Source organism: Acinetobacter sp. LF10 (assembly GCF_048585715.1).
Lineage (GTDB): Bacteria > Pseudomonadota > Gammaproteobacteria > Pseudomonadales > Moraxellaceae > Acinetobacter.
Genome location: NZ_CP184160.1, coordinates 1382111 through 1439781 on the forward strand (window position 1 = coordinate 1382111; position 57671 = coordinate 1439781).

General features: G+C 37.8%; 50 protein-coding genes, 1 pseudogene and 1 CRISPR repeat array (2 of these 52 running past the window's edge). Of the genes and pseudogenes, 27 read left to right on the forward strand and 24 right to left on the reverse strand.

The features are described from left to right. Nucleotides 1-877, forward strand: partial view of an acetyl/propionyl/methylcrotonyl-CoA carboxylase subunit alpha gene (locus ACN19N_RS06615; RefSeq protein WP_420002245.1) — the 3' portion only. It extends 839 nt beyond the left edge of the window; 877 of the gene's 1716 nt are visible here — the last part of the coding sequence; its start codon lies beyond the left edge, outside the window; its stop codon occupies nt 875-877. A gap of 73 nt (nt 878-950) precedes the next feature. On the opposite strand, the gene ACN19N_RS06620 is transcribed toward ACN19N_RS06615, so the two are convergent. Continuing rightward, nucleotides 951-1727 carry a M48 family metallopeptidase gene (locus ACN19N_RS06620; RefSeq protein WP_269230141.1) on the reverse strand — a complete coding sequence of 259 codons (777 nt, stop codon included), beginning with the start codon at nt 1725-1727 and terminating at the stop codon, nt 951-953. A gap of 213 nt (nt 1728-1940) precedes the next feature. Then, on the reverse strand, nt 1941-2648 hold the full coding sequence (crp, locus tag ACN19N_RS06625; RefSeq protein ID WP_269230142.1) for a cAMP-activated global transcriptional regulator CRP: 708 nt from the start codon (nt 2646-2648) through the stop codon (nt 1941-1943). A 148-nt stretch (nt 2649-2796) separates the two neighbouring features. On the opposite strand from crp, the gene ACN19N_RS06630 reads away from it, so the two are divergent. Continuing rightward, the gene (locus ACN19N_RS06630) at nt 2797-3219 is read left to right on the forward strand and encodes an OsmC family protein (protein ID WP_269230143.1); all 423 of its coding nucleotides are present in this window, start codon (nt 2797-2799) and stop codon (nt 3217-3219) included. A gap of 70 nt (nt 3220-3289) precedes the next feature. On the opposite strand, the gene ACN19N_RS06635 is transcribed toward ACN19N_RS06630, so the two are convergent. Next, complete coding sequence (locus tag ACN19N_RS06635; protein ID WP_420002362.1) at nt 3290-4090, reverse strand: peptidoglycan DD-metalloendopeptidase family protein; 801 nt, start codon at nt 4088-4090, stop codon at nt 3290-3292. Between the two features lie 262 nt (nt 4091-4352). Here ACN19N_RS06635 and clpB point away from each other — a divergent pair, with 262 nt between their 5' ends. Together clpB and ACN19N_RS06645 are read left to right on the forward strand one after the other, a co-directional pair. After that, nucleotides 4353-6932: an ATP-dependent chaperone ClpB gene (gene clpB, locus ACN19N_RS06640; RefSeq protein WP_420002246.1), complete on the forward strand. Its 2580-nt coding sequence runs from the start codon at nt 4353-4355 to the stop codon at nt 6930-6932. 167 nt (nt 6933-7099) lie between these two features. Continuing rightward, nucleotides 7100-7519 (forward strand): hypothetical protein, encoded by a 420-nt coding sequence (locus tag ACN19N_RS06645; protein ID WP_269239478.1) that lies wholly within the window; start codon nt 7100-7102, stop codon nt 7517-7519. Between the two features lie 16 nt (nt 7520-7535). On the opposite strand, the gene rlmKL is transcribed toward ACN19N_RS06645, so the two are convergent. Then, nucleotides 7536-9740 (reverse strand): bifunctional 23S rRNA (guanine(2069)-N(7))-methyltransferase RlmK/23S rRNA (guanine(2445)-N(2))-methyltransferase RlmL, encoded by a 2205-nt coding sequence (gene rlmKL / locus ACN19N_RS06650; RefSeq protein ID WP_420002247.1) that lies wholly within the window; start codon nt 9738-9740, stop codon nt 7536-7538. A gap of 439 nt (nt 9741-10179) precedes the next feature. Between rlmKL and ACN19N_RS06655 the strand changes: the two genes are divergently transcribed. The 4 genes from ACN19N_RS06655 (at nt 10180) to ACN19N_RS06670 (ending at nt 13846) form a co-directional block, all read left to right on the forward strand. Beyond that, a complete protein-coding gene (locus ACN19N_RS06655) occupies nt 10180-10551 on the forward strand; it encodes a hypothetical protein (RefSeq protein ID WP_269230175.1) in 372 nt (123 codons plus the stop codon). Between the two features lie 119 nt (nt 10552-10670). After that, the gene (locus ACN19N_RS06660; RefSeq protein ID WP_004662590.1) at nt 10671-11687 is read left to right on the forward strand and encodes an aspartate carbamoyltransferase catalytic subunit; all 1017 of its coding nucleotides are present in this window, start codon (nt 10671-10673) and stop codon (nt 11685-11687) included. Between the two features lie 12 nt (nt 11688-11699). Continuing rightward, a complete protein-coding gene (locus ACN19N_RS06665; protein WP_420002248.1) occupies nt 11700-12932 on the forward strand; it encodes a dihydroorotase in 1233 nt (410 codons plus the stop codon). 131 nt (nt 12933-13063) lie between these two features. Further along, on the forward strand, nt 13064-13846 hold the full coding sequence (locus ACN19N_RS06670) for a Rossmann-like and DUF2520 domain-containing protein (protein WP_420002249.1): 783 nt from the start codon (nt 13064-13066) through the stop codon (nt 13844-13846). A 184-nt stretch (nt 13847-14030) separates the two neighbouring features. Here the strand turns inward: ACN19N_RS06670 and ACN19N_RS06675 are convergent, their stop codons facing one another. Continuing rightward, a complete protein-coding gene (locus ACN19N_RS06675; RefSeq protein ID WP_046738100.1) occupies nt 14031-14390 on the reverse strand; it encodes a hypothetical protein in 360 nt (119 codons plus the stop codon). A 365-nt stretch (nt 14391-14755) separates the two neighbouring features. Further along, entirely contained in the window at nt 14756-15472 is a 717-nt protein-coding gene (gene trmB, locus ACN19N_RS06680; protein WP_269230178.1) for a tRNA (guanosine(46)-N7)-methyltransferase TrmB, read from the reverse strand. A 184-nt stretch (nt 15473-15656) separates the two neighbouring features. On the opposite strand from trmB, the gene ACN19N_RS06685 reads away from it, so the two are divergent. Next, on the forward strand, nt 15657-18122 hold the full coding sequence (locus tag ACN19N_RS06685) for an ExeM/NucH family extracellular endonuclease (protein WP_269230179.1): 2466 nt from the start codon (nt 15657-15659) through the stop codon (nt 18120-18122). A 239-nt stretch (nt 18123-18361) separates the two neighbouring features. After that, on the forward strand, nt 18362-18973 hold the full coding sequence (locus ACN19N_RS06690) for a glutathione binding-like protein (RefSeq protein WP_004662579.1): 612 nt from the start codon (nt 18362-18364) through the stop codon (nt 18971-18973). A 55-nt stretch (nt 18974-19028) separates the two neighbouring features. Here ACN19N_RS06690 and ACN19N_RS06695 read toward each other — a convergent pair whose 3' ends face one another. Both ACN19N_RS06695 and ahpF read right to left on the reverse strand, forming a co-directional pair. Beyond that, nucleotides 19029-19373: a hypothetical protein gene (locus ACN19N_RS06695; protein ID WP_269230180.1), complete on the reverse strand. Its 345-nt coding sequence runs from the start codon at nt 19371-19373 to the stop codon at nt 19029-19031. Nucleotides 19374-19532: 159 nt separating this feature from the next. Then, nucleotides 19533-21098 (reverse strand): alkyl hydroperoxide reductase subunit F, encoded by a 1566-nt coding sequence (gene ahpF / locus ACN19N_RS06700; protein WP_420002250.1) that lies wholly within the window; start codon nt 21096-21098, stop codon nt 19533-19535. Nucleotides 21099-21329: 231 nt separating this feature from the next. Here ahpF and ACN19N_RS06705 point away from each other — a divergent pair, with 231 nt between their 5' ends. Further along, on the forward strand, nt 21330-21548 hold the full coding sequence (locus tag ACN19N_RS06705) for a DUF1653 domain-containing protein (protein WP_004662574.1): 219 nt from the start codon (nt 21330-21332) through the stop codon (nt 21546-21548). A gap of 38 nt (nt 21549-21586) precedes the next feature. Beyond that, complete coding sequence (locus ACN19N_RS06710; protein ID WP_269239484.1) at nt 21587-22174, forward strand: O-methyltransferase; 588 nt, start codon at nt 21587-21589, stop codon at nt 22172-22174. On the opposite strand, the gene ACN19N_RS06715 is transcribed toward ACN19N_RS06710, so the two are convergent. Then, complete coding sequence (locus ACN19N_RS06715; protein ID WP_269239485.1) at nt 22151-23200, reverse strand: helix-turn-helix domain-containing protein; 1050 nt, start codon at nt 23198-23200, stop codon at nt 22151-22153. The genes ACN19N_RS06710 and ACN19N_RS06715 overlap by 24 nt on opposite strands. 122 nt (nt 23201-23322) lie before the next feature. Between ACN19N_RS06715 and ACN19N_RS06720 the strand changes: the two genes are divergently transcribed. Then, nucleotides 23323-24522, forward strand: a complete 1200-nt coding sequence (locus ACN19N_RS06720) for an alkane 1-monooxygenase (RefSeq protein WP_420002251.1) — start codon at nt 23323-23325, stop codon at nt 24520-24522. A 46-nt stretch (nt 24523-24568) separates the two neighbouring features. Here the strand turns inward: ACN19N_RS06720 and ACN19N_RS06725 are convergent, their stop codons facing one another. Together ACN19N_RS06725 and ahpC are read right to left on the reverse strand one after the other, a co-directional pair. Continuing rightward, entirely contained in the window at nt 24569-24781 is a 213-nt protein-coding gene (locus tag ACN19N_RS06725; protein WP_420002252.1) for a KTSC domain-containing protein, read from the reverse strand. A gap of 253 nt (nt 24782-25034) precedes the next feature. Then, the gene (gene ahpC, locus ACN19N_RS06730; RefSeq protein ID WP_004662563.1) at nt 25035-25598 is read right to left on the reverse strand and encodes an alkyl hydroperoxide reductase subunit C; all 564 of its coding nucleotides are present in this window, start codon (nt 25596-25598) and stop codon (nt 25035-25037) included. A 499-nt stretch (nt 25599-26097) separates the two neighbouring features. Here ahpC and ACN19N_RS06735 point away from each other — a divergent pair, with 499 nt between their 5' ends. The 3 genes from ACN19N_RS06735 to ACN19N_RS06745 all read left to right on the forward strand — a co-directional run bounded on the left by ACN19N_RS06735 (nt 26098) and on the right by ACN19N_RS06745 (nt 32379). Then, a complete protein-coding gene (locus ACN19N_RS06735; RefSeq protein ID WP_269230185.1) occupies nt 26098-27258 on the forward strand; it encodes a sterol desaturase family protein in 1161 nt (386 codons plus the stop codon). Nucleotides 27259-27371: 113 nt separating this feature from the next. Further along, nucleotides 27372-31226: an ATP-dependent RNA helicase HrpA gene (gene hrpA, locus ACN19N_RS06740; RefSeq protein WP_420002253.1), complete on the forward strand. Its 3855-nt coding sequence runs from the start codon at nt 27372-27374 to the stop codon at nt 31224-31226. Nucleotides 31227-31272: 46 nt separating this feature from the next. Beyond that, the gene (locus ACN19N_RS06745) at nt 31273-32379 is read left to right on the forward strand and encodes a beta-ketoacyl-ACP synthase III (protein ID WP_420002254.1); all 1107 of its coding nucleotides are present in this window, start codon (nt 31273-31275) and stop codon (nt 32377-32379) included. A gap of 67 nt (nt 32380-32446) precedes the next feature. Here ACN19N_RS06745 and ACN19N_RS06750 read toward each other — a convergent pair whose 3' ends face one another. After that, nucleotides 32447-34150, reverse strand: coding sequence for a DUF4394 domain-containing protein (locus ACN19N_RS06750; RefSeq protein WP_420002255.1), 1704 nt, complete (start codon nt 34148-34150; stop codon nt 32447-32449). 384 nt (nt 34151-34534) lie between these two features. Further along, nucleotides 34535-35548, reverse strand: coding sequence for a lipoyl synthase (gene lipA / locus ACN19N_RS06755; RefSeq protein WP_269230189.1), 1014 nt, complete (start codon nt 35546-35548; stop codon nt 34535-34537). Between the two features lie 191 nt (nt 35549-35739). Between lipA and sthA the strand changes: the two genes are divergently transcribed. Further along, the gene (sthA, locus tag ACN19N_RS06760; RefSeq protein WP_005159656.1) at nt 35740-37155 is read left to right on the forward strand and encodes a Si-specific NAD(P)(+) transhydrogenase; all 1416 of its coding nucleotides are present in this window, start codon (nt 35740-35742) and stop codon (nt 37153-37155) included. A gap of 87 nt (nt 37156-37242) precedes the next feature. Continuing rightward, nucleotides 37243-37725 (forward strand): DUF3465 domain-containing protein, encoded by a 483-nt coding sequence (locus ACN19N_RS06765; RefSeq protein ID WP_420002256.1) that lies wholly within the window; start codon nt 37243-37245, stop codon nt 37723-37725. 40 nt (nt 37726-37765) lie between these two features. Here ACN19N_RS06765 and ACN19N_RS06770 read toward each other — a convergent pair whose 3' ends face one another. The 9 genes and pseudogenes from ACN19N_RS06770 to ACN19N_RS06810 form a co-directional block, all read right to left on the reverse strand. Then, nucleotides 37766-38218, reverse strand: coding sequence for a DUF962 domain-containing protein (locus ACN19N_RS06770; RefSeq protein WP_050040117.1), 453 nt, complete (start codon nt 38216-38218; stop codon nt 37766-37768). 180 nt (nt 38219-38398) lie between these two features. Beyond that, nucleotides 38399-39010 carry a septal ring lytic transglycosylase RlpA family protein gene (locus tag ACN19N_RS06775; protein WP_269230192.1) on the reverse strand — a complete coding sequence of 204 codons (612 nt, stop codon included), beginning with the start codon at nt 39008-39010 and terminating at the stop codon, nt 38399-38401. A 287-nt stretch (nt 39011-39297) separates the two neighbouring features. Further along, a complete protein-coding gene (gene mltB, locus ACN19N_RS06780; protein WP_420002257.1) occupies nt 39298-40299 on the reverse strand; it encodes a lytic murein transglycosylase B in 1002 nt (333 codons plus the stop codon). Between the two features lie 19 nt (nt 40300-40318). Further along, complete coding sequence (gene rodA / locus ACN19N_RS06785) at nt 40319-41461, reverse strand: rod shape-determining protein RodA (protein ID WP_269230194.1); 1143 nt, start codon at nt 41459-41461, stop codon at nt 40319-40321. 196 nt (nt 41462-41657) lie between these two features. After that, the gene (locus ACN19N_RS06790) at nt 41658-42317 is read right to left on the reverse strand and encodes a hypothetical protein (protein WP_269230195.1); all 660 of its coding nucleotides are present in this window, start codon (nt 42315-42317) and stop codon (nt 41658-41660) included. A 33-nt stretch (nt 42318-42350) separates the two neighbouring features. Beyond that, a complete protein-coding gene (queF, locus tag ACN19N_RS06795) occupies nt 42351-43169 on the reverse strand; it encodes an NADPH-dependent 7-cyano-7-deazaguanine reductase QueF (RefSeq protein WP_420002258.1) in 819 nt (272 codons plus the stop codon). Next, nucleotides 43166-43939 (reverse strand): ABC transporter permease, encoded by a 774-nt coding sequence (locus ACN19N_RS06800; RefSeq protein WP_420002259.1) that lies wholly within the window; start codon nt 43937-43939, stop codon nt 43166-43168. The genes queF and ACN19N_RS06800 overlap by 4 nt, the downstream gene beginning before the upstream one ends. Then, entirely contained in the window at nt 43936-44871 is a 936-nt protein-coding gene (locus tag ACN19N_RS06805) for an ABC transporter ATP-binding protein (protein WP_420002260.1), read from the reverse strand. Before ACN19N_RS06805 ends, ACN19N_RS06800 begins: the two co-directional genes overlap by 4 nt. 233 nt (nt 44872-45104) lie before the next feature. Further along, nucleotides 45105-45251: pseudogene (locus ACN19N_RS06810) on the reverse strand (IS3 family transposase); the annotation flags it as partial. Between the two features lie 96 nt (nt 45252-45347). On the opposite strand from ACN19N_RS06810, the gene ACN19N_RS06815 reads away from it, so the two are divergent. The 7 genes from ACN19N_RS06815 (at nt 45348) to ACN19N_RS06845 (ending at nt 51795) form a co-directional block, all read left to right on the forward strand. Beyond that, nucleotides 45348-46043 carry an IS1 family transposase gene (locus tag ACN19N_RS06815; protein ID WP_269228301.1) on the forward strand — a complete coding sequence of 232 codons (696 nt, stop codon included), beginning with the start codon at nt 45348-45350 and terminating at the stop codon, nt 46041-46043. 91 nt (nt 46044-46134) lie between these two features. Continuing rightward, nucleotides 46135-46936 (forward strand): IS5 family transposase gene (locus ACN19N_RS06820; RefSeq protein ID WP_269228195.1). Its coding sequence is split into 2 segments (ribosomal slippage): nt 46135-46398 and nt 46400-46936, totalling 801 coding nucleotides; the frame shifts between segments, so codons are not numbered across the junction. Next, nucleotides 46937-48045: a CRISPR direct-repeat array (repeat unit 28 nt; unit sequence TTTCTAAGCTGCCTATACGGCAGTGAAC). It begins immediately after the preceding gene. Nucleotides 48046-48335: 290 nt separating this feature from the next. Continuing rightward, nucleotides 48336-49064, forward strand: coding sequence for a HesA/MoeB/ThiF family protein (locus ACN19N_RS06825; RefSeq protein WP_420002261.1), 729 nt, complete (start codon nt 48336-48338; stop codon nt 49062-49064). A 56-nt stretch (nt 49065-49120) separates the two neighbouring features. Next, complete coding sequence (locus tag ACN19N_RS06830; RefSeq protein WP_269238064.1) at nt 49121-50419, forward strand: ABC1 kinase family protein; 1299 nt, start codon at nt 49121-49123, stop codon at nt 50417-50419. Nucleotides 50420-50445: 26 nt separating this feature from the next. Continuing rightward, on the forward strand, nt 50446-50826 hold the full coding sequence (gene folB, locus ACN19N_RS06835) for a dihydroneopterin aldolase (RefSeq protein WP_420002262.1): 381 nt from the start codon (nt 50446-50448) through the stop codon (nt 50824-50826). Then, nucleotides 50783-51217 (forward strand): 2-amino-4-hydroxy-6-hydroxymethyldihydropteridine diphosphokinase, encoded by a 435-nt coding sequence (locus ACN19N_RS06840; RefSeq protein WP_420002263.1) that lies wholly within the window; start codon nt 50783-50785, stop codon nt 51215-51217. The genes folB and ACN19N_RS06840 overlap by 44 nt, the downstream gene beginning before the upstream one ends. 26 nt (nt 51218-51243) lie before the next feature. Continuing rightward, complete coding sequence (locus tag ACN19N_RS06845; protein WP_372616683.1) at nt 51244-51795, forward strand: DUF2799 domain-containing protein; 552 nt, start codon at nt 51244-51246, stop codon at nt 51793-51795. 78 nt (nt 51796-51873) lie between these two features. Here ACN19N_RS06845 and coq7 read toward each other — a convergent pair whose 3' ends face one another. Continuing rightward, nucleotides 51874-52509 (reverse strand): 2-polyprenyl-3-methyl-6-methoxy-1,4-benzoquinone monooxygenase, encoded by a 636-nt coding sequence (gene coq7 / locus ACN19N_RS06850; protein ID WP_420002264.1) that lies wholly within the window; start codon nt 52507-52509, stop codon nt 51874-51876. A gap of 3 nt (nt 52510-52512) precedes the next feature. Next, complete coding sequence (locus ACN19N_RS06855) at nt 52513-53832, reverse strand: MFS transporter (RefSeq protein ID WP_420002265.1); 1320 nt, start codon at nt 53830-53832, stop codon at nt 52513-52515. A gap of 163 nt (nt 53833-53995) precedes the next feature. Between ACN19N_RS06855 and ACN19N_RS06860 the strand changes: the two genes are divergently transcribed. Beyond that, a complete protein-coding gene (locus ACN19N_RS06860; protein ID WP_420002266.1) occupies nt 53996-56722 on the forward strand; it encodes an autotransporter assembly complex protein TamA in 2727 nt (908 codons plus the stop codon). Nucleotides 56723-56770: 48 nt separating this feature from the next. Beyond that, nucleotides 56771-57671, forward strand: the start of a protein-coding gene (locus tag ACN19N_RS06865; protein WP_420002267.1) for a translocation/assembly module TamB domain-containing protein. Its footprint extends 3605 nt past the window's final position; only the first 901 of its 4506 coding nucleotides appear in the window; its start codon is at nt 56771-56773; its stop codon lies off the right edge, out of view.

Below are 57671 nucleotides of genomic sequence, written 5' to 3' on the forward strand. Positions count from 1 at the left end.
TAGTCAAAATGGTCAACTTTCATTCTTAGAGGTTAATACACGTCTACAAGTCGAGCACACAGTGACTGAGCAAACTACGGGCCTAGACTTAGTTGTAGAACAAATTCGAATTGTTTTAGGTCAACCACTTTCGATTCAAGAAATGCCAAAACCAATAGGACATGCAATTGAATTCCGAATTAATGCGGAAGATCCAGCACGTGGTTTCATCCCAGCATTTGGACAGCTTACTCGTTTTCACCCACCATCAGGAATTGGTATTCGCCTTGATACAGGGGTCATGACTGGAAGTCTTGTTTCAAGTCATTTTGATTCTTTAATTGCGAAATTAATTGTGACTGGTGCAACTCGCGAGATTGCAATTCAAAGGGCTAAAAGGGCGCTTGCCCATTTTGAAATAGAGGGCATTGCTTCAGTATTACCATTCCATCGTGCAATCCTGTCAGATGCTGACTTTATTGATGAGTTTAAAGTACATACACGTTGGATTGAACAAGATAGTCGACATGATTATCCTCACTATTCACGCAGTAAACTGAGTAATCAAGCTGAATTACAACGTTATCCAATTGAAATAGATGGAAAGTTGCATCAGATTGGCTTACCAAATGGATTTTTTAGTTTAGTCGGGACACAACCACCAAATGATTCTGATCATAACCCAAGTAGTAATAGTGTCTTAGCACCGATGAGTGGTGTAATCACTGTATGGAAAGTTCAAGAAAATGATCATGTAAACCAAGGTGAGGCAATTGCAATTATGGAAGCAATGAAAATGGAAGTTCCAGTTATTGCTCCGCAAACGGGGAAAATTCAAAAGCTGATAGGGATTAATCAGACTGTTGAAACGGATTCAAAAATTGCTGAGATAAATTAGAGTTTTTGCATATAAGACAGCTAAAGGATATGCCATTAAATCTCTAAAATGAGATCTAATGGCTTTGACTAAATTAACGACGTTTATTATAAACTGCCAGAGCAGCAGGTAAATTTTTACGCATATCACCAATACGTTGACTATTTGATGGGTGAGTTGATAAGAATGATGCACCACCAGCACCATCTAGACGATCCATTTTTTCCCAAAGACTAATTGCTGCATTTGGATTATATCCTGCTTTTGCCATCAGCATTAACCCACCAAAATCAGCACGACTTTCTAAACTACGAGAATAGGGTAAACCAATACCAATTTGACTACCTAAAGCAATTGCTGCATTACCAGCTTCACCAATATTCGCACCCGCATAAGACGTACCAATACCAATCGCTAAGTTTGTAAGTGCTTGCGCACCAATTTTACTTTTGGCATGTTCTTCTAAGGCATGGGTCATTTCGTGTCCCATAATTGCTGCTATTTCATCATTGGTCAAATTTAGCTTGTTCACAATACCCGTATAGAAAACGACTTTCCCACCTGGCGCTACATAGGCATTTACAGTATCTGATTTTAGTACTGCTAACTGCCAATCAAAACGCTGACCAGTTTGGTTCATTTGGTCAGCATACGGTTTTAAGCGCAAAAATACTGAGTTAATACGTTGATAAGTACTAGAACTCATATCCAATTGATTTTTGGCACGAGCTTCCTGTGTCATCTTTGCAAAGCTTTGAGCTGACTGAGCATTTAATGTGGCACTGTCAGCACCTGCCATATCTGCAAATGATGCACAACCTGAAATCGTTATTACAGTCATTGCACAAAGGCTTAAAGCCAATTTTTTCATACTTATTTGCTCCAAATCAGTATCTTATAAATATACCCATGATTAACAAGAATTATAAAAAAAGTTCGCAAGGCTTTAAATTCTGATTATCTCTATAATCATAGTAATTATGTAAGCAGAATTAATGAAAAGCTAAATAGTTTAGCTTTATCTGAATAAAATTAAAGCCAGTGGTTTGCACTGGCTTTGAAATTAGCTTAAAGCTAGAGGGGATTAATCCTCATCATCAAATTCATCTTCAGAAAATGCGTTATCATCTAAAGAAGTATCAAAAATTAAAATTGCTTTACCATCAGTTTGAATCATGCCTTGATCTTCAAGTGTTTTTAAAACACGACCAACCATTTCACGTGAACAACCCACAATACGACCAATTTCTTGACGTGTAATACGAATCTGACGACCATTCGGTAGAATCATTGCCTCAGGTTGTGCAGATAAGTCAATTAGACAACGAGCAATACGACCAGATACGTCGATAAATGCTAAGTCAGTGACTTTACGCGTTGTATTCTTCAGGCGGCGAACAAGCTGAGCAAATACAGCATAGCTCAGGTCAGGATATTGCTTGCTGAGTTCGTGGAAATTTTCATATGAGATTTCTGCAATTTCGCAAATATCTCGAGTACGGACTTCAGCAGTACGTTGAGGGTTATTTTCAAACAACCCCATTTCACCAAAGAAATCACCTGGATTGAGGTATGCAACAACAATCTCACGCTCATCGTCTTCACGTAATATGATTGATACTGAACCTTTTAATATTAAGTACAGTGATTTTGATTCTGTTCCAGCGTCAACAATCGTGGTGCGTTTAGGGTATCTATTAATGTGAGCACGTTTTAGCAATGCTTTAACTGATTCAGGTAATTGACCTGGAGACAAAGCATCAGTGCTAAGATGTGAAAAATTTGAAGTCATGCTTAAAATTTCCGAATTTGGATAAAACCGATCGCACAGGCCCCATTAGAGCCTTTTCTACACAGAAGAGATGAAATTCCTTATCAACTCATTTTATGTTAGTGTACAAGAACTAGAGTAAATTTATAACGTTTTTCGGGTAGTTGCAATGCAAACAAGTGTACATTGGTTAGAGAATGTTGCTTTTGAAGCGAAATCAGAAAGTGGCCATAGTGTGGTGATGGATGGTTCTGCTGAGTATGGTGGGGAAAACCGTGGTCCACGTCCTATGGAATTGATTTTAATGGGACTTGGTGGGTGTGCTTCGTTTGATATTGTGACTATTTTAAAGAAATCACGCCAAGATGTGACCAATGTTGTGTGTCAGTTAAAGGCTGAAAGAGCTGATACGATCCCAGCGGTATTTACAAAAATTCACTTACATTTTGTTGTGACGGGAAAATCTGTTAAAGCCAAGCAAGTTGAAAAAGCTGTTGAGCTTTCGGCAGAAAAATATTGTTCAGCAAGCAAAATGTTGTCTGATGGTGGGGTAGAAATCACACATGACTTTGAAATTGTAGAAGCTGAATAATTTTTATTATTAAGTTTAACTAAAAAGTGGTCTAAGTGGTTAGATCACTTTTTTATTGCCTAAATAATTTTCATTTTATAAATAACTGCGGATCTACACGTGCATTATTTAGACTCATTCCCCAATGTAAATGTGGACCTGTCGCGCGACCTGTATTTCCAACTAAACCTAAAAGCTCACCTTGAGTAATGTGTTGTCCCTTTGAAACCTCAATTTTACTGAGATGGCAGAACATACTGATTAAACCTTGACCGTGATCAATCAAAACAGTCTTACCATTGAAAAAATAATCACCAGTTTGAACGACAATCCCATCTGCTGGCGCTACAACTTTTTGGCCAATTGGTGCTGGAATATCTAGACCTGAATGTGGGGCACGTTCTTCATTATTAAAGAAACGTTTGCGTCCAAATGAGTTACTAAATTTGCCTGCTGTTGGTGGAATAAAAGTTGGAAATTCAGTCCAATCGCTTTGACTGAAAGAATTATAAATCTCATTTTGTTCTTTTGCTTCGGAAGCATATCGATCAAGTTGATTTTGATTCGGATTAACATAGTCTTGGTTTTTTACATTGAGGTGCTGTTCAGCATATTGATATGGCAGTATTTCAATCTGTATGGGCACAGTATTGGTTGATAGGCTTAACGTTCCCAACGGGGTAGAAAGAGGAATTCCAAAAATAGCGTATCGTTGAGTGCCTTCTTGTGCAATTAGAATTGGTTTTTTCTCATAGAAAACTTGGGTAGTCGTTGATGAAAGTGGGATGACGGCTATACCACCTGCATGTCGTGAATTCTGTGGTAATTGAGCAATAGCTATCTGAATAGGGAAAAGGCAAATACTAGCTATTACAATTCTTCTTAAATGCATAACGATCATTTTTAAATGAAGTAAAGTCTTAAGTTAAAAGTTTCGCCGTAAAATAACAATATGGATATTGTTTAAATCAGAATAGATAGAAAATTATACAAAATATACTTGAAATAGATTGTTTATATACCCATATTATCACCAAGTTTTATAAATTTTAATTTATACAAAATATTGAAAAATATATAAATTTTATTTGAAATTTTAAAAAGTGTTCCCATCTTAGTGGTAAGTTAAAAATTTGTTGTGAGGAATAACAAGAATGCGTTTTGAAAAATTTACGAACCGTCTACAGCAAGCTCTCTCAGATGCACAATCATTGGCAATGGGTAAAGACCATACTTCTATTGCAGGTATTCATATTTTATCGACTTTGCTAGAAGAGCCTGCCAATTTAAGTTTGTTGCAGCAATCAGGTGCACGCTTGCCAGAGTTGAAACAAAAGTTAGAACAAGCGATAAGAAATGCACCGACTTTATCAAATCCAACAGGAGATATTAATCTTAATCCTGAAGCGGTAAAGATCTTAAATTTAGCTGATCGTTATGCGCAAAAAGCAGGCGATGAATTTTTATCAACAGATTGGGTGTTGTTAAGTTTAGCGGAAACAGGTGAAACCAAAACGATATTAAACAGCGTTGGGGTAACACCAGATAGTTTACGCAAAGTAATTGAAAATATTCGAGGAAATGACAAAGTCATGAGCAATAATCATGAAGATCAACGCGATTCATTGAATAAATATACCATTGATTTAACAGAACGTGCTTTGGCAGGTAAGCTTGATCCAGTTATTGGTCGTGATGATGAAATACGTCGCACAATACAGGTTTTATCACGCCGAACTAAAAATAACCCAGTCTTGATTGGTGAACCTGGCGTGGGTAAAACTGCGATTGTTGAAGGTCTAGCGCAACGAATTATTAATGGTGAAGTTCCTGAAAGTCTAAAAAGCAAACGGGTATTGTCTTTGGATCTAGGTTCGTTGCTTGCAGGTGCTAAATATCGCGGTGAGTTTGAGGAACGTTTGAAAGCCGTTCTGAATGATCTTGCAAAACAAGAAGGTGAAGTCATCCTATTTATTGATGAATTACATACACTTGTAGGTGCAGGAAAAGGTGATGGCGCGATGGATGCAGGTAATATGTTGAAACCTGCTTTAGCGCGTGGTGAGTTACGTTGTGTTGGAGCAACAACTTTAGATGAATATCGTCAATATATTGAGAAAGACGCGGCACTAGAACGTCGTTTCCAAAAAGTATTAGTTGATGAACCAAGTGTGGAAGATACCATTGCGATTTTGCGTGGTCTAAAAGAAAAATATGCAACACATCATGGCGTTCAAATTTTAGACTCAGCAATTATTGCAGCTGCAAAAATGTCGCATCGTTATATCACAGATCGTCAATTACCTGATAAAGCCATTGATTTAATTGATGAAGCTGCTTCACGTATTAAAATGGAGATTGATTCTAAACCCGAAGCTTTAGATAAACTTGATCGTCGTTTAATCCAGTTGAAAATGCAATTGGAAGCAGTGAAGAAAGATGAGGATGCTGGTAGTAAAGCTGAAGTGAATCATCTTGAACAGCAAATTACTGAAAAGCAAAAAGAATATAATGATCTAGAGGAAATTTGGAAAGCCGAGAAAACACTCGTTGAAGGTGATAAGAAAGCTCAAGTTGAATTGGATCAAGCACGTGTTGCTTTAGAAAAAGCAAAACGTGAAGGTGATTTGGCTGAAGCAGCACGCTTACAATATGGCGTGATTCCTGAGTTGCAAAAACGCTTGGAACAAGCGGAAGTCGCTGAGGAAAATGAAGAACCGAAGCTAATTCGTACCAAAGTGACTGAAAATGAAATTGCTGAAGTAGTGAGTGCGGCAACAGGCATTCCTGTGGCGAAAATGCTACAAGGTGAACGTGAAAAACTACTGAATATGGAAGAGTTTTTACATAACCGTGTAGTCGGGCAACATGAAGCTGTGGTTGCAGTTTCCAATGCAGTCCGTCGCTCACGTGCAGGTTTATCTGATCCGAATCGTCCGAGTGGATCATTCTTATTCCTTGGACCGACAGGTGTAGGTAAAACTGAGCTAACTAAAGCATTAGCAAACTTCTTGTTTGATAGTGATGATGCCATGATTCGTATCGATATGTCTGAATTTATGGAAAAGCATTCTGTCAGCCGTTTAGTGGGTGCTCCTCCGGGATATGTCGGTTATGAAGAAGGCGGAGTTTTAACAGAAGCTGTTCGTCGTAAGCCATATAGTGTGGTGTTATTTGACGAAGTGGAAAAAGCCCATCCAGATGTATTCAATATCCTGTTACAGGTATTGGATGATGGTCGCTTAACTGATTCTCAAGGTCGTGTTATCGATTTTAAAAATACGGTCATTGTGATGACATCTAACCTAGGTTCACAAGATGTTCGTGAATTAGGTGAAGGTGCAACTGATGAGGAAGTTCGAACAGTGGTCATGAGTGCGGTAACTCAGCATTTCCGTCCAGAGTTCATTAACCGTATTGATGAATTAGTCATTTTCCATTCGTTGAAGAAAGCTCAAATTCGTGGTATCGCGGATATTCAATTGAATCGTTTACGTTCACGTCTGAGCGAACGAGATATGGGTTTAACTGTTGATGATAGTGCATTTGATCTATTGATTGATGCTGGTTTTGATCCAATCTATGGCGCACGACCACTAAAACGTGCAATACAGCAACAAGTTGAAAATAACTTGGCTCAGAAAATCTTATCTGGTGAATTCCAGCCGGGAGATAATATTCTGATTAAAGGTGATAGTGGTCAGCTTGTCTTTGATAAAATGAAACTTAGCTAAATCTAATTTGAATGATTGGCTAAAAAGATGGTGATGAAAATCGCCATTTTTTTTTATATCAGTGCAATTTATCTGATTTCCTAAGGAATATTACCAATGACATTGCGATTTTATGAAAAGCTTGATAGTTTCGGAATAAATAAGAAAAAAATTCAGGATGAATTAAAATGGAGAATAAGCAGCATTATTACACTTATATTGGTGTAATTGTGTTCTTGACGGCTTTACCATTAATTGGTTCGGCTGCACAACCGATGACAGAGGGAACTTTAGCCTTGCAAACAGGTATGTTGAACAAGGCGCTGCCTAATATTATTGAGAAAGCACAGCGGGATGCGATGCAGCCGGAAGAGGAGCGTTGGCGTACGCAACGTGTTTTAAGCGATCGTAATTTACGTGAAATAAGAATTAGTATGCTTGGTGAAGGAGCTTTGTCGCCTTACGAAGAACAAAAGAAAACATCTCTAATGGATGTCCGTGAGAAAAAGAAAGTGAATTTGAAGCCCCATACTGAAGCTCCAGATCGTTTTATGATTTATGAATTTGACTCTCCTAATATTAAAAGAGCCAGAATCACTTTCAAATGATGAGATATGCTATTCCTTAGATTGCAGGGTGTTGGATTTTCCAAGCACGATGAATTTTTTGATTACGTTTAAAGTCTAGTCCTATCGTTTCAGAAGTAATTTCTTCAACTTGATAGATTGCTTCGATTTCTTCATCTAACTCAAACCCACGATAGTTATTTGAGAAGTACAAAGTACCATCACTGGTTAAACGATTCATTGCACGTTTAAGCAGGGAAACATGGTCGCGCTGTACATCAAATGTGCCATAAAACTTTTTTGAGTTAGAGAAAGTTGGAGGGTCAATGAAGATGAGATCGTATTGTTCATGGCCTTCTTTTAACCACTCAAAGCAATCGCTCGAAAAGAACATATGTTGTTCATCAGCATGATCTACAGTTAAACCATTCAATACAAAATTTTCTTTTGACCAATTCAAATAAGTATTTGATAGGTCGACACTCGTGGTACTTGCTGCACCGCCAAGTGCTGCATGTAAGCTAGCAGTTGAGGTATAGCTATAAAGATTAAGAAAATGTTTGCCACGTGCTTCTTTGGCAATTCTTAGACGAATTTGACGGTGATCTAAGAATAAACCAGTATCTAAATAGTCTGTTAAATTGACGAGAATTTTAGCTTTGCCTTCCTGCACAATAAAACGTTTAGACGCAGTGCTTTGTTTTTCATATTGATTGGTTCCCGTTTGCTTTGCACGGGTTTTGATAAAAATTGCGTCACGATTTAAGCCCGTCACTGCACGAATGGCAGCTAAACCCAAATTAAAACGTTTTTTTGCTTTTTCAGGATCAATTGTTTTTGGTGGTGCATATTCCTGAACGTGCAAACGATCTCCATATAAATCTACGGCAATGTTAAAATCAGGTAGATCGGCATCATACAAACGTAAGCAAAATATATTTTCCTTCACAGCCCATTTCTTTAAGGCTTGCATATTTTTTTGCAAACGATTGGTAAAATCTTCCGCACCTTCAATTTTTTCAAATTGCTGAGGTTGCCAAGTCGCCAAGAATGGTTGAACTACGGCTGCAGGCTTTACTGTGCCGAAACGGATATAGATTGGAAGTTTACCATTCATCAAACGTAAAGTTTGAGGTTCGTTAATGGCAAGTACATCTGCTTGTTCAATTTGTGCTGCAATCACGGCAACAGGTTGATTTGGAAAATTCTTTTGTAATAATCCTGATAGGCCTAAATAGAATGATCGACTAGACGCCTTATCACCTAAACGTTCCCCATAAGGCGGGTTGGTGACAATAAAGGCTTTTTTACCTTCAGCGTGGAAATCATCCCAATCAGCTAAAGTACGTTCCTCAATTTGAATCTGATCGAGGATTTTTTCAAAACCTGCTGCAATGATGTTTTGGCGAGTAGCTTTAACTGCTTCCCAATCCGCATCGTAGGCATAAAACTTAGGCAGAGGTTGCTCTAAAGCCTTTGCATGACGTTCTGCTGCTTCTGCTTTAAGTGATAACCACAGTTCACGATCATGTCCATGCCAACCATTGAAGCCAAAGCGACGTACTAAACCTGGTGCACGATCAGTTAAAATCATTAATGATTCAATAATGAATGTGCCTGAACCACACATTGGGTCAAGAATTAAATCAGGTTGCAGTTGTTGTAGTTTTGCTTTTTGTAAGATTGCCGCTGCAAGGTTTTCTTTAATCGGTGCATCCGTCATAAAGTGACGGTAGCCACGTTTATGTAAAGAATCACCTGATAAATCTAGGCAGTAAGTATGCTCGGTTTTACCAGCTAGTACATAAAGTGTAATTTCGGGCTGTTTAATATCAATACTTGGGCGTTTTCCAACCGCTTCCATAAATGAATCAACTACACCATCTTTAACTCGTAGTGTAGCGAATTGTGTATTGACTTTAATTTCGCGTTCTACATGTAGACGAACAGCAAAGGTACTTTGTGGTGCAAAAATTAGAGACCAGTCAAAGCTAATTGCACCTTCATAGAGCTCTTCTGCAACATCACGTGCATCATGCGTAAATTCAAGTTCATGGGTATGAATTGGTAACAACACACGAGAGGCAAGACGTGACCACATACAAACGCGATAGGCATTCTCTAGTGTGCCTTTAAATATTAAACGTCCAGCAAAACGTTGGATATTTTGAATGCCTAAATTCTCAAGTTCTTGTTGTAATAAGGTTTCAAGCCCGTCAGCACAGGTCACCCAATAGTCTGTTAGACGTGGTTTAGCGTTCATTCAAATTTCCAAAACATTTTTAGCAATCGGCTATTTTAACTGATTTTGGAGTATTGATGCGGTTGATATTTGCATCATTGGTAGGAATTTTAAAATTTATTTACATCAAACTGGACTCTCAAACCCCAAAATAAAGTGAATTGTTCTGTATAAATTTTTTAATTATTGCCTTTGTTCACAGAATTGGCAGCCTGCCGATCAATCGGATTAAAACTTTTGTGCTGTATTTGATGTGTCCGATTTTCTTTTCAAAGTGTATTCACAGCATAGGTATTGGATGTGAATCGTGGGAATGTTTATCCATTTTTTCTTATATAGACTCAGAGTATCATGATGTAAAGAAAATAATTTTTTGAATATATTTGAATAGTTGGTACATGTTTTGCTTCTCTCTAAGCGGATGATCAACAAACACTTCTCCCAACGATGTGAGGACGTTATGAAAGCAAATATGAACCATGAACTTGTACTAAATGCCGAAGCTTTTTCTGTTGCAACTCAAATGTACGTGCGATTAAGACGAGTGTCTGGTCGAGTTATTGATGTTATGTATTTAGTCCACGATAAAGATTATGCAAAGTATGTCGTAGAAATCGCATTAGCAACTGAAGATACAGAGTTAGAACGTTATGCTGCACGCTTAGGTTCTTTAATTGATTTATACCCTGAGCCAATTTTGGCCCTTGATGAAGCTAAAGATGATTCAATCAATACGATGATTGATGATTTGGATACATATTCCTCAGAAGTAACTGATGAGGAAATTTACAAAGCGCAAGTTGCTCATCACTATATTGGTGCATTACGTTAATTCATTATGTTGCAACTCCCTAATTAATTGCAACATAATGGTGAAAAGTTGTTCTGCGAAAGTAGAGAAATTGGGCTACACTATGCAAGTTTTGGTGATTCGACCTATAGGAATCTTTTATGCATATTGCAGCCCTGCATCAACCAAGTCAGGTTCAATTGAATCAACAAGGAAATTTAAAGCACTTCTTAACCATTGAAGGTCTTTCTAAAGAAAGCCTGACCAAGATTTTAGATACCGCACAAAGTTTTTTAGACGATAATAATAATTTGATTAACCGTCCGTTATTAGAAGGGCTGACGGTCATGAATCTGTTCTTCGAAAACTCTACTCGAACTCGCACTACATTTGAGGCAGCTGCAAAACGGTTGTCTGCAAATGTTCTGAATATCGATATTGCACGTTCAAGTACCTCTAAAGGTGAAACTTTACGTGATACGCTTTGGAATTTGGAAGCGATGGCTGCGGATATTTTCGTAGTTCGTCATTCATCTTCTGGGGCAGCGCATTTTATTGCCAAAGATGTTTGTCCTAAAGTGGCAATTATCAATGCAGGTGATGGACGCCACGCGCATCCGACTCAAGCAATGCTCGATATGTTGACGATCCGTCGTGAAACCAAAAAGCCATTTGAAGCGCTTAGTGTTGCCATTATTGGTGATATTAAGCATTCACGTGTAGCACGTTCCAATGTGGCTGCTTTACAAACATTAGGTTGCAAAGATATTCGCGTGATTGCACCAAATACGCTATTACCAGTTGGTTTTAATGAATATGGCGAAAATGTACGCCTGTTTAATAAAATGGATGCAGGCGTGACAGACTGTGATGTGATTATTGCATTGCGAATTCAAAATGAGCGTATTGATTCACCTGCATTATCTTCACAATCTGAATTCTACAAAATGTATGGTCTAAACAAAGAACGCTTGGCGCTCGCTAAACCTGATTGTATCGTTATGCATCCTGGTCCAATGAACCGTGGTGTTGAAATTGATTCAAGTGTTGCGGATGGAGATCAATCGGTTATTTTGAAACAAGTCACCAACGGTATTGCAGTACGAATGGCGGTACTGGCACTTGCAATGCAAGGGCAGTTACAGGAACAAGGTTTAATTGAAGCGATTGCACTTTAAAGGATAGATCACATGAGTATTGTAAAAGTTGAAAATGTCCGTGTGCTCGATCCAATTAAAAAAACTGATCAAGTTCAAACGGTTTATATTAAGAATGGTAAATTGGTCGATAGCACAGATCAAATTGATGAAACGATTGACGGTCAAGGTAAATGGTTAATGCCAACCATGGTTGACTTGTGTGCACGCTTACGTGAGCCAGGGCAACAACAACATGGGACATTAAAGTCAGAAGGTAAAGCTGCGCGTGCGAATGGTATTTTGCATGTCATTACTCCACCAGACTCAAAGCCAATCGTACAAGATAATGGCGCACTCATTCATGGTCTGATTGAAAAGGCACAATTAGATGGCGGTATTTATCTACATATTATCGGTGCACAAACTCAAGGCTTAAATGGGAAGCAACCAGCGAATATGGCAGGCTTAAAGAAAGGTGGTTGTACTGCCGTTTCCAATGCCAATGCCGCATTTGAAAATGATGATGTTGTGATTCGTACTCTTGAGTATGCTGCTGGTTTGGATTTGACCGTTGTCTTTTATGCCGAAGAGCCACAGCTTGCAAAAGATGGTTGTGCGCACGAAGGTTTTATCGCTTCTCGTCAAGGTTTACCAATGATTCCTGCGATTGCGGAAACAGTTGCCATTGCTAAATACCTTTTGATGATTGAAGCAACAGGTGTGAAAGCACATTTTGGTTTATTGTCTTGTGGTGCGTCAGTTGATTTGATTCGCGCAGCTAAAGCCAAAGGTTTGCCAGTCACTGCAGATGTTGCGATGCACCAATTACATTTGACTGAACAACTCACTGACGGTTTTAACTCACTTGCGCATGTTCGCCCACCATTACGTTCTGAGCAAGATAAGGCATTGTTACGTCAAGGTGTGAAAGAAGGCGTGATAGATGCAATTTGTACTCATCATGAACCATTAAGTAGTTCAGCAAAAATGGCACCTTTTGCAGAAACGCAACCAGGAATAACGGCTTTTGATACTTATGTCGCTTTGGGTCTGCAACTGATTCAAGAAAGTCTGTTTGGACCATTAGAATGGGTTGAAAAAGTGACTTCAATTCCAGCGCAAGTTGCAAATATGACTGAACGTTGGCAGCAAGAAGCCGGTTGGGTATTGGTTGATCCAGAACTAGAGTGGGTAGTATCAAAAGAGACAATTTTATCTCAAGGTAAAAATACACCTTTGCTAGGCCAGACTTTGAAAGGTAAAGCAGTACAGACATTCATCTAAACTTTGTTGCTGAGCAGAATAGGTTTTGTGACTTATTCTGCTTAACTTTTTAGTAAGCTAATTCATTATTAGAAATTTTCCGTAAATAATTTAATAATGAATAGCTTTGCTTGTATATAGGTCGAATAAAAATGAGAATTACATTTATTGGTGCAGGGCGCGTTGCTTATCATTTAGCAAAAGTACTACATCCTGATCACCAGATTGTACAAGTTTTTAGTCGTGATTTAGAAAAAGCAAATCGTTTAGCATCTTTAGTTGAAGCCACTGGGATTAATCATTTTGATCAATTAAACTCCAATACTGATCTCGTTATTATTGCCATATCAGACCAATCCATACCTGATGTTATTCAGGAAATTAATCATTATTTGCAGCAAGCATTAATTGTTCATACCTCAGGAAGTACCAGTTTAGAGGTGCTTTCAAAAGTACATGAGAGATCTGGCGTATTTTATCCCTTACAAACTTTTAGTCATGAGCGTGCGATTGATTGGGCGGAAACACCTATGTTTGTCGAGGCAGTTCGTTACAATGACTTGGAGTTGCTCGCTTCATTAGCGCATAGTCTGACTCCGAAGGTTTATCAATATAGTTCTCAACAACGCCAGACATTACACATGGCTGCTGTTTTTGCATGTAATTTTAGCAATTACTGTTATGATCTTTCTAAACAAATTGTTGATGAGCAACAGGTTGATTTTTCTTTACTTTATCCATTGATTTTAGAAACCGCTCAAAAAGCAACGATCAATAATCCTAAAGAAATGCAAACAGGTCCTGCAATGCGTGGTGATGAAAATATTTTAAAAATGCATCAACAATTATTAGAAAAGAATTCAGGAAGCGATCTTGTTGATGTTTATAAACTTCTAAGTGAAAGTATTATGAAAAGACATTTACACGGAAAATAATGATAGGGAAACCATTTCATTTTATTTGTGATGGACAAAATTTGAATGATTTTTAATATCTAAAGATGTTAGAACATCATGTATTTGTATTTTAGAAAATCGAGCGATTATCTATAAATACATTGAGCTGATACAATGTTTTAAATATCAGCTTAGAAAGAATGTAAATATGCCTTAAGCTTAATCAATTTTTCTGTTTAAAACGATGTTTACATTTGAGGCAAAGATAGTCTTGGAAAATATTCTTGTCGATCGCCACACCTGCTTTTTTCCCAAAAATATTACCTACGATTCCTCCAGTAATTCCGACACTAATTGCACCTACAAATGTTCCAATAGTCCCACCCACAATGACGCCTAATGGACCTGCTACAGTACCAATCGTTGCACCAACTGATGCACCTGTTGCAGCTCCACCCACTGTTCCAGCAGTAGTTCCAGCCGCAGTCATTAGAACTCCGCCTGTTGTTTTTAGTAATTTGTTGTGATCACGTACTTCGATTTCTGTAGAACCACATTTGGGGCATTGCAGTGTTTTTTCCATAAAACCAACCTATCTTCATCATTGAGTTAAATCATTACAGTGAATAGCACTCATTGTTTATGAAACGATAATTTCTTAAAGGGATGTAAAAATTAACGATTTCTCATTTTAGCTAAATATGGGTAAAAAATATTTATAGATCATGTAAATAGAAGAGCTTAAATTTGATCAGATTTGATTTTATAAAGTGAGTTCGATAATAACGGTTTTAGAGATATCGTTTTTATCGTCTATGGACACCAGAGAGCATTCAGTTTTTTGTTCTTTTAAGATTTGAAAAAACTAATATGAGTAAGCCAATAAGAGATAAATAGCATTAAATAAATAATATTTAATGCTATTTGTATTTGAAATTTTACGAGTCACTACTTAATTTTTTTAAAAATAAAGTCATTGATCTTGTGACCAGATTCGAGACCACGACGTTCGAATTTAGTTACTGGACGCCATTCAGGGCGAGGGTAGCTATTGCCTTTACCTGCTAGATTTTCTAGATTAGGACGATGATCTAAAACGTCAAGCATCCATTCTGCGTATGGCTCCCAATCAGTAGCAGCATGGAAAGTGCCTCCAAGCTCTAACTTTTGTTCAACCAGTTGCATACGCTCGTGAATCACAAAACGACGTTTAAAGTGACGTTTTTTCTGCCATGGGTCTGGGAAGTACAGTTGCACACAGTTAATGCTATTGTCTGGCATTTCACGTAGTACTTGGATCGCATCTGCATCGAGTACAAACAAGTTCTTTAAACCAGCCATACCGACTTCATACACACATTGTGCGATACCAGGAATATGCACTTCAATCCCGACAAAGTTACGCTCAGGATTTGCCTTTGCCATTAACATTAAAGAACGACCCATACCAAAGCCGATTTCGACTGTTAATGGGCGCTCAGGGTGTTCAAAGTGTTGACGTAAATCACCAACAGGATATTCCAAAATTAAATCACGATAATCTTCTAAAGCAGTACGTTGTGAAGTATTGAGCGGAGCTGAACGACGCATAAACGTCACAATTTCACGGTGCTCTGGCAAATTGTCGAGTTCCGTAATTTGCGTTTCTAACTGATCGTTTGACATGATTCTGGAGATATAAAGATAGAAATGCCGTATTTTAAGTGTTCAGGTGGTCAAGTCAAATGTTTAAATGACTTTATTTAAGGGTTCATTTTTTTGATTGCCTAAAACTTGTAAAAAAATCTTCATATCGTTGTCACACAGATTGAATAGCCTAATGTCGATTTGAACATTAAGTAAAAAATTTATGAAAAACTTTAAATTCCATTCGATTGCAGTTTGTTTAGGATTGTTGGGTGCATCTTCGATATTTTCTGTGGCACATGCGCAGCTTATGTTTAGCCAGTATATTGATGGCAATAGCAATAAAAAGGGATTAGAAATTTATAATCCAGATGCGACATCGGTTAACTTGGCTGATTATGAGATCCAACAGTTTAATAATGGCACGACGTTGAAGCCTTTAGTTTTTCCTTTGAATGGGAACCTGAAAAGTAAGGGGCGCTTTCTAGTTGGACATGCTGCATTACAAACTGAGCTAGGTGATAAGGTTAATCAAGTCGCTGGATTTACGTTTAATGGTGATGATGCAATATTATTAGTTTATAAAGGCAAAGTGATTGATCGTTTTGGACGATTAGGTGAACAACCTACATCAGGCGGTTGGGGAACAACTACTATCAGTAAAGCGAATAGTTTTACTCGCTTGCAAACGGTCAATCCTGTAACTGAAATTGATCCAACCACAGCATTTGATTTAGATGGTTCATGGCGTGCATGGAAGGATCGGAATGATTTTTCAAATATAACAGGTTCAGCAACAACACCTCCTGTCAGTGAAACAGTGAGTTGCTCTAGTACGGACACAGCGATTGCAGATTTAAATAATAAAGCAACTCAAGGGCAAAACTATACGCTCCGCGGTGTGATCACTGCTGATTATCGTTATGAAAATGGTTTTTCTGGCTTCTATATTCAAACTGTTGATAGCAAAGCTAAACCAAACGTGAGTAATGCGATTTTTGTTTATATTCCAGCGAGTAGCTCTGTTAAAGGTGGGCAAGTTGGGGATGAAGTGATCTTACGAGGACGTTTGACTGCGTATCAAAACCAATTACAGATTGATCAGTTACAGCAAAATATTTTGACCTGTAATAGCAATATGGCAAGCCAGGTACAGCCAAAAAGTGTTGATTTACCGTTTAATAGTTTGACTGAATTAACTGTAAATTCACCACAACTTTATCAAGGAATGTTGGTAAAACTACCACAAACTTTAACCATCAGTGAAAATTATAATTATGGTCGCTTTGGTGAGCTGTCACTGAGTAAGGAGCGATTATTTATTCCAACAAACTTATATCCACCTTTATCTGCTGAGGCAAAAGCATTAGCACAGAAAAACTTATTATCGAAGATTATTTTAGATGATGGTTATAACAATCAAAACAGAACGCCTTGGTTGCCGCAGAGCTTCAGTGCAACAAATAGTTTGCGCTCTGGTGATCAGCTTAAGAACATTGAAGGGATTTTAGAATATCGTTTTAATGGTTGGCGCATTCAGCCTATTCAGGGGCGTAATCTCCCAGAATTGGTCGCTAAAACACCATCAAGACCAAATGTCGCCACTAAAGATACGCAGTTGATTCGTGCAGCAGCATTTAATGTCTTAAATTATGATAATGGTAAAACAGGTTTCCCTACTGAACGTGGTGCAACGAGCCAAGCTGAGTTTGATAAACAACATCGTAAAATTATCAAAGCATTAAAAGCAATTGATGCCGATGTATACGGTTTGATGGAAATTGCAAACAATGGCTATGATAAAAATAGTGCAATTGCATATTTAACCCAAGCTTTAGGCGCTGATTGGAAATATGTAGTTCCTGAAAATCAGGATCGTTTAGGAACAGATGTGATTGCTGTTGCCATTATTTATAACAGCAAACGTATAAAACCTGTGAACAAGCCAGTTGTACTTGATTTAGGTGATAAGAATAGATCGACGATTGCGCAAACTTTTCAACCGCTTTCTGGAAAGCAAATGTTCACGATTATTCCTAATCACTTGAAATCTAAAGGATGTACAGGTGTTGACACGAATACAACAGACGCTGATCAAAAAGATGGGCAGGGTTGTTGGAACCCGACACGTGTGAAAGCTGTTCAACAGCTCGTTCAATGGATGGCAAAAAATCCAACTCAAGTAGAAAAGCCAAACATCTTAGTTTTAGGGGATATGAATAGTTATGCCAAAGAAGATCCGATTCAGGTGTTTGAAAAGGCAAATTACAAAGTTCTATTAAATGACAAAGTTGTAGGGCAAGGTGAGCAGGCTTATAGCTATGTATTTGGTGTATCAAGTAATACGGAAGGCTATGGTGGCGCAGGCAATTTAGATCACGCAATTGCAGATGCAAATTTATATAGTAAAGTAAAAAAAGCATTTACTTGGCATATCAATGCAGATGAACCAACAGTCTTAGATTACAACGAAGAATATAAAACCGATGCACAAAAAGCATTATTTTTCTCAGAAGATGCTTATCGCTCTTCAGATCATGATCCTGTAATTGTTGATCTTGATATGAGTGATGTCGAGAATAAACCTTCACCGTCAAATACTTCATCGGGGAGTTTTGGATGGTTATCGATCTTAGGTCTTTTGGGTCTTGCAAGTTTTTCCAAGCGCTCAAGAAAAGATAAAGTGTGATCTATGCAAAAAAGAGGAGGATAGAAGTAATCTATTCTCCTCAAAAAATGATCTATTTGAGCAGGATATATACGATGATAATAAAAAGTTGACATAAGACTACTTGCAAAATCATGTAATTTCACTAATAGTCAGATCATTCAGTATTTTTTACTTTTTTTGACAAATTTGTGGAAACACATTTTGCAAATTAAGGTAAAGCATTTTAGAACATAAGCGTTAGATAACAAGGATCAATTATGAAGTTGTATTATTCGCCTGGTGCTTGCTCATTGGCAGCACATATTATTTTAAATGAAATAAATGTAGATTTTGACTTAGAACGCGTTGACCTAAAAACACATAAAACATCGAAAGGGGTAGATTATTATGAAATTAACCCGAAAGGTTATGTTCCAGCTTTAGAGATTAATCCTGGTTTAATCTTAACTGAGAACGTTGCCATCTTACCGTTTCTGGCACAACACGATCCTAAACAGGATTTAATTCCACCATCGGGCATGGGGCGTGCCAAAGTCCTTGAATGGTTAGGTTATTTAAATTCTGAGTTGCATGATGCTTATGCAGTTTTCTTTAGTGGTAAGTTAACTGATGATGAAAAAACCAAAGCGTATGCTGAAGTAGATCGTTTACTGAAATATATCGACAATTATTTAGCTGAATCAGAATATGATTATTTAGTGGATGATAATTTTGGTCCAGCAGATGCATATTTATTTGTACTTACAAATTGGTCAAATCATATTGAACATGACTTAACACCTTATATTCATATTATCGCTTTGCGTAATAAAGTGGCCGAACGTCAGTCGGTACAAATTGCAATGCGTGATGAAGGATTACTCGGTTAGTTTTCTCTGCATTAAAAAAGCCTCTGTGATCAGAGGCTTTTTTATAATCAAAAGATTATTGTTGAGCTTTTTCTTTTACATCAGCAGCGCCGTTTTCAACTGCACCAGCAACTTTAGCAGTTGCATCACGTGCAGCGGCTTCAGTTTTTGCAGCAGCTTCAGCAGTTGCATTCGCAGTATGATCAGCAGCAGCATCAATTTGATCAGCAGCAGTATCTACCGCAGTAGCAACATTGCTCGCAGCAGAATCAGCAGCATTTTTTACATCAGCACTCGCTTGATCAGCGGCATGTTCTAAGTGTTCGCCAGTAGTTGCCCCAGTTTCAGGCGCTTTATCTTTATTACAGCCTACAAGTGCAACAGTAGCAGCGAGACCTAATGCAACAAGTAATTTATTCATTTTCATGTTTCCTTTTCTTTGTGGCATCCAATAGGTATGGATAGCGAAAATATAAACATAAACTGTATGAATAATAAAGTTGAAAATTTGTTGATAACTTGTAAAAACACGCACTTACATTTTTGAAATGTAAATGCGTGCACATGTTTTTAGATTATTTTAAACATCAGAGCGAATCATATAATCAAAAGCTGCTAGAGAAGCTTTGGCACCTTCACCTGTGGCAATGATGATTTGCTTGTACGGCACGGTGGTACAGTCCCCCGCAGCAAACACACCTTTGACATTGGTTTCATTTCGATCATTGATCACAATCTCACCACGATTGCTGAGTTCAACCGCACTGTTCTTCAAGAAATCGGTGTTTGGTAATAAACCAATTTGTACAAAGATTCCTGCAAGCTCAACTGTATGCTCAACATCAGTCGCACGATCTTTATATTTCAACGCCGTCACTTGTGAACCATCACCGACCACTTCAGTACTAAGCGCATTCAAAATCACAGTAGTATTTGGCAAGCTATTTAACTTGTCTTGCAACACTTGGTCAGCGCGAAGCTTGGTATCAAACTCCACCAAAGTCACATGCTCAACAATGCCTGCAAGGTCAATCGCTGCTTCTACACCAGAGTTACCACCACCAATCACCGCAACACGCTTGCCTTTGAAGAGTGGGCCATCACAGTGCGGGCAGTACGCCACACCACGAGTACGGTATTCTGCTTCACCCGGTACATTCATTTCTCTCCAACGTGCGCCTGTTGAAAGAATAATGGTTTTAGATTCAAGCTTAGCCCCATTTTCCAATTCAACTTCAACCAGACCATTGGCCGTTTGATCTGCACCTGTGATCTTGCTGACACGTTGCAAATTCATGATGTCCACGCCATATTCACGAACATGCGCTTCCATATCTTGAGCAAACTTCGGACCTACCGTTTTTTGTACTGTCGTGAAGTTCTCAATGTCCATGGTATCCATGACCTGACCACCAAAACGTTCAGCCACGATACCTGTTTTGATGCCTTTACGTGCTGCGTAGATCGCCGCTGTACCACCTGCAGGACCACCACCAATCACCAATACATCAAAAGCCTCTTTCGCATTGAGAAGAGCTGCATCTTTCTCTGCTGAGTTAGTATCTAACTTCGCCACGATTTCTTCCAAAGTCATACGACCTTGTCCAATATGTTCATTGTCTTGGAACAGCATCGGTACAGCCAAGATTTTACGTTCCTCAACTTCTTCTTGGAAAAAACCACCATCAATCATGGTCGCAGTTGCATTCGGGTTATAGATTGCAATTAAATTTAAGGCTTGAACCACATCTGGACAGTTATGGCAGCTTAAAGATACAAACACATCAAAGTTTGATTTTAAGTTTAAACCTTTGATCTGAGTTAATACTTCATCAGAGACTTTAGGGGCATAGCCTGACACTTGTAATAAAGCCAAGATCAAAGAAGTAAACTCATGTCCCATCGGTAAACCAGCAAAGAACACACGTGGTTGTTCACCTGCTTTAGCCACACCGAAACTCGGACGGCGAGCGTTTGAACCGTCAAAACGTGCCGTGACTTGATCAGAAAGTTCTGCAATTTCAGTCACAAGTTCTTTGATCTTTGCGGCTTTGTCTGATTCATCTAAAGCTGCAACTAACTCGATTGGACTTTCTAAACGTTCTAAGTAAGCTTTTAATTGCGTTTTAATATTTTGATCTAACATGTATTTCTCCAAATTCTAAGCAGTTCAAATCAGCTAAATTCATTCAATGAAGCTATAGTACGCAAAATGTATAAATAGGTAAAACAGTTTGTTTTTATAAATTTAATCGGATTTTTGAATTTTAATATATATTTGTGGAACTTTTGTGCGTACATGAGCATAAAAATTTGAATCAAATAGAACTTGTTATATAACTGCAATTATTTCATGGCATATATAAGGAAGCAGAAAATGGTATTACAACGTGGTATTTATCAACACTACAAGGGTCAAATTTATCAGGTATTTAATGTTGCTCGACATAGTGAAACTGAGGAACAACTTGTTGTATATCAGTGTTTATATGGTGATTATTCAATGTGGGTGCGTCCATTATCAATGTTTGTTGAAACAGTTGAACTTGAAGATGGGCAAGTTATTCCACGTTTTAAATTAATACAAGCGACTTAAATTTGACCTTTTGCTTTTGAGCATTACGGAGACAAGACATGACGAGCACCGTTTTTTTACAACGTATTGCTGATTTATATGATGAATTTAAGCAACATGATGCTCGGCAGTCTGATCGTTTAAGACGTTACCGAAATATTGAAGCAGAATCTGCTAAGTTACTTGGGATGTTAGTACGTACTCAGCAATCAAAGCAGATTCTAGAAATTGGAACATCGACAGGATATTCAACCTTATGGTTGGCTGAAGCTGCAAAATCGGTCGGAGGTAAAGTTCAAACCCTAGAGATCAATGCTTTCCGTAGTGCTCAAGCCAAGAAATATGCTGAAGAATTTGGATTAGAGAGTTTTATTGATTTTTGGGTGGGCGATGCCTCAGATTATTTGGCACAAGCAACTGAATCCTATGATCTAATTTTATTAGATGCAGAGCGTGGCTGTTATGTGAGTTATTGGAATGATTTAAAACGTCTATTGCAGTTCTCGGGTAATACTTTAATCGTAGATAATGTGATTTCGCATGCTGCTGAGGTCAAAGATTTTCTTGAGTTGATCAAAGCAGATGAAAACTATATGAGTACCATTTTGCCTGTTGGTGCTGGTCTATGTATGGTCGTCCTGAAGTAAGGGCATCTGATTTTGATATTTTAGGCGATAGCTTTGTGGGCTACAACCAATAATTTTATTAAATGCACGGGTAAAGTTGGCAGGGTTCGAGTAGCCTAATTCATAAGCAATATGGGTGATGGTAAACTTGGAATTCTTTAATAAATCAATGGCCCGCTCGGTGCTAATCTGCTGCTTTAAATTTTGAAATTCAACTCCTTGTTGCTGCAAATAACGTTGTAAAGTTTTGGTGGAAATATTTAGAACTTTAGCGCATTCAGTTAATGTTGGAATCTGATTGGCTTGTCTTAACATCATGCTGACCCATTCAACAATTTCACCTTGATGATAAATTTTCTGAATCTGTTCCTGACAACGTTGTTCAACCACTTTTAGGCTATGAGCATCCGCCAAAGGTAATGGCAGTGCCAGTTGTTGCTGATCAATAACAACGCGTATACCTGATATCCATGTGTAATTAAAATGAAAATTTGCTTTAACGAGATGTATATAGCGTTCAGCATAAACAGGCTCGGGTATACTTAAATAAATTTGGTAACGTTGTAATTGTTGTCCTGCAAGTTCTAATAAGCTGTAATAAAATCCAACGGCAATTGCTTCAATATGAAATGCTAAACATTGCTTATTCATTTGCAAGATGGGTTCAAGTAATAACTCAACCTTATGTTGATGAGTTGGAAATTGAATCGATAGCTTAAAGCTCGGCATAATTAGCCGAAAATATTGTGCGATTAATCTCAAAGCATGTTCTAAATTTGGACTGGTCATTAATGCATATCCAACCAAACTATGCGAACTGAGTTTTAGATTTTTACCGAGTTCAAAAGCCAAATCTTCTGTATTTGGTAGGCTCAGGCCAAGTGCAATAAATTGTTCAATTTGTTGAATTGATAAAAGCTCAGTTTTAGAGAGTTCGTTATGAAATGCGTTTAATACCTCATTATCATATTGATGAGTACCAATCAGAATTTCGATCAACCGCAAATAATAACGAGACGGAATAACAGGGATTTGCTGTTTTTGCACAATAAAAATCCAGTAAAGTCTTAAAATGATAATATCAAGTCTTAAAATGATAATATAGAGTGACTGTAAAAGAACACAATCAATTCAAGCAAAACTTTTTGTGTTTGATTGAGGAGTTTCTAATGAATATGCATACTCAACTGGATGTAGAGCAAGCAACAACAACTTTTAAAGATAAAAAACGTCACTTGTGGTTATTGGGTTTGGCTGTACCGACTATTGCAATGAGTGGTTTAGCGGGTTATCAATTTGGACCGAAAAAAACCAAAAAATTCTTTGCCTCTTTTGGCCCATTATTTATTCATGGTGTTATTCCTGCATTGGATAAGTTAATTGGCGAGGACACAGAAAATCCACCACTTGATGCGATTGCAGATTTAGAAGCTGATCCATATTATTCTCGAATTGTTAAACTTTTTATTCCATTACAATATGCGACCAATATTTACGGCACTTACTTGGCAAGCCGTAAAGGTACATCACTTGCAGATCAAGCGTTATTGGGTACGTTGGTGGGGATGGTGAATGGTATTGCCATCAATACGGCGCATGAATTGAGCCATAAAGGCGGTCGTCTCGAACATTATTTATCACATTTGGCATTAGCTCCATCGGGCTATAATCATTTCCGTATTGAGCATCCATATGGTCATCACCGTCGTGTTGCAACGCCAGAAGATCCGGCATCATCTCGACTTGGTGAAACTTTCTGGAAATTTTTACCTCGTACAGTGATTGGTAGTTTCAAATCAGCGATTGAAATTGAGAAAAATCGTTTAGAACGTAAAAAATTGCCATTCTTCTGTAAAGAGAATGAATTGATTCATGGTTGGGCGATGTCTGCCGTATACCATGCTGCTATGTTTAGCAAATTTGGAGTGCGTTCAGTACCATTCCAAGTGACACAGGCTGCCTATGCGATTACTTTGTTTGAATCGGTAAATTATATTGAGCATTATGGTTTAAAACGTGAAAAGAAAGCCAATGGTCAATATGAGCGTACTTTACCTGAACATAGTTGGAACAATAACAATGTAGTGACTAACTTGTTCTTGTATCAATTACAGCGTCACTCAGATCATCATGCAAATCCAACACGTAGCTTCCAGACTTTACGTCATTTTGAAGATGCACCGCAATTACCAGCAGGTTATGGAGCGATGATTTTGCCAGCCTTTATTCCTTCATGGTGGTCAAAAATTATGGATGATCGAGTTGTAGAGCATTACAAAGGGAATATGGAGAAAATTAATATTCATCCAGACGCAAAAGAAAAAATATTAGAGAAGTATGCTGAACAAGCTGAAGTCGAAGCTGCTTAATAAATTTAAATAAAAAAACCAGCCTTAATATAGGCTGGTTTTTTATTTATGAGGCTAAAAGATAAAGTCGTTTAAAGTGAAGATCAAACTCAAGGTATTTATTAACAAATGCGGTCTTATCCGAGGTGCGTAGTAAATTATTATAAATAAACTCTGGAACAGGGTGATAAAGCTCGGCAGTGCCATTGCTATAGAAAATTTTTAAATAACGTGAAGAAATATCATATTTCCAAGAGGTTACAACAACAGTTTTTTCCATATATTTGCCCCCATTTCAGTTTGATCATTTAGTACATACAAAAAACTCTTTATGTTTCATAATTTGACATTACTCCATGTAATGCAGGCTGACAATTGATAAATGAATTTCGCTATAAATTTATAAGTATAAGAATTGTAAAAAATTTAATATTGAATTGAGATCGACGTATCGTAAAAAGTGACCAAATGACAAATAAAAAGAAACCACTCTTTTTAGAGTGGTTTCTTTTCAACATTGTTAAATCTAAAAATTAGATTTTACCAACGAGGTCGATCGATGGAGCAAGCGTTGCTTCACCTTCTTTCCATTTTGCTGGGCAAACTTCGCCTGGGTGGCTTGCTACGAATTGAGCAGCTTTAAGTTTACGTAAAGTTTCTGATACATCACGCGCAATTGCATTGTCATGAATTTCAGCAGTTTTAATCACGCCTTCAGGATTGATGATGAACGTACCACGTAAAGCTAAACCAGCTTCTTCAATATGCACATCAAAAGCACGTGTTAATTGATGCGTAGGGTCGCCAACTAATGGGAATTGAGCTTTACCTACAGCAGGAGAAGTCTCGTGCCATACTTTATGAGAGAAGTGAGTGTCAGTTGTTACGATATAAACTTCTGCACCAGCTTTTTTGAATTCTTCGTAGTTCTCAGCAGCATCTTCAACTTCAGTTGGGCAGTTAAAAGTAAATGCAGCTGGCATGAAAATAAGAACAGACCATTTGCCTTTAAGATCAGCATCAGTTACTTGAATGAATTCACCGTTACGGAATGCATCAGCTTTAAATGGTTTAACTTCAGTATTAATTAAGCTCATCATTGTCTCCATGATTGAGGTTTTATTGAGAGGCTATGCCTTACTTGTTTACGAGGTCAAGAATAAATAATTTTTAGTTATTGGGGAAATAGTATTTTTACATGACTAAAATCGGAAAATTGAATGAATCAATATAAAACGATTTTCACCCTAAGATATAAGCCTATTTGACTCCAACAAGATGAAGCAAATATGACGAATACCTAAAACTAACTTGCATAACAACATGCAGTCGATAGTATTAAAATTCAAGGGTAAAATTGAAAAAATCTAAAAAATATAGAGAAAACCAAGATATAGATTTAAGCACACGATAATTGTAATACGATGTTTTTATCGAACTGAGAGCTTATATTGTTTGTTTTCTGAGCTTGTATTAAATATTTGATCACTTTAGAATCCGCTAAATTTGATGGATGCTCAAATTTTTTTATTTGAGAAAAACGAAAATTTTAGCTCGGAAATTTACATTCTCGGGTATACAGTGAAATCTATAAAAATGACTGATCAATTAAGACAAAAATTCGAAAATTTAGAGTTGAATGCAGGCTTAGGTAAAATTAGTGCTTTTATTTCAATGTCCTTGGGTTTGTTAGCTATTTTTGGGGCTTTGTGTTTTATGTTCCCGTCGGTACTGACTATGCCTGAACTACGTCCTATTTATGCCAAACATTATGATATTTTTTATTTCAGTTTGATGTTTGGTATTACGCTGAGTGCTGGTTTTGGGATTTTTAGTGCGTTATTTCGACAAAATCGTTATGGTTTTTATGGCTTATGTTTTGCTGTTGTGGCAGCAGTTTTAGGCTGTGGATTAATTAAAGCGCCAACCTTACCCAACCTACCTTTTTACGCAGGTATTGATTATTTCATTTTAACCCTAGTGCTCTTGGCTCTTATCTTCATTCCACTTGAGGGGTTCTTTGCTAAAAATCCTGATCAAAAAATCTTAAGGGTAGGTTGGGTGACGGATATGAAATATTTCATGTTGAGTCATATCGGAATTCAATTGTTCACCTTTTTGACAGTGATGCCGATTCAATACTGGATTACCCACTTACCCAATAATCCAATCGTACCTTTTGTGCAAGCTCAGCCAATTTGGTTGCAGTTTATTGAGTTATTGATTGTGGTTGATTTCGTCGTGTACTGGTTGCACCGAGCGATGCATGAAATAGATCTATTATGGCGTTTCCATGCGATACATCATTCCACCGAGTATATGGATTGGTTGGCATCTTCACGACTGCACATCGTAGAAGTACTAATGACGCGCTTTATTGCCACCTTACCTATTTTCCTACTGGGCTTTCATACATCGGCTGTGTTTGCTTATCTTGTTTTTATTTCGTTTCATGCCATTTTTATTCATTCAAATGTACGTTTTCGTTTTCCATATTTGCGCTGGCTAATTGCAACTCCTGAGTTTCATCATTGGCACCATTCTTCAGAGAAGCCTGCGATTGATAAAAACTATGCTGCTTTTATTCCAATCTATGATGTGATCTTTAAAAGTGTATACATGCCAAATCATCTTGCGAGTGTTTACGGCACAGTTGGTTATAAGATACCGAATAGTTTTGTTAAACAATTCACATGGCCATTTAAAAAGTATATAAAGCGTTTGCGTCAACATTTTGATCATTCATCTAAATCATAAGCATAAAGACACAACTGCATGAATATTCTGAACAGATTGATGCAGTTTCTTTGCATAGCAACGTTTTAAGGCGTAAAATAGCTGATTATTTTTATTGTTAGGAAAGCTGTTCAGTGCAGAGTCATTTAAATGTAGATCAATGGGTTATGGCACGTGACCGTCACCGTTTAAATCGACTGCGCAAAGATAAAAAAACAGAAACAGCGGAAATAGAAAAACTTTTTCAACAGTCAAATGACAAAGTCAAACAACGCTTAGCGCGTATTCCCCAAATTAAGCTCAATCAAGATTTACCTGTTACTCAGTATGCAGATCGTTTGATTGCCGCAATACAAAAACATCAAGTGATTATTGTGGCGGGTGAAACTGGTTCGGGTAAAACCACGCAGTTACCACAAATTGCCATGCTTGCTGGTCGTGGTCTCACTGGGATGATTGGGCATACTCAGCCGCGACGTTTAGCTGCTCGAAGTGTCTCACAACGTATTGCAGAAGAGGTTGGGCAGAAACTGGGCGAGGCGATTGGCTTTAAAATCCGTTTTAATGAGCAGGGGTCACAAGATTCTATCGTGCGTTTGATGACGGATGGTATTTTGCTGGCTGAGCTGACGAACGACCGCTTCCTTTCAAAATACGATACTATCATTATTGATGAAGCCCATGAACGTTCACTGAATATTGATTTCATCATGGGTTATCTCAAACAGTTGTTACCAAAGCGTCCTGATTTAAAAGTAATCGTGACGTCGGCGACTTTAGATGTAAATCGTTTTAGCCAATACTTTAATGATGCACCGATTTTTGAAGTAGAAGGGCGTAGCTTCCCTGTTGAAGTACGTTATCGTCCAATTTCGGAACTCAGTATTATTGGTAGTGATGATGATGAGTTTGATGATTTTGAAGAGAACTTACCACGTGCTGTGGTACAAGCAGTTGAAGAGTGTTTTGCCGATGCTGAGGGTAAAGGGCATCCAGAACATGCTGATATCTTGATTTTTGCCAGTACAGAGCAAGAAATCCGAGAATTACAAGAAACACTGCAAAAATATGGTCCTCGTCATACTGAAGTGTTGCCTTTGTATGCACGTTTGGCACTCGCCGAGCAGCAAAAGATTTTCAGTCCAAGCGGCAAAGGTCGCCGTATTATTATTGCAACCAACGTTGCTGAAACAGCATTAACCGTTCCTAATATTCGTTATGTGATCGATAGCGGTTTTGCCCGTATTTCACGTTATAACTACCGTTCACGTGTGCAGCGCTTACCGATTGAAGCGATTTCACAGGCAGCAGCCAATCAGCGTAAAGGTCGTTGTGGCCGTATTGCTGCGGGTGTTTGTATTCGTTTATACAGTGAAGAGGATTTTTTAAGTCGTCCTGAATTTACCGAACCAGAGATCAAACGAACTAACTTAGCTTCTGTTATTTTGCAGATGCAAAGTCTTGGTTTAGGTAGTTTAGAAGATTTTGACTTTATTGAGCCGCCTGATTTCCGTTTGGTGAATGATGGGCGCAAGCTTTTGATTGAGTTGGGTGCATTAAGCGAACGTAAAAATGATTTAACTAAAGTGGGTCAAATGATGGCACGCATGCCGATTGATCCACGATTAGCTCGTATGCTGATTGGTGGCGCTCATTTTGGTGTACTGAAAGAAACTTTAATTATTGTCAGTGCCTTGGCGATTCAAGATCCACGAGAACGACCTGCCGATAAACAAATGCAGGCTGATCAGAAGCATGCTTTATTCAAAGAAGCAGATTCAGACTTTTTATTCTATTTAAAACTTTGGAATACGCTGCAAACCAGTCCTGATACGCAGTCTGAAAACAAGCGCCGTCAATTTGCGCGTCAACATTTTTTAAGTTGGTTGCGTTTACGGGAATGGAAGCAAACTCATCAACAATTAGTTGAGTTGGCTGAAGGATTAAAGCTAAGCTTTAATGAAAAGGCAGCCAATTACGAAAATTTACATCGAGCATTATTAACAGGTTTACTTTCATTTATCGCCAATAAAACCGATGAACGTAATACTTTTATGGCGGTACGTCAGCAGAAAGCCAAGGTATTTCCTGCTAGTACGCTGCATAAGACCAATACTGCTTGGGTGATGGCATTTGAGATGGTGGAGACTTCTCAAGTGTATTTACGCACTTTGGCAAAAATTGATCCTGAATGGATTTTATTAGCTGCACGTGACCTATTGAAATATCACTATTTCGAACCACATTGGTCGAAAAAAGCAGGCATTGTGAATGCCTATGCGCAAATTTCATTGTTTGGTTTAATTATTGAACCAAAACGTATGGTGAATTTTGAAAAAGTGGATCAAGCCGCGGCACATGAAATCTTTTTACGGGATGCCTTAACGACTGGTAATTTGGGTATTACGCCACCGTTTTTAAAGCACAATTTATTGAAGCTTGAAGAAGTTGAGCGTGTTGAAGATAAATTGCGTCGTCGTGATTTAGTGGTCGATGAAGAAACTATTTATCAATTTTATGCTGAAAAAGTGCCAGAGGAAATTGCCAGCCGCAGTAGTTTTGAAGATTGGCGTGCAACAGTAGAGCCAGATCATCCGCGTTATCTTTTTGTAGAAGATGATGCCTTATGGATGAATGATCGGCCAACCACACAGCAATTCCCAGATTATTTACATAATGGACAATTGCGTTTAGCTGCGAGCTATCGTTTTGATCCAAGCCATGATGAAGATGGTGCAACGGTTAAAATTCCTGTGCAGGCTTTGCCACAAGTAGATGAAAAGCAATGGTCATGGGGGATTCCTGGGTGGCGTCAGGATTTAATTGAAGCTTTGCTCAAGGCGTTGCCTAAAGATAAGCGTCGTAATTTAGTTCCGATTCCAGATACTGCGAAAAAACTGATGCAAGGTGTTGATGCAGTACATTTACGTGAGCACTTATTTAGTTATTTAGCTTTTGCTCTGCGTGGTGAGCAAATTACTGAAAAAGATTTTTCTTTTGAACGAATTGATCAATATCTCGTACCTTTTATTAAAGTTGTGGATGAAAAAGGCAAACTCATTGCGCAAGGACGTGATTTAGATGAACTCAAAGCACGTTGTCGTGTTGAAACTCATCGTCCTGTGAAGCAACAAAAGGGTGAGTTCCATACTTTCCCTGAAAATTTTGTATTTGAAGCGTCTCAAAAAGTCACTGGTGTGGTCGTAAAGCAATATCAGGCTTTGGTTCCAAGTAAAGTTTTTGCTGAACTTGATGTTAAAGATGAGTCGGGTGTAGTGATTCAAATCTTTAATGATCAAGATGAAGCAATTAAGCAACATCGTGAAGGCGTGATTCGTCTTTTACACATGCAATTGGGGGATTTAATCCGTCAATTGAAAAAACAGATTTCCAAACCATTGGCTTTGGCATATTCACCTTTAGGTGATCGGGCGAAGTTGGAACAAATGCTAGTTTATGCAACCTTACAAGTTTCAATAAAAACCTTGCCTAAAGATACAGCGGAATTTAATCAGCTAATGGTTGATGTAAAAAAGCAATTCTTGGCAGATGGCCAAAAAGTTTTAATTGATATTACTGATATTTTTACTCAATGGCAGCAAATTCGTCGCGAGTTATTGGTTTTAGATCAGGATATCTTTGGTCGAAGTGTAGATGACATAGAAGACCAACTTGATTTAATGTCATTAGGGAACTTTGTCTACAGTAAACCTGTTGAGATTTGGCAGGAATACCCACGGTTTTTAAAAGCATTACTATTGCGTTTGGATCGTTTGCCAAATAATCTACAACGTGACCTCGCTGCAATTGATGATGTCGATCCATGGATGGACAAAGTATTTAAATTTAAAAATGATCCTAAAATCAAAGAATTGTATTTGATGTTGGAAGAACTTAGAATTTCCTTGTTTTCTCAACCGATGAAAACAAAGATGCCAATTTCACCAACTAGATTGCAAAAACTATGGGATCGATTAGCAATCGGTTAAACTGAGCAATAATGAAAGTTATAAGCATTCTTTACAGGAGTTTTACATGGGCATTCGTATAACAGGTACAGGGTTATTTCACCCAACCGAATCTATTTCTAATGAAGAGTTGGTTGAAAGTTTAAATGCTTATGTAGAACAATTTAATCAAGAAAATGCTGAGCAAATTGCTGCTGGCGAGATCGAAGCATTACGTGGCTCAAGCCCAGAATTTATTGAAAAAGCGTCTGGTATCCAGCGCCGTTATGTGGTCGAAAAATCGGGTATTCTTGATCCAAAGCGCTTACGTCCACGTTTACAAGAGCGTAGTAATGATGAACTTTCACTTCAAGCGGAGTGGGGCGTCGTTGCCGCAAAACAAGCGATGGAAAATGCAGGTGTTACCGCAGAAGACATCGATGTTGTCATCTTAGCTTGTTCAAATATGCAACGTGCCTACCCAGCTGTTGCAATTGAAATTCAGTCAGCTTTGGGTATCCAAGGTTATGCTTATGACATGAATGTGGCTTGTTCTGCTGCAACATTCGGTTTGAAGCAAGCCTATGATGCAGTGAAATGTGGCGCACGCCGTGTATTATTACTCAATGTTGAAATTACCTCAGGTCATTTAGACTACCGTACTCGTGATGCACATTTCATTTTTGGTGATGTTGCAACGGCTTCAATTATCGAAGAAACTGAAACTAAATCAGGCTATGAAATCCTAGATATTCATTTGTTTACTCAGTTCTCAAATAACATTCGTAATAACTTTGGTTTCTTAAATCGTAGCGAAGATGCAGTTGTTGATGACAAGCTATTCCGTCAAGACGGTCGTAAGGTCTTTAAGGAAGTTTGTCCACTGGTTGCAAAAATCATTACTGCACAGTTAGAAAAACTTGAATTAACTCCTGAGCAAGTTAAACGTTTCTGGTTACATCAAGCCAATGCGAATATGAATGAACTCATTTTAAAACTTGTTGTGGGTAAAGAAGCTGATTTAGAACGTGCACCTATTATTTTAGATGAGTTTGCCAATACGTCTTCTGCGGGTGTAATTATTGCGATGCATCGTACAGGTGAGCAAGTGAATAATGGCGAATATGCTGTGATTTCATCATTTGGTGCTGGTTATTCTGTAGGTTCAATCATCGTGCAAAAACATATTGCATAATAATTATCTCTATTTAAATAAAAACACCACAATCAAAGTTGTGGTGTTTTTTTATGTGCTCTAAGTTCTACTTAAATAAAATTGCTAAATCAATCACTTGAGGTGTGCTATTGGTTCCGATTGTAGACGCATTTAGATTAGGTGTTCCATCCACATTAATTGCTAAACGTGCTCTTGGAGTTGTAATTGTAGTATCACTATTTAGATCAATACGATATAACACAGAGGGTCCAGAAGCACCTGAGACTGCTGCTAAAGCTAAGCCATTATCTCCACCCGCAATATCAAAGCCATTATCAGTGCCAAGATTAATACCTAGACTTCCAATTAGGCTCAGGGTGCCGTTATTAGGTGGATTCTGTTTGGTTAATGTCTTATTGGTTTGATCTAGATCAAACAATTCGGTAGCAAGTGTAGCCACAGGAGTTTTAAAACTGTTGGTATAAGCGGCTGCTGTTACTTTTGCACCTGAGGCACCATTAATATCACCATCTTTAATGGTGTCACCTGTATCTACATTGATTCGTAGATTTTGGCCTGTATTACTGATGACACGTAATCGATCCGCAGTTGGATTGAAATCAACAGCAAAGCTGGTTCCATCCAATGCAGTAAAACTACTACCTGCTGCTGGTTTTAATGTGCTTACTAAGCTTGCTAAGCCAGATTCAGGATTAATCGTGTATAAATTCGCTTTATTTGTTAATCCGTAAAGTTTACCCGAATGATCAGTTGCTGTTCTCAAACGATAGTCAATTCCCACAAATCGTTCATCAACGAGCAGACCCGTTAGTGATTTTTCAGAAACTGAGTTTGGATTATTTAAAGCAAAATTTAATAATTTATTATTGGCCGTTAAACCAAAAGCTTGTGCAGTAGAGTCAGAAGCTCTTTTCAGAGCAATTCCACGAATTCCCATGCTATTAAAGTTACTATTTAGGTCACTAGATGCAAAAATGGCATCATTGCTTGTTCCAACATTTGCTAGATTGAGTTGAAAGAATTTATAAGCACCAGTATTGAGTTTTAGCGCTGCGAAGCCGACGTTGCTGACCGGATCAATGTCTAGGCCACCACCACCATTCGTATTGATATCTGCACCTAATGCTGCTGAAACGCCAAGAGTTCCAGCATTCGCATTTTGGATATAAATTCGATCACTATTTTGATCAATACTATAGAGTTTGGTTGATCCAGTTCCTGCAAATGCATTGGTATATGCACCAGCAACAATAGTAGGGTTGCTTTCTGTTAAATTGATCGCACCATCCGTAATCGTTGCGCCAGTATCCACATTAATTCGAAGGTTTTGCCCCGTATTTGTAATAACCCTCAAACGATCTGCAACTGGATTGAAGTTCACGGTAATCAGATTTGCATCGCCTAAAATCTTAGTAAATGCTGCATTTCCATCAGTCGTATCAGTAGGATCAGCCATTAATTTTTTTATAAAAGTGGCTGAACCGGTTGCAGGATTTAAAGTATAAATATTACCTAATAATCCCACCGCATAAAGTTTTCCATCTTTCGGGCGATAATCGATTCCAACGAGTTCATCATCTGTTTGTAGACCTGTAATTTTAAGATTTGACACGATTTTATTTGGCATCATTCGATCAATTGAACTGATCATACCGTTGTTTGTTAAGATTAAAGTGTCACCTGTATTAGTATTTGTAGTTTCTGTATCGTTGTTAGAGTCATTATTACAACCCAATAATATTAGGCTACTCAGGGTTGCTGCGGTTAAAGTTAATGATCGTTTATTCATAATCGTTTATCCTGATACATATTTAAGTTATAAGAAGCTTTTGAGAAGTATTCCCTGTTATTTATTAACTGCTAGCTTCTTGTTATTGGATTGCTGTAATGAGTCTAGCCTTAGAAAAGATATCGACTTTTATTTTTAAATAAATAATTTAAAAATCTTATATTTACTTTTCTTAGATTATGTAGGGTAAAGTCGAAAGTAAATTAGTATTTTTAAGTGATTTTTGTGTATTTGAGTTTTTGTTTGTAATTGTTCACGCCAACTTCACGCTAGCTAAGAAATTCTAAATTATTAAAGTAATTGTTGTGATAAAAATATAATGTTTAAAATCCCAAAAAATCGAGAGAATTTTAAAAACCCTCTCGATTTCGATATATTTATTGATTACGCTTCTACAGTTTGAACTGCAATTTTTTTCGCTGGATCGACTTTACGTCGTACTGCTGGGACAGGTTCGCCATGATATTGACGATCTGCGAAATAGCTAGAACGAACCATTGGCGCTGACCAAATATTTCTAAAACCTAATTTTCGACCATGTTCAGCGTAACGCTCAAATTCTTCTGGAGTCACAAAGCGATCAATCGGTGCATGTTGCTTAGAAGGCTGTAGATATTGACCAATGGTCACGTAATCTACGTCGTGCGCACGAAGGTCATCGAGTAAAGCAATCACTTCCTCTTCTGTTTCACCAATCCCAACCATCAAACCACATTTAGTTGGTACGTCAGGACAGTATTCTTTAAACATTTTTAAAAGATTTAAAGAATGTTGATAGTCAGAACCTGGACGCATTGCTTTGTATAAGCGAGGAACTGTCTCGATATTATGATTAAAAACATCGGGTGGACATTCGGTCATGATGCGTAAGGCAATATCCATACGCCCACGGAAATCTGGAACTAAAATTTCTAGTAAAGTTTTTGGACTGAGTGCGCGAGCTTCTTTAATACAATCCACAAAGTGTTGAGCACCACCATCTAATAGATCATCACGGTCTACAGAAGTAATCACTGCATACTTAAGACCTAAGTTGGAAATGGTTTCGGCCATGTGGCGTGGTTCATCTGCGTCGAGTGCATTTGGTCGGCCATGCGCCACGTCACAAAACGGGCAACGGCGAGTACAAATATCACCCATGATCATAAAAGTAGCAGTACCACCACCAAAACACTCAGGGAGGTTAGGGCAGGCAGCTTCTTCACAAACAGTATGGAGTTTTTGCGAACGTAGAGTTGTTTTTATACGCTGAACCTCTTCAGGTGCAGTCATTTTGACGCGAATCCAGTCTGGTTTACGAGGCACTTCAACCGTAGGTATAACTTTTACAGGAATTCTTGCGACTTTTTCTGCGCCACGAAGTTTTAAGCCCTGTTCAGGTTTACGGTGTTCAGACATATTATTTTCTACAACCTATTGCTTGAGATATTCGATTATTATAGTCAAATTTATTGGTTTATAGGATGAATTAGGTATTCATTTTGAAAATGTGAATATATAAAAATATATGGTTGAGAAATACATCAAGCCATAGCATATTAGTTATCATATATATAGAAGTAAACAGCGAAGAGACAAAGGAGCTTTGAATGCCACGTAAGAAAGAGGTCGTTGGTGGGAATGTTGTAAAATTTGATGCAGTAATTCTCGGTTCTGGCCCAGCTGGTGAAGGCGCGGCAATGAAGCTAGCTAAAGCAGGTAGACGTGTAGCGATCGTTGATATACGTGATCAACTTGGTGGTAATTGTGCTCACGTAGGAACGATTCCTAGTAAAGCATTACGTCAAACAGTATCAAGTATTATTCGCTATCAACGTGACCCTATGTTTCAAAAGGTCGGTGAGTGGAAACAATTCACCATGAAACAAGTGCTACGTAATGCACATAAGGTAATTCAACAGCAAGTTGATACGCATACACGTTTCTATGATCGCAACAAAATTGATGTGTTTCATGGACGTGCTTATATCCAAGATAAAAATACGGTTTTGATTTTTGGTCAGGACGGAATTAAAGATACGATCATTTGTAAGCAAATAGTGATTGCAACGGGTAGTCGTCCTTATCAACCGCAAGGATTGGATTTTAACCATCCACGTGTATTTGATTCAGATAAAATTCTTGATTTGGATTATTCAATTCAAAAAATCATTATTTATGGTGCTGGTGTGATCGGTTGCGAATATGCTTCGATTTTCATTGGTTTAGATCATAAAGTTGATTTGATTAATACCCAACAAAAGCTTTTAAGCTATCTTGATGATGAAATTGCAGATGCATTGTCTTATCATTTACGTGAACAAGGCGTATTGATTCGACATAATGAGCAAATTGATCGCTTAGAAACTTTCGATGATCATGTGGTTTTACATTTGCTGAGCGGTAAGAAGATTAAAGCTGATGCCATCTTATGGTGTAATGGTCGTTCTGGTAATACAGATGGTCTTGGTTTGGAAAATGTCGGTTTAACACCGAATAACCGTGGTCAGCTGATGGTCAATGATCAATACCAAACTGAAGTTGATAACATCTATGCTGCAGGGGATGTTATTGGTTGGCCATCACTTGCATCGGCTGCTTATGACCAAGGTCGTTGTGCAGGTGCAAATATGGTTGGTGAGAAAAATGTTAAGCCAATTAAAGATGTACCAACAGGTATTTATACAATCCCAGAAATTTCTTCAATTGGTAAGAACGAGCAGCAATTAACTGAAGAAAAAGTACCTTATGAAGTAGGTCAGGCTTCATTCCGTCATCTAGCTCGTGCCCAAATTACGGGTGATACGGTTGGTGAATTAAAAATCTTGTTCCATCGCGATACTTTAGAAGTATTGGGTATTCACTGCTTTGGTAATAATGCCGCAGAGATTATTCACATTGGGCAAGTGGTGATGCATAGTCCCAACAATACGTTGAAGTACTTCGTTGAAACGACATTCAACTATCCAACGATGGCAGAAGCATATCGTGTAGCAGCTTTGAATGGTATGAATCGTTTGTTTTAAATGGCGATAGATTTAGTTCGATAAGCAACAAAATGCCAATCAGTTTGATTGGTATTTTGTTATTTGGATTTAGTTAGGAAATTTGCGATGAAAACTAAAATAAATAATCTAATTCTTGTAGTAATCATTTTGTTGCTTGCAGCTTATTTGGGTTTTGATTTTAAAGAAAAGCAAAATAATAGAATTACTAGCAGTAACACACAAACTTCAGTTTCAAATACTAATATTTCTGTCGATGATCAAGACAAGATCATGCAGGCTTATCAACAGCAAAGAAGCAATATTCAAGTTCAAGCGCAGGGTATTGTAAAAGCAGTTTTGCCAGATGACGATCAAGGTTCAAAACATCAGAAAATGATTCTTAAACTTGAGAATGGTTTAACGGTTTTGATTGCACATAATATTGATCTAGCCTCAAGAATAGATGGACTTAAAAGAGGTGATCAGCTTGAGTTTTTTGGTGAATATGAATATAACCCAAAAGGCGGTGTGATTCATTGGACCCATCATGATCCACAAAGAAAACATATTGACGGATGGTTAAAATATGAAGGGAAAATATATCAATGATATTTTCCCTTTATCACTCATTCTATTTGTATGTTCTCAATCAGCTTGTAAGCGCTAATTTCTGACGAGATTTCCATTTAGGTAGGACTTTAGCTAAATAAGCGTCCATGCACCATACAGGGCCAATCAGGAGGAATTGTAAGTCTTTAAAGAAAGAAGGCTTTTTCCCTTCAACTTTGTGACCATAAAATTGGCCAATCCAAGCAATCACAAAGACACCAATATAGAATCCTACGCCTACAGGTAAAATAATAATGAGCCATGCCATAACGGCTAACAGTGCAGCCATTGCAACAGCGAGAACAATATCCAAACGAGCATAAAATACTAAAGTGAGTACAAGAAGCAAAGCGGTGAGTAGGGTGCTAAAATGAGCCAAAATACCAATAATTGAAAAAAGAATAGCTGGGACACAAACCCAATGAATTTTTTTATTCGTTTGGTTTTGATGGCTGTCACTATACTCATCAAACCATGCATCAATTGACTTCATATTAATTCCTTTGCTGTATTTATTTTATTTGCTCAATATACCGAATTGAATAAAAAGGGTCAAAATCATTCGCTGATATGATGTTGTTCTAAAAAGTAACTGTATTTTCTAAATTCTTTTGTCTCATAATAAAGAAAGCCACACTAGATGGCTTTTCTTGGAGAGTGTAAAACTAAGTTATTAAGAACTAGGTCCATCAACTCGTTCGATGCTCACATTACCAGTACCAGAACCAGACATACCAAGTTGCTTTGCAGCACCATAAGATAAATCTAGCACTCGATTGCCATGGAATGGACCACGATCATTTACTTTTACTACAACACTCTTGCCGTTCTCTTTATTTGTTACACGGATATAACAGTTTAAAGGAAGGCTACGGTGAGCTGCAGTTAATCCATTCATATCGAATGTTTCACCGCTTGCTGTTTTACGACCATGAAATTGACGTCCATACCAAGACGCAACGCCACTTTGGCTAAATTTACGAACTGTGTTCGAAGCAACAGTATTCAGTTTTTCAATCACTGAAGGCTCGTCTTCAGGAATATCGATTTTTGCAGCAATCGTCTGGCGACGGATTTGGTCACCTGAACTCTCAGTGATTGAAAGACTATTAACGTTTGAAAAACGCGAATTAAAATTTTGAGAATCTTTGCTTAGTACGCGGGCAGCTAAATTAGAACCCTCCACATCATTATTCATTGATGTCGATTGTACCATTTCCGCATGTAACGGGCTTAAACTTAAGCCTGCCGTCAGCGCTAGAATATATTTTAGCGAAAACTGCATTGTATAAACTCCTAGAGAACATGCTTTTCTATTTCAAAAAACAACTTTGAAATATAGTGCACATGTCTAATTATTCACTTTTGCAATTACTTTACTTGAGTGGATAATATTCATCGCTTACGAAGTGTGTCTAGTCTTTAACGATAAATAGTTACAAAAAGGGCAAAAACTTACAGTTTGTGGTTAAAAAATAATCAATATTGTAACAGAGTATATTTTTTGCTGAATATGCGATCTTTTTGCTTGATTTTTTTATTGACTTTTCAGAATGTTATAAAAAAGCTAGTCTATCGACTAGCTACTTCGGTGCCCAATAACCATACTGCTGTTGCATACATACGACTTTTATTATAGGTCGTAATCACTTGGAAATTTGGATAAGTAATATAGTAAATTGGACCAAATTGGTCTTGTAATTGAATGACATTCACTAAGTCTAAATCATCAATTTTTACCAAAGGGTCAACAGGGGAAACCCCTAATCTTTTCAATTCTCCATAGGGAATAGGTTGGGTTAAATCCTTGGAAATAATACTATCTGGGTTGTTGCCTAAGTAACGGGCTGGAAACCCAATTGGCCGATCGCGCTGCCAACCATGTTGAGCTAAATAGTTAGCAATAGAGCCAATAGCATCTGTTGCAGAATTTCTTAAATCAATGTGACCATTTCCATCATAATCTACGCCCAACTTTTGAATATTGCTTGGCATGAATTGCGGAAAACCAATAGCACCTGCATATGAACCGACGATACTATTTGTTGGATAACCTTCTTTATATGTCCAAGCGATCAAGGCCGCTAGTTCATCGCTAAAATAATCTGCTCGACGAGGATAACCGAAAGCGAGCGTCGCAAGCGCATCTCTACTGACGAAAGAGCCCTTATTTGCACCATAACCTGTTTCTACACCTAAAATGCCCAGAATGACTGTTTTAGGTACGCCAAACTGCTGTTCAGCACGATTCAACGCGTCTTGATATTGATTTTTAAAGTTTGCCCCGCGTTGGATAGTACCATCAACGAGAAACATTGAACGATATTCATACCAAGGTTTACTTTCGCCTGGGCGAGTCATGATATTGAGAATATTAGGTAAATCTTTAGCGCCACTCATGGCTGCATCAATTTGTTCACTCGTTAAATTATAAGTTGACATTGCTTTCTGCTTAAAAGCAAAGTAATTCGGATGTGTATAAAATTCATTTGCTTGAGCCCAATTACTGCTGACAAATAAACTGGCACTCAAACCAAGCAATTTAAAAATTTTATTTAAATTAGGAAGAAACATATGTTTATAAAATTCCTCATTATCGATGTGTATGAATAGACATAACCAGTCCAAAAGTAGACATCAGGGTAATAATTGCCGTCCCACCATAACTCATGAAGGGTAAAGGCACACCAACTACGGGTAAAATACCACTGACCATACCTGCATTTACAAATACATAAACAAAAAATGACAAACCAAATGCGCCTGCAACCAAGCGACCATAGTTATGGAAGCTCTGCAATCCAATTTGGAATGTTCTAAAGATAATTGCACAATAAAGAATAATAAGCAGTGTCACGCCAATTAAGCCAAATTCTTCAGAATAAGCGGCAATAATAAAGTCGGTATGACCTTCAGGTAAGAAATGTAGATGAGATTGGGTACCTTCTAAGAACCCTTTACCAGAGAATCCTCCTGAGCCAATCGCAGTTTTAGACTGAATAATGTTCCAACCTGTGCCTAGAGCATCTGCTTCAGGATCTAATAATGTAAGAACACGCTGACGTTGATAATCATGCAGTAAAAATTCCCAAGCAATTGGAATAATAATTGCAGCTAGACCTGCGGCTGCAGCGATGAGTCGCCAAGATAAACCACTTAAAAATAGTACGAAAATACCACTAGCCAGAATCAGTAGTGATGTACCTAAGTCAGGTTGTTCTGCAATAAGTAGAAAAGGTACGACAATCAACATCAATGACAGTACAACTTGTGAAAGGCTCGGAGGTAATGCTTTTCGTGATAGAAACCAAGCAATCATCATTGGCATGCCAATCTTCATAAATTCACTGGGTTGCACACTGCCGAAGCCTGGTATATCAATCCAACGTTGTGCTCCCATACGGACTTCACCAAAAATGACGACTGCCACTAATGAAAGTACACCAAATACATAAAAATAAGGTGAAAATGCCTGATATACCTTGGGGGGGATTTGAGCCAAACTACACATAACAACAAAGCCAATCCCAAAGCTCATTGCTTGCTTACTGACTAGTCCGACATCTTGGGCCGAAGCACTATATAAAACCGTGAGTCCAAGTAAGGCATTTAGAACCAAAAAAGAACAAAGCCAAGGATCGATATGCAATTGTTGCCAACGAGAGGGCTGTGCAGCTGTACTCAAGCCATCACGAGGTGCTTGACGTAAAAATTTGTATTGTGAGCTTGGAGACATGTGATTCTAAATCAGGTAAATCAAGGCTTCGCGAATGCTAACATAAACGTGATCAGGACCAAAGCAAGGCTTTGTTTATCGTGTAAAAAGCAAAATAATCTTACAATTTATACAGGATAGATTATCTTGCATTTGTTATCTACGCGCATAAAAAAAGCGATGATTTTGCGATCATCGCTTTCTCGTTATCTCGAACTTATTTTTGTACCAATAACTGATCGAAATGTTTAGTAAACACTTCGAGTTCAACTTGGCTTAAGCTCGGGATTAATTTTTTAATAACGATATGAACAGCTGTCTCTACGCCACTTGTTGCAACGCTTGCAACACCACGTTTTACCATACCAAGACCTAAAGTCTTGTTGTATTCAGTCATAAAGTGATGAATAAGTGCATCAGCAAAAGATTTAAATTGATGTGTTAAAGCATCACGTTGTTCTTTGCCATTTCCAGCAGCGACTTCAGCAAAACTCTTTTTCATTTCAGAAACAAGTGCATCAGGTAGAGCAGTACCAATACGTTGTTTACCTTCATTATCAGTAAACAAGCTTTTTTCCATAAATGCCAATGATTCTAAAACTTGTTCATTAGAAGCTTTGCCTAATAATTGCTTCATTAATGTAGAAACAATACTACGAATCTTTTGTGCGAGTTCTTCAGTTGTATCTCGTTTATCACTTGGTGGAAATTGTTGAACCAAATGAACCAACATGGTGTCAATTAACTCATCAGTAAGCTGTAGAGAAATTTTGTCACGTAAAGGATACTGTGGCTCTTTACTATCACGGTTGGCTTGTGCAAGTTGAATGTCCTGACTCAACGCTGCAGATGGAAGAATACCGAAATAACTGGTCATTGAAGAACGTCCTCTATATCAAATTTATTCGTTTTATTGTCGTGCCAAGCGAATTGGCTCTGGCATCCATGACAAATCTGATACTCGACATGGGTTAATATCCAAGCCCCCTCGACGAGTATAAGTTGCATAGACCATCAGTTTTTTTGGTTGAAGCAATTGCCAAATATCAGCAAATATTTGCTCGACACATTGCTCATGGAAACCATTGTGCTGACGGTACGAGATAATATAGGCTAATATGCTGCGATAACAAGGTTTTTTACCTTGAAAACGAATAAAAATCGTACCCCAATCTGGTTGTCCTGTGACTGGACAATTACTTCTTAAAAGATTAGAGTAAAGTTCAGTTTCAACACTTTCTTCGGTCGTTGCAGGATCTAATTTTAATAGAGTTGAATCTGGATGTTCAGATAGACGCTCAGGGATGAGATCATCAATACAAATCCCTTGCGGTTTAGAAATTTCTAAATCATCAACTTGGAATAATTGTAGTTCAACTTTTCCACCTGCCGCATTGGATAAGTCAAGTTCAACCGTTTCGATAAAAGCTTGTTGAGACTCAAACTGAGTAAAGTTCATGCTATTGAAATAAAGTTTAAGTGACTTTGATTCAATTAGGTTGGGTGAGTTGGCGGGTAAAGTTAAACGACCAATTGCCACTTGTGGTAGCCCAAGACTATTTAACCACGAAATTTCAAAAACATGCCACCAATCTTTACCTTGTGTAATTCCTTCAACATGTAAATACTGTTGACGAGATTCAGCACGGGAAATTGGAAATAAAACATCGGGCTGATATTGAGTAGGGTATTGGGTATCTTTGCCCAATAAAGAATGTTCAACACTCATTCACGCATTCCTGAACCACGAGCTAATAAATGATAAGCAACTGTATAGAGAGCAACGCAGCATACGGTAACGATACTCAATGAGAAAGTTACATTGACATCACTGTGTCCTAAAATGCCAAAGCGGAAAGCATTGACCATATATACAATTGGATTGACTAAAGATAAATTTTGCCAAAATGGGCTAAGTGCACTAATCGCATAAAAGACGCCACCAAGATAGGTGAGTGGCGTCAATACGAAGGTCGGGATAATCGAAATATCATCAAATGATTTCGCATAAACTGCATTAATGAAACCACCAAGCGAAAATAATAATGAAGTAATAATGACTGTATATATAGTCACGAAGAAATTATAAATTTCTAAGTGAGTAAAGAATAAACTCATAATGGTTACAATGAGACCAACCAAGACGCCGCGACTAACGCCGCCGATCACATAACCCCAAAGAATTAGATGTAATGGTACGGGGCTCATAATGAGTTCTTCAATACTTTTCTGGAATTTAGCACTAAAGAAGCTTGAAGATACGTTGGCGTAGCTATTCGTGATCACCGCCATCATAATTAAGCCTGGCACAATAAATTGCATATAGCTAAAGCCACCCATTTCACCGATACGAGAGCCAACTAAGTTGCCAAAAATCACAAAATATAGGCTCATTGTGATTGCCGGCGGTAACAAAGTTTGTGGCCATATCCGCATGAAGCGGCGAATTTCTTTAACAACCAACGTCCAAAGTGCTGTTTTTAATTGATTAAAGTTCACTGATTCGCTCCAGCAAGATTCTTCTCGACCATTTTCACGAATAATTCTTCCAAACGATTGGATTTATTACGCATACTGCTGACTTGAATATTTTGTGATTGTAATAGTAAAAACAAGTCATTCATGCTATGCGCTTTATCCATGGTGACTTCTAAAGTCACAGGATCAATTAAATTAAACTTGAACCCAAGAATATCCAGTTGCAAATTTTCAATGGGTTCAGCGAGGTCACAGATGAATGATTCTTCATTCAGTTGATTAAGAAAGCCTTTCATGGTGGTATCTTCTTTAATCACACCACGATCAATAATCGCGATACGACGGCACAGCATTTCTGCTTCTTCTAAATAGTGAGTCGTTAGAATAATAGACGTACCGTTTTCATTCATTTCGGTGAGAAAATCCCACATTGAACGACGTAACTCAATGTCTACACCCGCAGTCGGCTCATCTAATATAAGCAACTTAGGTTCATGCATCATGGCACGTGCAATCATTAAACGACGCTTCATACCACCTGAAAGCATACGTGATTGAATATTACGTTTTTCCCATAAACCGAGTTTTTCTAAATAATATTCAGCACGTTGTTCAGCAAGTTTTTTGGGAATGCCGTAATAACCTGCTTGTGTCACTAAAATATCGAAAGTTTTTTCGAATTGACCGAAGTTAAACTCTTGAGGAACAACACCAAGACATTGTTTTGCGTGGGATGGATGGGTATCTAAGTTATGCCCAAAGATTTCCACTGTACCCGATGTTTTTTTGGTTAAGGAGCTAATGATACTGATCGTTGTCGATTTACCTGCGCCATTAGGGCCTAATAATGCGTAAAATTCACCCTCAGGTACGGTTAAATCAATACCTTTTAACGCCTGAAAACCATTACGATAAGTTTTGGACAAATCGCTCAACACCAAAGCATCAGTCATGAACGTCTCACGTTGTTAAATAGAATGGGTATTTTGAGCGATATGAAAAAATAAACCAAGTAGAAAAATAGGTTTCTGGCGTTTTAGAAATAGAACGATTAATTCGATAATTTTGTAAAATGATCTACTTTTAAATTGTCAAATATTAAATTTTTTATTTAGTATCAAAATCTTAGAGTTTTAAGTATCGCATCAACTATAGGTAAGGTTATCAAAATAATCGTAAGCTGATGCTAGACAGAATTGTAGACAGTTGATCTATCTAAAGTTCTAAAATATTTTTGCTCAAAATTTTCTGGACTTTACCAGCCATTTGCAGAGTGTCGCTTCGTTTGATTGTAGTAAATCTCAATATACTCGAACATTGCCGCATTAGTTTCTTAGAACCTATCCAATATTAATTTCAGGTGGTGTTCTAAAAAGTATGCTCATAAGAAAAGGAGGCAAGGAGGAACAATTCAGCTATATTTAAATGTGTGAAAATCGAAATAGAACTTCATTGTCCTCGATGCCAGAGTACAAGTATAAAGAAGAATGGCATTAAATACGATGGTAAGCAAAACTATCGTTGTAAAGAATGTAATAGGCAGTTTGTGGGTGACCATAATTTGACGTATTTAGGCTGTCATTCAAAAGCGGTCAAATTGATTTTGCTTATGCTTGTGCGATGTTGTGGCATTCGGGATATTGCAAAGATTACGAGGTTTAGTATTGGCAAGATACTTAAAACGCTTACACAATCAAATCATGAAATAATTCCTCAAAGAACTCATTATAAATGCTTGGAAGTTGATGAATTTTGGACATTTGTAGGCAACAAGAAAGATAAGCATTGGCTACAGTACGTCTATGATAGAAGTAGCGGAGAAATAGTGGCTTTTGTATGGGGAGGAAGAGATGCTCATACAGCACAAAGGCTAAAAAACCGTTTAGAAGAACTGGGCATTACTTATGATTGTATATCGAGTGATCATTGGGAAAGTTTCATCAAAATTTTTAAGCCGGACCAAGAAGGGAAATATTATACAGTCGGGATAGAAGGAAACAACTGCCGATTAAGACACCGCATAAGGCGAGCAGTAAGAAGAACATGCTGTTTTTCGAAGAAGGTATTGAATCATGTAAAAGCTTTTAATCTTGGATTCTTTTACATTAACCACAGTTTTGTATAGTGATGTTAAAATGATCAGCATACATTTTGAAACACCACCTAATTTCATTCTTTTTTGGCAATTGGAAAAATAATTTGTTAAATTCTCCCCCATGAGAAAACCATATCCCAGCGACATTAGTCGAGAAGCCTTTAAAGAAATTGAACCGTTACTATTGAGCGGAAGAAAACAAACACGTCCAAGAGTCGTTGATGTCTATGAAGTGTTTTGCGCCTTGCTCTATATTCTAAAAAGTGGATGTCAATGGAGTATGCTTCCTCGAGACTTTCCACCTAAAAGCACTGTGCATTATTACTTCTCGATTTGGAATAGAAAACCATCAGAAACTGAACCTAGCATACTTGAGCAGGCTTTAAAAAAATGTGGTTGGCGAGGCCCGTATCAACAATGGACGGAAAGAACAAACGAGCTTTATCATCATTGATTCACAAAGTGTAAAAAACACAGATACCGCACGTAATAAAGGCTATGACGCTGGTAAAAGAGTTTCAGGGATTAAAAGACATATCATTGTTGATACTCAAGGTCTGCCTCATGGAATATTTATTACGACAGCAGATAAAACAGATCGTCAAGGTGCATTAGATGCCATAACTTTACATAGAGACACCTTACAAAATGTAGAGGTTGTACTTGTTGATGGTGGTTATACAGGCGAACCCTTTTCTTTGGCTGTTAATGATTTAATCAGAGCGCGAGTTGAAGTTGCTAAACGAAGTGAATTACATAAATTTGCAGTCATACCACAACGCTGGGTTGTGGAAAGATCATTTGCTTGGTTAGAAAAATGTAGAAGGCTTTGGAAAAACTGTGAAAAGCACCTAAATACGAGCCTTCAGTTCATTAATTTAGCCTTTTTAAGGCTACTTTTGCATAGAAAATATTCTGGATAGGTTCTAAGCTGCCTATACGGCAGTGAACCCCAAAAAATTGTATTGTACTTTGTTTCAATATTTCTAAGCTGCCTATACGGCAGTGAACTATGACCGTGTGTCGACAGCTCGACAATCATTTTTCTAAGCTGCCTATACGGCAGTGAACGTCAAATAATTTATGTGACTTCTATTTAGATTTTTCTAAGCTGCCTATACGGCAGTGAACCTGTACTTTCATGGGTTCAGGCCGGAGTTTTTTTTCTAAGCTGCCTATACGGCAGTGAACTTGGCAACCAGACTTGCACCAAATCAATTCTTTTTCTAAGCTGCCTATACGGCAGTGAACCGTTGGTCAAGTTGACTGGTATCACTCCAAGCTTTCTAAGCTGCCTATACGGCAGTGAACTAAAGCGTTTTGGTCTTGCTACAGGGGTTATTTTTCTAAGCTGCCTATACGGCAGTGAACGATAAAGCTTTTCGTAATAAGCTTGAGCATGATTTCTAAGCTGCCTATACGGCAGTGAACAAAGAAATCGAACCAGAAGGACTGCCTTTCTATTTCTAAGCTGCCTATACGGCAGTGAACGGATCTATGTAAATCATTAAATATTCCCTAAATTTCTAAGCTGCCTATACGGCAGTGAACATTAACCCTTTTTAAAGGTTGACAAGTTACTTTTTCTAAGCTGCCTATACGGCAGTGAACTTTTTGCAGGGCTTGCCTTGAGTTCAACATGATTTCTAAGCTGCCTATACGGCAGTGAACATTACAGCTCGATAAAGGCAAAAGTGATGCAATTTCTAAGCTGCCTATACGGCAGTGAACAGTGGGATTATTTGTACAACGAAAACGGCAAATTTCTAAGCTGCCTATACGGCAGTGAACAAAGCAAGACATATCCTGAATTTTAACTTTCTTTTTCTAAGCTGCCTATACGGCAGTGAACTATTTTAATTTATTTTTATTCTGCCGATGAACTTTCTAAGCTGCCTATACGGCAGTGAACGATTTTTAGCATTACGCATAACATCGGTAGGCTTTCTAAGCTGCCTATACGGCAGTGAACGATAATCTTGTACTTGACCACCATTAAGATAATTTCTAAGCTGCCTATACGGCAGTGAACAGTAAAATAGAATCAATAAAATAATCTAAAACATAGGTTTATCAAGAAAAATGAGTAAATACCCAAAGTTTTGATCCAAATTGTAACTTATTGATTTTATTAAGCTGTTAAAGAGTAAGAAAAATATTGGGGTAAAAATAGCTTTTTGTCAAAAGAAAACATTGTTCGTTCTAATTTATTACTTTCCTCAAATCCTACATCGACTTAAAATCAGCATTACCCTTGATGATAAAGAAGCAAGTCACGTGTCAGACCATTTAGAAAACGAATTTGAGCTAAGCAATGAGGAAATGCATCTCTATAGTCGTCAGATTTTATTAGATGGTTGGGATATCGAAGCACAAGAAAAATTAAAACTCGCCAATGTGCTGATTATCGGAGCTGGCGGAATTGGTTGTACCAGTGCCGAACTTTTGGCACGTGCAGGTGTGGGTAAAATTACCATTGTCGATGCCGATACGATTGAATTGAGTAATCTGCAAAGACAAATTGCCTTTACGACAAAAGATTTAGGTCGATACAAAGCCGAAATACTGGCAAAGCATCTAAAAGACATTAATCCGCATATACAGGTCAGCTATCAAAATATACGATTCGATGAAACGAATGCTGATGAACTTGTACAGCATCAAGATGTAGTCTTAGATGGCTGCGATAATTTTACGACCCGTTATCTGGTCAATGTGGTGTGTAAAAAGCATCAAGTACCGCTTATCAGTGCGTCAGCCATTGGTTTTGAAGGGCAGATGTTTATGGTGGATGCTGATTCAGCTTGTTATGAATGTCTCTTTCCAAAAGAAGAACATGCCAATGAAGGTCTACGCTGTGCAGAGTCTGGCGTATTGGCAACTACACCTGTAATGATAGCGTCATTACAAGCACATCACACTTTACTGTTTTTAGGGCTTGGTCTGACGCCACTCAAGCAAAAATTGTTGCTTTGGTACGGCTTAAATCTATCGCAACGCATTCTTAAATTTGAAAAAGATGTAAATTGTCCAGTTTGTCAGGCAACTTGATCGGTAAATTGAGCAAAATTTGCTAAACTAATGCCATCTGTGAGGCAAGAAAGATTATGAAAAGAAATATTTTATTCGATGGATTACGATCTGTTGCACGTATTGGTGAAACAGTGGTGGTTGCAGCACAAGCAGGTGTGAAATATGCAACTGAGAAACCAAGTAATGCAAAACTCATGCGTGAGACCTTTGAGTCACTTGGGTCGACTTATATCAAACTGGGTCAATTTATTGCCAGTACGCCGTCTTTATTCCCTCGTGAATATGTTCAGGAATTCCAAGGCTGTTTAGATCAAACGCCAACCTTACCATTTAGCTATATCCAACAAGTATTAGCTGAAGAATTTGAAGGCCGTAATCTGAATGAAATTTTTGGTTTTATCGATGAAAAGCCACTAGCTTCAGCTTCAATTGCACAAGTCCACGCAGCTCGACTAGTTACGGGTGAAGATGTGGTATTAAAGGTGCAAAAACCTGGTGTAGAGACGATTTTATATACTGATTTAAATGTGGTGCATTGGGCGACAAAACTTTTAGAAAAAGCTGTGCCAAAAATCAAGTTTGTATCGCTTTCTGAAATTGTGGATGAGATCAAAACACGTATGGTACGTGAAGTTGATTTTATTGAAGAAGCACAGAATCTGGATGACTTTATTCAATACTTGAATGTTTCTGGGAATCAGGCTGCCACTGCACCAAAAGTTTATCATCAATTTTCAACACGCCGTGTACTTACTATGCAGCGCTTGTACGGGGTGTCATTAACTGATTTTGATGTTGTTAAAAAATATGCCAAAGATCCAACACAAGTTCTGATTACTGCGATGAACACTTGGTTTGGTAGTCTCATGTTATGTAAGAGTTTCCATGCCGATTTACATGCTGGAAATCTGATGTTACTTGAAGATGGTCGTATTGGTTTTATTGATTTTGGGATTGTTGGACAACTGAATCCTGAGGTTTGGACAGCATGTATGGCATTTATGGATGCATTACAGCATACCAATTACACTGCTATGGCTGAGAACATGCTTAAGATGGGGATGACCCATCAGAAAATTGATACTCAAGTGCTTGCTGATGATTTAGAGCGTTTGTTTAGTGGTGTTCTATTGGCAGATCCTCAAGAAATTCTGAGTTCTAATCCTGCTGATCTCAATGATATCATGATGGATATGATTGGCGTGGGTGAACGTCATGGCATTAAATTCCCACGTGACTTCGCATTATTATTTAAGCAAATGTTATATTTTGATCGTTTCATGCGTGTTCTTGCACCATATACTGATATTTATGCTGACCAACGTTTGAAAATGGTTCACAATATTGAACCTGCTTCGTTTTTAAAGCATTAATTTATTTATCGGTTCATTAGGTCATTATGGATGCCATTATAATTGAAGGGTTGAAGGTGGATACTGTGGTTGGTTGTTTCAACTGGGAACGCCAAATTATTCAACCTTTGATGCTAGATCTCACCATTCATAATGATCTAACTCAAGCTGCGCAATCAGATGAGCTAGAAGATACGCTGAACTATGCGCAAATCTGTGAGCTTGCAGCCCAAGTTATACACGAGGCTAAACCGAAACTGATTGAGCACGCCGCACAATTGGTACTTGAATGTTTATTTACGACTTTCCCCACGATCGAATCGATCAGTATCACCATTCGCAAACCCGCCATCATTGCACAAGCCAATGCAGTAGGAATTCGCCTTGAACGCAACAGAAACAATTTTTGCGCTCGCATTGGCGAGTAACCTCAAACAAAAACAAAATTTCACTTTTGCTTATCAACAGATATTAAGCTTAGGTATAGTGGAATTTTCTTCAATTTATAGAATCCCATGTCGGGATCGTGTTGGTGCCGATTATTGGAATTCAGCTTGTTTATTAAAAAGTCGACTGAATGTTGATGAGATCACTGAAACCCTGAAAAACTTAGAAGCACAATCTGGTCGAGTTCGTCCATCACATAATATTAGCTTGGATATTGATGTGATTGCTTGGGGGGAGACTTTAGAAGATATGCAATTTAATCCAAAAAAGTTACCATTAGCCTTAGATGTTAAAATTCCACTTTATGATTTGTGGCAGATTCCAGATTTAGATTACGATAGGAAAAATTCTTATCCCGTTATTTCTATCTAACACTATAATAATAGGAACAATATTCCATGAATAAAATTTCATTGTTAGTAGGTTTTACAATTTTACTTTCAGGCTGTGCTGCCATGAGTGTTGAACAATGTAAAACTGCAAATTGGTTTAATGTTGGAGAAAAAGATGGTGCAGCAGGACAGGAATCTCGATTAGATAAATATTATTCTTCTTGTCAAAAAGCCAATATTGTGCCGAATCAAAAGCTTTATGAACAAGGTTACCAAAAAGGTTTGGGCTATTACTGCCGACCAGAAACCATTTTTAATGAAGCGTTAGAAGGGCGTGGTGATTTTCGTATTTGTCCGTTAGACAAACGTGAGTCTTTGCGAATATATTATCAAGTTGCAAATGGCTACTACCAAGCAAACGCGGAGTTTGATCGCTCACAAAATGATATTAACTATTATTTAAAAGAGTTAGAGCGTAAAGACTTATCTGTTAAGGATCGTGATGATTATAGAAAACGTTTATATGATTTGCGCATCAATAGCAGCAGAGTTCAATCACGTTATCAAGATGCAGTTCGAAATTTGGAACGTTTTAAAGCTGAACGTGGGTTGCGCTAATTTTTAAATAGAATTATTTAAATTGATTGAAGTAATAAAAAAAGGGGAATGATGAAGTTACAATTTCCCCTTTTTTATTTATAAATAATAACTGGTTTTAGTCATTAATTTTGATATAGCTGTCATGGTAATACGCACAGGTACAGGTAGATCAACACCTCCAGCCTTTAAAGCTGTATCGCGGTGGTGTAATTCATCTTCATTCATTTGTTCTAAAATTTTACGTGAACGATCATCATGAGATGGAAGTTGTTGAATATGTTCCTGTAGATGTTGGCTGACTTGGCGTTCAGTTTCAGCGACAAACCCTAAGCTATATTTGTCACCTGCAATACCTGCTATTGCGCCCATACCATAAGATAAACCATACCAAATTGGATTGAGTACGCTCGTATGACTGTCTAATTCTCTTAAACGATCTTCACACCAAGCGAGATGATCTTGTTCTTCTATCGCAGCTTGTTGCATTTCTTCTCGAACATGGGGGAGTTTTGCAGTGAGCGCCTGACCATGATAAAGCGCTTGCGCACAGACTTCGCCACTATGATTGACACGCATTAAACCTGCTACATGGCGAGCATCGCTAACACATAATTGTGAAGGTTCTGAATTTGCTGGATTAGATCGCTGAGCAGCAGTTGCCCCTGGCACCAAGCTACGCAAAGCATGATCAAAAGAATTAATAAGTTTATCGATACCTGTAAAATGACGCATATATTAATCCTCTAAAGTATAGGGTGCATTTTCTAACAACGGTTTTAAACGCTTTAATAACCAAAATGAGAAAATTGCACTTAAAACTGCAGTAATCGTAAATAATATTTTAATATCAATTTTTAAAACGCTTAAGATTAAAATTGAGAAAACTGCAGAAGAAACCATAAATACAGCATTTAGAATATTATTTGCGGCTACAACACGCGCACGGTGAGAACGTGGTGAGTAAGCTTGCATCATTGCATATAGCGGCACAATATAAAATCCACCACTAATACCTAATAAAGTCACGGCAAGCATGACATGATAGTACACGGCACCTTGGGTAAAAATATCTTTTAAACTCAGTAAATCGCCAGTTCGTTCAGGAACAAAAGAGAGACTCGCTGCTAAATACAAAGCAAAGATCGTTAACCCAATCGCACCATAAGGTACCATTTTAATATTGATCTCTGTACCACCGATACGTCTGCACAGCAAAGAACCTACACCAATACCAACAGAGAAAAAGGTGAGGAGTAGACTGACAACGTTTTCAGAAGCATGCAGGTTTTGTTGGGTCAATTGAGGAATTTGAGTTAAATAGGTTGCGCCATAAAACCAATACCAAGAATTACCGAGCAAAACAATAAATATGATTGGAAGGCTTTTAGCATATTTTAAAGTTTGAAAACTTGTACGAAAAAAATTCCAGTCAATTTGTAAATCTGGCGCTGCAACCTTTTGAGGTAAAATAAATCGGCTACATAAATAGCCTAAGCAAGCTATGATGACAACAGTGACACTAATCCACAATAAGTTTCCTTCCGATGATGCAATGACTGCACCTCCAAGAATCATTCCTAATAATATTGCGATCGATGTACCTGATTGGAAAAGTGCATTACCAGACATCAATTCTTCTTGTTTTAGAATTTCTGGTAAAATTGCATATTTGATTGGACCAAAACAAGTTGAGTGTGTCCCCATCAGAAATAATGCAAAAAGTAGTAACCATAAATTTCCAAGCAAGAACCCTGCGGTTCCAATCAACATAATGATAATTTCTAATATTTTTATAAAGCGAATGAGTTGAGATCTTTCATATTTATCAGCAATTTGCCCAGCAGTTGCAGAAAAGAAAAAGTAAGGCAAGATAAATAATAAGGCAGCTAGATTATTGAGTGTACTGACGGGAGCACTTTGTTGCTGGATCCAACCATAAGTGATCACTAAAAGTAGAGCTTGCTTAAAAACATTGTCATTTAAGGCTCCAAAAAACTGAGTGAAAAACATCGGTGCAAACCGACGTGATGTCATTAAGCGCTCATCTTGTTTCATCGTGTGTTCACTTCATTGTGTTTTATAAAAAAATGTGACGTACTGTAAAAATGCTACAAAATGCATGTATGATACTTCAAATCTTTGATTGGATGAAAATCAAAGATTTGAAGTATTTTCACCAGTCACAAATGATAAATTAAAAATAAGTTTAGAGTTCTACATGTCATCTAAAGCTAATTTTAAACAGTTAACGTTGGTTCATTCTATGCATTTAATATTTAAAATGCAGAGCTTTCCTAAACTTATTTGTAGCACTTTTTTAATTACTTCTTGTATATCAGCTGCTTGTGCGCAAGAACAATTAACAGATACATCAAATAATAAAACCGTAGACCAACAGTCTTTGAATCAAGTTAAATCTGATCAAAATATTGAGGACACATCAACTGTTTTATCAAGCAGTACAAATCAGTCTCTTGTTAATCAAGCCGAACAAGACAGCTTGTTGGCATTGAAACAGCAAGAGCAGTCTAATAATCAGATTAATGAATTAAAACCGATTCAGCTTGATGATAATTTAGAAAATTTGCCAGTTATCCCTGTTGATCAAACAATGGCAAATGAAATTTTTCGTGAGGCTGAGAGTGCAAAAAATGAGGCCCAAGCTTATCGAGAAAGTACGTCAAAAAATCCGCCAACAGTTGTTAATGACATTTCACAGCCTGAACTGATAGAAATTACTAAGGCTCCAGTGGATATTAATCGGCTGATGCAAGACATTCAAACCGACAGTAAGATTGTCGTTGAAGCAAATGAAACGGGTCGGACATTACCAGAGTTTCAAACACAAAGTGATCAGCCTAAAGAAAAAGTCGGGTTCTTCCGAAAAATATGGAATCGTTTTCACCCAGATACCTTGATGGGTGCAGAGAAAATTCCGCGTATTACCGCTGATGTAACTGGTGCTCCTCCTGCGTTGGCTGCAAATATAAAAGCAAAATTATCAAGTTTTACTCAAGAATCTTTTGAAGACTTTAACGTTGCTTTACCTCAATTAAGAGTGTTGACCAATCAGGCTGCACAAGCTGTAGGCTATTATAATGCCACGTATAAATTTGAACGGGTAAGTGATAATAAAGTTAAAGTCATTGTGACACCGAATGAACCCGTCCGTATTAAAGAGCAAAATATTGAATTTTCTGGTGCGGGTGAAAACTTGCCTCAATTCCAAGTTTTACGTTTGATCCCAGAACAAGACAAAGGGGACATTTTTAATCACGGTAAATATGAAACAACAAAAACAAAGATAGTGAATGCCGCATCAGATAACGGTTTTTTTGATAGTTATTGGCGTTTGCATGATGTCAAAATTAGCCAGCCAGAAAAAGTAGCTGAAATTAATCTAAAATATGAGACGGGTGAGCGATATAAACTTAAACAAGTTGAGTATCGTATGAGCGATCCAACTAAGCCATTGCCTTTAACTCAAAAAGTTTTAGATAGTTTGGCACCTTGGAAAGAGGGTGATGACTATGCATTTTGGCGTGTAAATGCCTTAGCAAATAACTTAACGAATACACGTTACTTTAATTACACATTGGTAGATACGATTAAACCTGACCCAGTTCAGCCTACTATAGAGTTAGCGCCAGATCTTCAAGCTTTAGTCGATCAACAGAAAATCCAACAATCCCAATTGCTAAATAGTCAACAGAAAGCAGAATTGGCAAGACAAAAAGTAACTTCTGCCCAAGAAGTGACGCAAAATGTCGTTGATGAAACACAATTCTCTGGAGGTCAACCCCCTCAAGCCTATGCTCTAGCACGCTCTATGCCCTTATCACATGAACATGATGATGACGAAGATGAACGCCATAAATTAGAAGAGCAAACGAGAATTGAGAAAAAAATTCCAGTCGTAGTCACGCTTAATGCAGATCGTTTGAATAGTTTAGAAACTGGTATTGGTTACGGTACAGACACGGGTGCTCGTGTGCGTAGTCAATACAGACGAGCAATTGTGAATAAATATGGCCATGCATTTGATGCCAATATTGAGGTGTCACAAATTCGTCAATCTATAGATGGGCGATACAGCATCCCTTATAAACATCCACTCAACGATTACTTTAACCTTGTGGGTGGTTACGAGCGCGAAGAGCGCAATGACATTGGCCCAGATATTAATTTATTGGTTGAGTCCGCTGTTTTAGGTGGTGAACGTGTTATTAAAAATCCTTTGGGTGATTGGCAACATATCATTGGTTTACGTTACCGTTTAGATCGTCTAACTAAAAAAGGTGATATTGATATCAATGAATTACCTGATGCTTTTAAAGTATCAGGGATTGATTCGGAACAAGAGTCCTTGTTATTTGGATATGAACTTTCTAAGACCAATAGTAATTCTCGCTTGAATCCAACTAAAGGCTTTAAGCAAACCTACAAGCTTGAATTAGGGACAGAGTCATTATTCTCAAATGCAAATATGGCAATTTTGACAGGCGGCTGGCGTTTTATTTATTCATTGGGTGAAAATGAAAATCACCAATTTGTAGGTCGAGCTGACACTAGTTATATTTTCACAGATGATTTTAAAAAAGTGCCTTATAACCTCCGTTTCTTTACAGGTGGAGACCAGTCTTTACGCGGTTTCGATTACAAAAGTCTTTCACCAGAGGAGAACGGTTTTAAAATCGGTGGACAAGCTTTAGGTGTAGGATCTTTAGAGTACAATTATCAGTTTAAAGATGGTTGGCGAGCAGCAATTTTCTCTGATTTTGGTAATGCCTATGACAAACAGTTTAGTAATCCAACCGAATATAGTATTGGAGTGGGTATCCGTTGGAGATCACCAATAGGACCAATACGGCTTGATGTGGCATCTGGTATTTCCAATGACAATAACCCGATCCGATTACATTTTTTCATCGGCTCACAGCTTTAATAATTTAAAAACATCCTTTAGAAAAGCTCAAACAATTTTAGGTTGATTATGACGGAAGTAGAACCGCAACTAACGCCACCAGTTGGACCAAGATCAGAACGACGCATCATGAGAAGTGTTGCGTTAATTTTGTCGATCATACTTTTGTTATTGGTTAGCTCTTTAATCGTTATGATTTCTACCGACAAAGGCAGTCGTTTTTTATTAGATCGGGTACTGCAAAGCCAAAAAATGATTCGTTATGAATATGAGGGTGGAAATTTACTCAGAGGAATCATCCTTAAGAATGTTTTAGTTCAATTAAAAGCTGTAGATGTTACTTTGGATCGTGCTGATGTTTCTCTTGGTTGGCGCGCAATCTTAAATAAAGAAATACATTTAAGTCATGCTGATGTACGTAATCTGAGAGTGATCAACAAAAAACCGCCTTCAGGTAAACCATTTGCCTTTGATGCAATCAAACTTCCATTCGTATTGCGTGTAGATGAAGCAACTCTTGACCATCTTGAGATTAAAACTCAAACATCGAAAGTTGGTTTTAATGATATTTACTTGAAAGATGCCCTATGGTCTGGAACCAAATTAGAGTTTAAAGACTCAAAAATGGATATGGGGTATTTGGCAGTGCAACATGCTACAGGGAAAATGGATTTTAGTGGTAAATATCCAATTAATGCGAAAGCAGATCTAATTATTCCATCGTTAAAAACTTTAAATATTCATACTATTAAAGTTGTTGCAGCGGGATCTTTAGATACATTAAAAGCAGGTATCGCAACACAGACTCCAGATTTATTAACGGGTTGGGCTGTTATACATCCAGTGCGTGATCACGTACCGATGCAAGGCGAACTGCTTTTTAAAAATTATCATTTACCTTTGTTGCAAGAACAGAAATTATTTGCCAAAGATGGTGTGGCAAGATTTAGCGGTGATATTCAAAAATTGT

What these genes read in the sequence shown, in the direction of transcription:
- trmB (WP_269230178.1), bottom strand. Translation starts at nt 15,472, where the DNA reads ATGTCAAACGATCAGTTAGAAACGCAAATTACGGAACTCGACAATTTG.
- clpB (WP_420002246.1), top strand. Translation starts at nt 4,353, where the DNA reads ATGCGTTTTGAAAAATTTACGAACCGTCTACAGCAAGCTCTCTCAGAT.
- ACN19N_RS06620 (WP_269230141.1), bottom strand. Translation starts at nt 1,727, where the DNA reads ATGAAAAAATTGGCTTTAAGCCTTTGTGCAATGACTGTAATAACGATT.
- ACN19N_RS06635 (WP_420002362.1), bottom strand. Translation starts at nt 4,090, where the DNA reads ATGCATTTAAGAAGAATTGTAATAGCTAGTATTTGCCTTTTCCCTATT.
- coq7 (WP_420002264.1), bottom strand. Translation starts at nt 52,509, where the DNA reads ATGCGTCATTTTACAGGTATCGATAAACTTATTAATTCTTTTGATCAT.
- mltB (WP_420002257.1), bottom strand. Translation starts at nt 40,299, where the DNA reads ATGTTTCTTCCTAATTTAAATAAAATTTTTAAATTGCTTGGTTTGAGT.
- ACN19N_RS06765 (WP_420002256.1), top strand. Translation starts at nt 37,243, where the DNA reads ATGAAAACTAAAATAAATAATCTAATTCTTGTAGTAATCATTTTGTTG.
- ACN19N_RS06690 (WP_004662579.1), top strand. Translation starts at nt 18,362, where the DNA reads ATGAAGTTGTATTATTCGCCTGGTGCTTGCTCATTGGCAGCACATATT.
- ACN19N_RS06705 (WP_004662574.1), top strand. Translation starts at nt 21,330, where the DNA reads ATGGTATTACAACGTGGTATTTATCAACACTACAAGGGTCAAATTTAT.
- ACN19N_RS06695 (WP_269230180.1), bottom strand. Translation starts at nt 19,373, where the DNA reads ATGAATAAATTACTTGTTGCATTAGGTCTCGCTGCTACTGTTGCACTT.
- ACN19N_RS06745 (WP_420002254.1), top strand. Translation starts at nt 31,273, where the DNA reads ATGGGCATTCGTATAACAGGTACAGGGTTATTTCACCCAACCGAATCT.
- ACN19N_RS06720 (WP_420002251.1), top strand. Translation starts at nt 23,323, where the DNA reads ATGAATATGCATACTCAACTGGATGTAGAGCAAGCAACAACAACTTTT.
- queF (WP_420002258.1), bottom strand. Translation starts at nt 43,169, where the DNA reads ATGAGTGTTGAACATTCTTTATTGGGCAAAGATACCCAATACCCTACT.
- ACN19N_RS06670 (WP_420002249.1), top strand. Translation starts at nt 13,064, where the DNA reads ATGAGAATTACATTTATTGGTGCAGGGCGCGTTGCTTATCATTTAGCA.
- rlmKL (WP_420002247.1), bottom strand. Translation starts at nt 9,740, where the DNA reads ATGAACGCTAAACCACGTCTAACAGACTATTGGGTGACCTGTGCTGAC.
- ACN19N_RS06825 (WP_420002261.1), top strand. Translation starts at nt 48,336, where the DNA reads ATGCATCTCTATAGTCGTCAGATTTTATTAGATGGTTGGGATATCGAA.
- folB (WP_420002262.1), top strand. Translation starts at nt 50,446, where the DNA reads ATGGATGCCATTATAATTGAAGGGTTGAAGGTGGATACTGTGGTTGGT.
- ACN19N_RS06830 (WP_269238064.1), top strand. Translation starts at nt 49,121, where the DNA reads ATGAAAAGAAATATTTTATTCGATGGATTACGATCTGTTGCACGTATT.
- ACN19N_RS06685 (WP_269230179.1), top strand. Translation starts at nt 15,657, where the DNA reads ATGAAAAACTTTAAATTCCATTCGATTGCAGTTTGTTTAGGATTGTTG.
- ACN19N_RS06775 (WP_269230192.1), bottom strand. Translation starts at nt 39,010, where the DNA reads ATGCAGTTTTCGCTAAAATATATTCTAGCGCTGACGGCAGGCTTAAGT.
- ACN19N_RS06675 (WP_046738100.1), bottom strand. Translation starts at nt 14,390, where the DNA reads ATGGAAAAAACACTGCAATGCCCCAAATGTGGTTCTACAGAAATCGAA.
- ACN19N_RS06770 (WP_050040117.1), bottom strand. Translation starts at nt 38,218, where the DNA reads ATGAAGTCAATTGATGCATGGTTTGATGAGTATAGTGACAGCCATCAA.
- ACN19N_RS06735 (WP_269230185.1), top strand. Translation starts at nt 26,098, where the DNA reads ATGACTGATCAATTAAGACAAAAATTCGAAAATTTAGAGTTGAATGCA.
- ACN19N_RS06630 (WP_269230143.1), top strand. Translation starts at nt 2,797, where the DNA reads ATGCAAACAAGTGTACATTGGTTAGAGAATGTTGCTTTTGAAGCGAAA.
- ahpF (WP_420002250.1), bottom strand. Translation starts at nt 21,098, where the DNA reads ATGTTAGATCAAAATATTAAAACGCAATTAAAAGCTTACTTAGAACGT.
- crp (WP_269230142.1), bottom strand. Translation starts at nt 2,648, where the DNA reads ATGACTTCAAATTTTTCACATCTTAGCACTGATGCTTTGTCTCCAGGT.
- ACN19N_RS06665 (WP_420002248.1), top strand. Translation starts at nt 11,700, where the DNA reads ATGAGTATTGTAAAAGTTGAAAATGTCCGTGTGCTCGATCCAATTAAA.
- ACN19N_RS06645 (WP_269239478.1), top strand. Translation starts at nt 7,100, where the DNA reads ATGGAGAATAAGCAGCATTATTACACTTATATTGGTGTAATTGTGTTC.
- rodA (WP_269230194.1), bottom strand. Translation starts at nt 41,461, where the DNA reads ATGTCTCCAAGCTCACAATACAAATTTTTACGTCAAGCACCTCGTGAT.
- ACN19N_RS06655 (WP_269230175.1), top strand. Translation starts at nt 10,180, where the DNA reads ATGAAAGCAAATATGAACCATGAACTTGTACTAAATGCCGAAGCTTTT.
- lipA (WP_269230189.1), bottom strand. Translation starts at nt 35,548, where the DNA reads ATGTCTGAACACCGTAAACCTGAACAGGGCTTAAAACTTCGTGGCGCA.
- ACN19N_RS06750 (WP_420002255.1), bottom strand. Translation starts at nt 34,150, where the DNA reads ATGAATAAACGATCATTAACTTTAACCGCAGCAACCCTGAGTAGCCTA.
- ACN19N_RS06860 (WP_420002266.1), top strand. Translation starts at nt 53,996, where the DNA reads ATGTCATCTAAAGCTAATTTTAAACAGTTAACGTTGGTTCATTCTATG.
- ACN19N_RS06725 (WP_420002252.1), bottom strand. Translation starts at nt 24,781, where the DNA reads ATGGAAAAAACTGTTGTTGTAACCTCTTGGAAATATGATATTTCTTCA.
- sthA (WP_005159656.1), top strand. Translation starts at nt 35,740, where the DNA reads ATGCCACGTAAGAAAGAGGTCGTTGGTGGGAATGTTGTAAAATTTGAT.
- ACN19N_RS06845 (WP_372616683.1), top strand. Translation starts at nt 51,244, where the DNA reads ATGAATAAAATTTCATTGTTAGTAGGTTTTACAATTTTACTTTCAGGC.
- ahpC (WP_004662563.1), bottom strand. Translation starts at nt 25,598, where the DNA reads ATGAGCTTAATTAATACTGAAGTTAAACCATTTAAAGCTGATGCATTC.
- ACN19N_RS06855 (WP_420002265.1), bottom strand. Translation starts at nt 53,832, where the DNA reads ATGAAACAAGATGAGCGCTTAATGACATCACGTCGGTTTGCACCGATG.
- ACN19N_RS06805 (WP_420002260.1), bottom strand. Translation starts at nt 44,871, where the DNA reads ATGACTGATGCTTTGGTGTTGAGCGATTTGTCCAAAACTTATCGTAAT.
- ACN19N_RS06790 (WP_269230195.1), bottom strand. Translation starts at nt 42,317, where the DNA reads ATGACCAGTTATTTCGGTATTCTTCCATCTGCAGCGTTGAGTCAGGAC.
- ACN19N_RS06660 (WP_004662590.1), top strand. Translation starts at nt 10,671, where the DNA reads ATGCATATTGCAGCCCTGCATCAACCAAGTCAGGTTCAATTGAATCAA.
- ACN19N_RS06710 (WP_269239484.1), top strand. Translation starts at nt 21,587, where the DNA reads ATGACGAGCACCGTTTTTTTACAACGTATTGCTGATTTATATGATGAA.